This is a genomic window from Pseudomonas jinjuensis, assembly GCF_900103845.1.
In the GTDB taxonomy this organism is placed as follows: domain Bacteria; phylum Pseudomonadota; class Gammaproteobacteria; order Pseudomonadales; family Pseudomonadaceae; genus Pseudomonas; species Pseudomonas jinjuensis.
Genome location: NZ_FNIJ01000015.1, coordinates 110,448 through 165,356 on the forward strand (window position 1 = coordinate 110,448; position 54,909 = coordinate 165,356).

The 54,909-nt window shown below is 66.7% G+C and carries 55 protein-coding genes (2 of these 55 running past the window's edge); 32 read left to right on the forward strand and 23 right to left on the reverse strand.

Translation table 11 applies throughout. The annotated features are described in order from the left end of the window. The 8 genes from BLR75_RS20215 to BLR75_RS20250 all read left to right on the forward strand — a co-directional run. Nucleotides 1–2,603 carry the 3' portion of a monovalent cation/H+ antiporter subunit A gene (locus BLR75_RS20215; RefSeq protein WP_084313728.1) on the forward strand. The gene continues 196 nt to the left of window position 1, outside the view, so only the last 2,603 of its 2,799 coding nucleotides appear in the window; its start codon lies off the left edge, out of view; the stop codon is at nt 2,601–2,603. Further along, nucleotides 2,603–2,935, forward strand: coding sequence for a Na+/H+ antiporter subunit C (locus tag BLR75_RS20220; RefSeq protein WP_084313727.1), 333 nt, complete (start codon nt 2,603–2,605; stop codon nt 2,933–2,935). Before BLR75_RS20215 ends, BLR75_RS20220 begins: the two co-directional genes overlap by 1 nt. Continuing rightward, the gene (locus BLR75_RS20225; protein ID WP_084313726.1) at nt 2,932–4,428 is read left to right on the forward strand and encodes a monovalent cation/H+ antiporter subunit D; all 1,497 of its coding nucleotides are present in this window, start codon (nt 2,932–2,934) and stop codon (nt 4,426–4,428) included. The genes BLR75_RS20220 and BLR75_RS20225 overlap by 4 nt, the downstream gene beginning before the upstream one ends. Beyond that, nucleotides 4,425–4,925, forward strand: a complete 501-nt coding sequence (locus BLR75_RS20230) for a Na+/H+ antiporter subunit E (protein ID WP_084313725.1) — start codon at nt 4,425–4,427, stop codon at nt 4,923–4,925. Before BLR75_RS20225 ends, BLR75_RS20230 begins: the two co-directional genes overlap by 4 nt. Beyond that, a complete protein-coding gene (locus BLR75_RS20235) occupies nt 4,910–5,179 on the forward strand; it encodes a K+/H+ antiporter subunit F (protein WP_084313724.1) in 270 nt (89 codons plus the stop codon). Before BLR75_RS20230 ends, BLR75_RS20235 begins: the two co-directional genes overlap by 16 nt. After that, a complete protein-coding gene (locus BLR75_RS20240; protein WP_084313723.1) occupies nt 5,176–5,508 on the forward strand; it encodes a Na+/H+ antiporter subunit G in 333 nt (110 codons plus the stop codon). Before BLR75_RS20235 ends, BLR75_RS20240 begins: the two co-directional genes overlap by 4 nt. Nucleotides 5,509–5,780: 272 nt before the next feature. Beyond that, nucleotides 5,781–6,686: a DMT family transporter gene (locus BLR75_RS20245; protein ID WP_084313722.1), complete on the forward strand. Its 906-nt coding sequence runs from the start codon at nt 5,781–5,783 to the stop codon at nt 6,684–6,686. A 28-nt stretch (nt 6,687–6,714) separates the two neighbouring features. Further along, a complete protein-coding gene (locus BLR75_RS20250; protein ID WP_084313721.1) occupies nt 6,715–7,815 on the forward strand; it encodes a PLP-dependent cysteine synthase family protein in 1,101 nt (366 codons plus the stop codon). Nucleotide 7,816: 1 nt separating this feature from the next. Here the strand turns inward: BLR75_RS20250 and BLR75_RS20255 are convergent, their stop codons facing one another. Then, a complete protein-coding gene (locus BLR75_RS20255; RefSeq protein ID WP_084313720.1) occupies nt 7,817–8,485 on the reverse strand; it encodes a COG3650 family protein in 669 nt (222 codons plus the stop codon). A 78-nt stretch (nt 8,486–8,563) separates the two neighbouring features. On the opposite strand from BLR75_RS20255, the gene BLR75_RS20260 reads away from it, so the two are divergent. Beyond that, nucleotides 8,564–8,959 (forward strand): DUF488 domain-containing protein, encoded by a 396-nt coding sequence (locus tag BLR75_RS20260; RefSeq protein WP_084313719.1) that lies wholly within the window; start codon nt 8,564–8,566, stop codon nt 8,957–8,959. A 42-nt stretch (nt 8,960–9,001) separates the two neighbouring features. On the opposite strand, the gene BLR75_RS20265 is transcribed toward BLR75_RS20260, so the two are convergent. From BLR75_RS20265 to BLR75_RS20275, 3 genes are all read right to left on the reverse strand, one after another. Next, entirely contained in the window at nt 9,002–10,324 is a 1,323-nt protein-coding gene (locus BLR75_RS20265) for an aspartate aminotransferase family protein (protein WP_084313718.1), read from the reverse strand. Then, nucleotides 10,321–11,388, reverse strand: a complete 1,068-nt coding sequence (locus BLR75_RS20270) for a phosphotransferase (protein WP_084313717.1) — start codon at nt 11,386–11,388, stop codon at nt 10,321–10,323. The genes BLR75_RS20265 and BLR75_RS20270 overlap by 4 nt, the downstream gene beginning before the upstream one ends. Before the next feature lie 86 nt (nt 11,389–11,474). Next, complete coding sequence (locus BLR75_RS20275; protein WP_084313716.1) at nt 11,475–12,503, reverse strand: ABC transporter substrate-binding protein; 1,029 nt, start codon at nt 12,501–12,503, stop codon at nt 11,475–11,477. A gap of 283 nt (nt 12,504–12,786) precedes the next feature. Between BLR75_RS20275 and BLR75_RS20280 the strand changes: the two genes are divergently transcribed. Beyond that, nucleotides 12,787–13,521 carry an SDR family NAD(P)-dependent oxidoreductase gene (locus BLR75_RS20280; RefSeq protein WP_084313715.1) on the forward strand — a complete coding sequence of 245 codons (735 nt, stop codon included), beginning with the start codon at nt 12,787–12,789 and terminating at the stop codon, nt 13,519–13,521. A 72-nt stretch (nt 13,522–13,593) separates the two neighbouring features. Next, on the forward strand, nt 13,594–14,280 hold the full coding sequence (locus BLR75_RS20285; protein ID WP_084313714.1) for a GntR family transcriptional regulator: 687 nt from the start codon (nt 13,594–13,596) through the stop codon (nt 14,278–14,280). A gap of 259 nt (nt 14,281–14,539) precedes the next feature. Here BLR75_RS20285 and BLR75_RS20290 read toward each other — a convergent pair whose 3' ends face one another. The 5 genes from BLR75_RS20290 to BLR75_RS20310 form a co-directional block, all read right to left on the reverse strand. Further along, the gene (locus BLR75_RS20290) at nt 14,540–15,241 is read right to left on the reverse strand and encodes an ATP-binding cassette domain-containing protein (RefSeq protein WP_084313713.1); all 702 of its coding nucleotides are present in this window, start codon (nt 15,239–15,241) and stop codon (nt 14,540–14,542) included. Nucleotides 15,242–15,244: 3 nt separating this feature from the next. After that, nucleotides 15,245–16,012, reverse strand: coding sequence for a high-affinity branched-chain amino acid ABC transporter ATP-binding protein LivG (gene livG / locus BLR75_RS20295; RefSeq protein ID WP_084313712.1), 768 nt, complete (start codon nt 16,010–16,012; stop codon nt 15,245–15,247). Further along, nucleotides 16,009–17,265: a high-affinity branched-chain amino acid ABC transporter permease LivM gene (locus BLR75_RS20300; RefSeq protein WP_084313711.1), complete on the reverse strand. Its 1,257-nt coding sequence runs from the start codon at nt 17,263–17,265 to the stop codon at nt 16,009–16,011. The genes livG and BLR75_RS20300 overlap by 4 nt, the downstream gene beginning before the upstream one ends. After that, nucleotides 17,262–18,185: a high-affinity branched-chain amino acid ABC transporter permease LivH gene (gene livH, locus BLR75_RS20305; RefSeq protein ID WP_084313710.1), complete on the reverse strand. Its 924-nt coding sequence runs from the start codon at nt 18,183–18,185 to the stop codon at nt 17,262–17,264. The genes BLR75_RS20300 and livH overlap by 4 nt, the downstream gene beginning before the upstream one ends. Before the next feature lie 119 nt (nt 18,186–18,304). Further along, a complete protein-coding gene (locus tag BLR75_RS20310) occupies nt 18,305–19,426 on the reverse strand; it encodes a branched-chain amino acid ABC transporter substrate-binding protein (RefSeq protein ID WP_084313709.1) in 1,122 nt (373 codons plus the stop codon). Nucleotides 19,427–19,731: 305 nt separating this feature from the next. Between BLR75_RS20310 and BLR75_RS20315 the strand changes: the two genes are divergently transcribed. Then, nucleotides 19,732–20,049 carry a DUF2288 domain-containing protein gene (locus tag BLR75_RS20315; protein ID WP_084313708.1) on the forward strand — a complete coding sequence of 106 codons (318 nt, stop codon included), beginning with the start codon at nt 19,732–19,734 and terminating at the stop codon, nt 20,047–20,049. 68 nt (nt 20,050–20,117) lie between these two features. Beyond that, nucleotides 20,118–20,480, forward strand: a complete 363-nt coding sequence (locus BLR75_RS20320) for a DUF5064 family protein (protein ID WP_084313707.1) — start codon at nt 20,118–20,120, stop codon at nt 20,478–20,480. A 99-nt stretch (nt 20,481–20,579) separates the two neighbouring features. Here the strand turns inward: BLR75_RS20320 and phnE are convergent, their stop codons facing one another. Genes phnE through BLR75_RS20340 form a run of 4 tightly spaced genes read right to left on the reverse strand, consistent with a single transcriptional unit; the run spans nt 20,580 to nt 23,828 of the window. Continuing rightward, complete coding sequence (gene phnE / locus BLR75_RS20325; protein ID WP_084313706.1) at nt 20,580–21,350, reverse strand: phosphonate ABC transporter, permease protein PhnE; 771 nt, start codon at nt 21,348–21,350, stop codon at nt 20,580–20,582. Continuing rightward, entirely contained in the window at nt 21,347–22,174 is an 828-nt protein-coding gene (locus tag BLR75_RS20330; protein ID WP_084313705.1) for a PhnE/PtxC family ABC transporter permease, read from the reverse strand. Before BLR75_RS20330 ends, phnE begins: the two co-directional genes overlap by 4 nt. After that, a complete protein-coding gene (locus tag BLR75_RS20335) occupies nt 22,168–22,974 on the reverse strand; it encodes a phosphonate ABC transporter ATP-binding protein (RefSeq protein WP_084313704.1) in 807 nt (268 codons plus the stop codon). The genes BLR75_RS20330 and BLR75_RS20335 overlap by 7 nt, the downstream gene beginning before the upstream one ends. Next, complete coding sequence (locus BLR75_RS20340; RefSeq protein ID WP_084313703.1) at nt 22,971–23,828, reverse strand: putative selenate ABC transporter substrate-binding protein; 858 nt, start codon at nt 23,826–23,828, stop codon at nt 22,971–22,973. The genes BLR75_RS20335 and BLR75_RS20340 overlap by 4 nt, the downstream gene beginning before the upstream one ends. Before the next feature lie 162 nt (nt 23,829–23,990). Here BLR75_RS20340 and BLR75_RS20345 point away from each other — a divergent pair, with 162 nt between their 5' ends. From BLR75_RS20345 to BLR75_RS20355, 3 genes are all read left to right on the forward strand, one after another. After that, entirely contained in the window at nt 23,991–24,881 is an 891-nt protein-coding gene (locus BLR75_RS20345; protein ID WP_084313702.1) for an NAD(P)-dependent oxidoreductase, read from the forward strand. Continuing rightward, nucleotides 24,878–25,657: a hydroxypyruvate isomerase family protein gene (locus BLR75_RS20350; RefSeq protein ID WP_084313701.1), complete on the forward strand. Its 780-nt coding sequence runs from the start codon at nt 24,878–24,880 to the stop codon at nt 25,655–25,657. Before BLR75_RS20345 ends, BLR75_RS20350 begins: the two co-directional genes overlap by 4 nt. A gap of 112 nt (nt 25,658–25,769) precedes the next feature. Continuing rightward, entirely contained in the window at nt 25,770–27,431 is a 1,662-nt protein-coding gene (locus BLR75_RS20355) for a phosphoethanolamine transferase (protein ID WP_084313700.1), read from the forward strand. A 336-nt stretch (nt 27,432–27,767) separates the two neighbouring features. Here BLR75_RS20355 and BLR75_RS20360 read toward each other — a convergent pair whose 3' ends face one another. After that, nucleotides 27,768–28,223 carry a universal stress protein gene (locus BLR75_RS20360; RefSeq protein WP_084313699.1) on the reverse strand — a complete coding sequence of 152 codons (456 nt, stop codon included), beginning with the start codon at nt 28,221–28,223 and terminating at the stop codon, nt 27,768–27,770. A 173-nt stretch (nt 28,224–28,396) separates the two neighbouring features. Beyond that, complete coding sequence (rapA, locus tag BLR75_RS20365; protein WP_371858137.1) at nt 28,397–31,249, reverse strand: RNA polymerase-associated protein RapA; 2,853 nt, start codon at nt 31,247–31,249, stop codon at nt 28,397–28,399. A gap of 219 nt (nt 31,250–31,468) precedes the next feature. On the opposite strand from rapA, the gene BLR75_RS20370 reads away from it, so the two are divergent. The 7 genes from BLR75_RS20370 (at nt 31,469) to BLR75_RS20395 (ending at nt 36,063) form a co-directional block, all read left to right on the forward strand. Then, the gene (locus BLR75_RS20370) at nt 31,469–31,723 is read left to right on the forward strand and encodes a hypothetical protein (protein WP_084313696.1); all 255 of its coding nucleotides are present in this window, start codon (nt 31,469–31,471) and stop codon (nt 31,721–31,723) included. 42 nt (nt 31,724–31,765) lie between these two features. Next, entirely contained in the window at nt 31,766–32,365 is a 600-nt protein-coding gene (locus BLR75_RS20375; protein ID WP_084313694.1) for an alpha-ketoglutarate-dependent dioxygenase AlkB family protein, read from the forward strand. Next, nucleotides 32,362–32,523: a hypothetical protein gene (locus tag BLR75_RS26810; protein ID WP_090416135.1), complete on the forward strand. Its 162-nt coding sequence runs from the start codon at nt 32,362–32,364 to the stop codon at nt 32,521–32,523. The genes BLR75_RS20375 and BLR75_RS26810 overlap by 4 nt, the downstream gene beginning before the upstream one ends. 202 nt (nt 32,524–32,725) lie before the next feature. Then, entirely contained in the window at nt 32,726–32,833 is a 108-nt protein-coding gene (gene ccoM / locus BLR75_RS27220) for a cytochrome c oxidase subunit CcoM (RefSeq protein ID WP_281246559.1), read from the forward strand. Between the two features lie 175 nt (nt 32,834–33,008). Beyond that, complete coding sequence (locus BLR75_RS20385) at nt 33,009–34,997, forward strand: FUSC family protein (RefSeq protein WP_084313692.1); 1,989 nt, start codon at nt 33,009–33,011, stop codon at nt 34,995–34,997. Beyond that, nucleotides 34,984–35,193: a DUF1656 domain-containing protein gene (locus tag BLR75_RS20390; protein WP_084313690.1), complete on the forward strand. Its 210-nt coding sequence runs from the start codon at nt 34,984–34,986 to the stop codon at nt 35,191–35,193. The genes BLR75_RS20385 and BLR75_RS20390 overlap by 14 nt, the downstream gene beginning before the upstream one ends. Before the next feature lie 12 nt (nt 35,194–35,205). Then, a complete protein-coding gene (locus BLR75_RS20395; protein ID WP_084313688.1) occupies nt 35,206–36,063 on the forward strand; it encodes an efflux RND transporter periplasmic adaptor subunit in 858 nt (285 codons plus the stop codon). A 140-nt stretch (nt 36,064–36,203) separates the two neighbouring features. Here BLR75_RS20395 and BLR75_RS20400 read toward each other — a convergent pair whose 3' ends face one another. Continuing rightward, nucleotides 36,204–36,674, reverse strand: a complete 471-nt coding sequence (locus BLR75_RS20400; RefSeq protein WP_084313686.1) for a MaoC family dehydratase — start codon at nt 36,672–36,674, stop codon at nt 36,204–36,206. Next, nucleotides 36,671–37,615 carry an alpha/beta hydrolase gene (locus BLR75_RS20405; protein ID WP_084313684.1) on the reverse strand — a complete coding sequence of 315 codons (945 nt, stop codon included), beginning with the start codon at nt 37,613–37,615 and terminating at the stop codon, nt 36,671–36,673. Before BLR75_RS20405 ends, BLR75_RS20400 begins: the two co-directional genes overlap by 4 nt. A 202-nt stretch (nt 37,616–37,817) precedes the next feature. Here BLR75_RS20405 and fadD2 point away from each other — a divergent pair, with 202 nt between their 5' ends. The 4 genes from fadD2 (at nt 37,818) to hrpA (ending at nt 46,209) form a co-directional block, all read left to right on the forward strand. Then, a complete protein-coding gene (gene fadD2 / locus BLR75_RS20410) occupies nt 37,818–39,506 on the forward strand; it encodes a long-chain-fatty-acid--CoA ligase FadD2 (RefSeq protein ID WP_084313682.1) in 1,689 nt (562 codons plus the stop codon). Between the two features lie 217 nt (nt 39,507–39,723). Further along, a complete protein-coding gene (gene fadD1 / locus BLR75_RS20415) occupies nt 39,724–41,424 on the forward strand; it encodes a long-chain-fatty-acid--CoA ligase FadD1 (protein WP_084313680.1) in 1,701 nt (566 codons plus the stop codon). Between the two features lie 223 nt (nt 41,425–41,647). Then, on the forward strand, nt 41,648–42,115 hold the full coding sequence (locus tag BLR75_RS20420; protein ID WP_084313678.1) for a YiiD C-terminal domain-containing protein: 468 nt from the start codon (nt 41,648–41,650) through the stop codon (nt 42,113–42,115). A gap of 59 nt (nt 42,116–42,174) precedes the next feature. Further along, a complete protein-coding gene (hrpA, locus tag BLR75_RS20425) occupies nt 42,175–46,209 on the forward strand; it encodes an ATP-dependent RNA helicase HrpA (protein ID WP_084313676.1) in 4,035 nt (1,344 codons plus the stop codon). 100 nt (nt 46,210–46,309) lie between these two features. On the opposite strand, the gene BLR75_RS20430 is transcribed toward hrpA, so the two are convergent. Beyond that, nucleotides 46,310–46,762 (reverse strand): hypothetical protein, encoded by a 453-nt coding sequence (locus BLR75_RS20430; protein ID WP_084313674.1) that lies wholly within the window; start codon nt 46,760–46,762, stop codon nt 46,310–46,312. A 193-nt stretch (nt 46,763–46,955) separates the two neighbouring features. Between BLR75_RS20430 and BLR75_RS20435 the strand changes: the two genes are divergently transcribed. Continuing rightward, nucleotides 46,956–47,393 carry an HIT family protein gene (locus BLR75_RS20435; RefSeq protein ID WP_084313673.1) on the forward strand — a complete coding sequence of 146 codons (438 nt, stop codon included), beginning with the start codon at nt 46,956–46,958 and terminating at the stop codon, nt 47,391–47,393. 19 nt (nt 47,394–47,412) lie between these two features. On the opposite strand, the gene BLR75_RS20440 is transcribed toward BLR75_RS20435, so the two are convergent. Together BLR75_RS20440 and BLR75_RS20445 are read right to left on the reverse strand one after the other, a co-directional pair. Continuing rightward, complete coding sequence (locus BLR75_RS20440) at nt 47,413–47,859, reverse strand: hypothetical protein (RefSeq protein ID WP_084313671.1); 447 nt, start codon at nt 47,857–47,859, stop codon at nt 47,413–47,415. 86 nt (nt 47,860–47,945) lie between these two features. Continuing rightward, the gene (locus BLR75_RS20445) at nt 47,946–48,362 is read right to left on the reverse strand and encodes a 3-isopropylmalate dehydratase (RefSeq protein WP_084313669.1); all 417 of its coding nucleotides are present in this window, start codon (nt 48,360–48,362) and stop codon (nt 47,946–47,948) included. Nucleotides 48,363–48,758: 396 nt separating this feature from the next. On the opposite strand from BLR75_RS20445, the gene BLR75_RS20450 reads away from it, so the two are divergent. Further along, nucleotides 48,759–49,880 (forward strand): beta-ketoacyl-ACP synthase III, encoded by a 1,122-nt coding sequence (locus tag BLR75_RS20450; RefSeq protein WP_084313804.1) that lies wholly within the window; start codon nt 48,759–48,761, stop codon nt 49,878–49,880. Between the two features lie 16 nt (nt 49,881–49,896). Here BLR75_RS20450 and BLR75_RS20455 read toward each other — a convergent pair whose 3' ends face one another. Beyond that, on the reverse strand, nt 49,897–50,829 hold the full coding sequence (locus BLR75_RS20455; RefSeq protein WP_084313667.1) for a DedA family protein/thiosulfate sulfurtransferase GlpE: 933 nt from the start codon (nt 50,827–50,829) through the stop codon (nt 49,897–49,899). A gap of 320 nt (nt 50,830–51,149) precedes the next feature. Between BLR75_RS20455 and BLR75_RS20460 the strand changes: the two genes are divergently transcribed. After that, nucleotides 51,150–52,367, forward strand: a complete 1,218-nt coding sequence (locus BLR75_RS20460) for an OprD family porin (protein ID WP_371858138.1) — start codon at nt 51,150–51,152, stop codon at nt 52,365–52,367. A 67-nt stretch (nt 52,368–52,434) separates the two neighbouring features. On the opposite strand, the gene BLR75_RS20465 is transcribed toward BLR75_RS20460, so the two are convergent. Then, nucleotides 52,435–52,932, reverse strand: a complete 498-nt coding sequence (locus BLR75_RS20465) for a SprT family zinc-dependent metalloprotease (protein ID WP_084313663.1) — start codon at nt 52,930–52,932, stop codon at nt 52,435–52,437. A 113-nt stretch (nt 52,933–53,045) separates the two neighbouring features. Next, complete coding sequence (locus tag BLR75_RS20470; RefSeq protein WP_084313661.1) at nt 53,046–53,642, reverse strand: Yip1 family protein; 597 nt, start codon at nt 53,640–53,642, stop codon at nt 53,046–53,048. Nucleotides 53,643–53,947: 305 nt separating this feature from the next. Between BLR75_RS20470 and ttcA the strand changes: the two genes are divergently transcribed. Then, on the forward strand, nt 53,948–54,772 hold the full coding sequence (gene ttcA / locus BLR75_RS20475; RefSeq protein WP_084313659.1) for a tRNA 2-thiocytidine(32) synthetase TtcA: 825 nt from the start codon (nt 53,948–53,950) through the stop codon (nt 54,770–54,772). Nucleotides 54,773–54,834: 62 nt separating this feature from the next. Then, on the forward strand, nt 54,835–54,909 hold the start of the coding sequence (locus BLR75_RS20480; RefSeq protein ID WP_084313657.1) for a DNA-3-methyladenine glycosylase I. Its footprint extends 597 nt past the window's final position; only the first 75 of its 672 coding nucleotides appear in the window; its start codon is at nt 54,835–54,837; its stop codon lies off the right edge, out of view.

Genomic DNA, 54,909 nt, shown 5'->3' on the forward strand with positions numbered 1-54,909 from the left:
GCTTCAACCTCAGCCTGCGCCTCGACGGGCTGGGCTTCCTGTTCGCCCTGCTGATCCTCGGCATCGGCGTGCTGGTCATCCTCTATGCCCGCTACTACCTGTCCGAGCAGGAACCGACCGGGCGCTTCTACGCCTTCCTGCTGCTGTTCATGGGCTCGATGCTCGGCGTGGTGCTGGCGGAGAACCTGCTGCTGATGCTGGTGTTCTGGGAACTGACCAGTCTCTCGTCGTTCCTCCTGATCGGCTTCTGGAGCTACCGCTCGGATGCCCGCAAGGGCGCGCGCATGTCGCTGGCGGTCACCGGCGGGGGAGGGCTGGCGCTGCTCGCCGGCATCCTGCTGATCGGCCAGGTGGTGGGCAGCTTCGAGCTGAGCGACGTGCTCGCCGCCCGCGACGTCCTGCAGGGCAGCGCGGTGTTCCCGGTAGCGTTGTGCCTGGTGCTGCTCGGCGTGTTCACCAAGTCCGCGCAGTTCCCCTTCCATTTCTGGCTGCCCCACGCCATGGCGGCGCCGACCCCGGTTTCCGCCTACCTGCACTCGGCGACCATGGTCAAGGCCGGCGTGTTCCTGCTGGCCCGCCTGTATCCGGTGCTCTCGGGCAATGACCTGTGGTTCTACCTGGTCAGCCTGACCGGCCTCGCCACGCTGCTGATGGGCGCCTTCATCGCGCTGTTCCAGAACGACCTGAAGGGCCTGCTGGCCTACTCGACCATCAGCCACCTCGGCCTGATCACCCTGCTGTTCGGTCTCGACTCGCCGATGGCCAACGTCGCCGCGGTGTTCCACATCATCAACCACGCGACCTTCAAGGCCTCGCTGTTCATGGCCGCCGGGATCATCGACCACGAGACCGGCAGCCGCGACATGCGCCGCATCAACGGCATGTGGAAGTACCTGCCGCACACCGCGGTGCTGGCGATGGTGGCGTCCGCGTCCATGGCCGGCGTGCCGCTGCTCAACGGCTTCCTCAGCAAGGAGATGTTCTTCGGCGAGACCCTGGCGCAGAACATGATGGGAAGCTTCAACTGGCTGATCCCGGCGCTGGCGACGCTTGGCGCGCTGTTCTCGGTGAGCTACTCGGTGCGTTTCATCCACGACGTGTTCTTCAATGGCGAGCCGATCAACCTGCCCAAGGTGCCCCACGAGCCGCCGCGCTACATGAAGGTGCCGGTGGAAATCCTGGTGTTCCTCTGCCTGCTGGTCGGCATCGCGCCGGCCTGGACGGTGGCGCCGCTGCTCTCCGCCGCCGCCGGCGCGAGCCTGAACGGCCCGGTGCCGGCCTACAGCCTGGCGATCTGGCATGGCTTCAACATGCCGCTGGTGATGAGCCTGGTGGCGCTGGTCGGCGGCACGTCGCTGTACATCTTCCGCAGGCCGCTGTTCGACTGGTACGCCGGCCTGCCGGCGATGGACGCGAAGCTGGTGTTCGAGCAGCAGGTGAAGCGCGTGGCGATCTTCGCCGGTCGCTGCACCGATGGCCTGGAGAACGGCTCGCTGCAGCGCTACGTGATGCTCCTGCTGCTGGCCGCCGTGGTGGTGGTGTTCGCCGGCCTGGCGCCGCTGCCCAGCCTCGCCGGCACGCGGCCGCTGACCACGCTGGACGGGATCACCGCGCTCGGCCTGGTGCTGCTCGCCCTGAGCGGCCCGCTGGTTGCCTGGTTCCATCGCCAGCGGCTGGTGGCGCTGGTCATCCTCAGCATCGCCGGCCTGCTGGTGGCGCTGGCCTTCGCCCGCTTCGCCGCACCGGACCTGGCGCTGACCCAGCTGTCGGTGGAAGTGGTGACCATGGTCCTGCTGATGCTGGCGCTCTACTATCTGCCGACCCGCACGCCGAAGGAAACCGGCAGCCTGCGCAAGCTGCGCGACGTCGTCGTGGCGCTGCTCTGCGGCGTGATGGTGGCGCTGCTGGCCTACGCCGTGCTGACCCGCCCGTACCAGACCATCGCCGGCTACTACCTGGACAACAGCGTCGGCGGCGGTGGCGGGCACAACGTGGTGAACGTGATCCTGGTGGACTTCCGCGGCTTCGATACCCTCGGCGAGATCAGCGTGCTGGCGATCGCCGCGGTGGGCATCTTCGCCATGCTCGCCGGCCTGCGCCTGCCACGTGCGGAGCGGGATGCCGAGGGCCGCGCCTGGGCGGCCGAGCGCTTCCCGCCGATCCTCGCCATCCTCTCGCGGCTGATGCTGCCGCTGGCGCTGCTGGTGGCGGTGTTCATCTTCCTGCGCGGGCACAACCTGCCGGGCGGCGGCTTCATCGCCGGGCTGATCACCGCGGTGGCGCTGATCCTCCAGTACATCGCCTGCGGCACGCGCTGGGTGCGCACGCGACTGCCGCTGAACTATGCGCGGCTGGCCGGCCTCGGCGTGCTGGTGGCCGGTCTTACCGGCCTCGGCAGCTGGGCGTTCGGCCATCCGTTCCTGACCTCGTCGTTCGGCCATTTCCACATCCCGCTGGTCGGTGAGATCGAGCTGGCGACGGCGATGCTCTTCGACCTGGGCGTGTACCTGACCGTGGTCGGGGCGACCCTGCTGATCCTCTCCGGGCTCGGCGAAATGACCGCGCCGCCGGATGAAGCGGTGATTGCCAAGGAGGTGCACTGATGGAGGCGCTGTTCGCCATCGCCCTCGGCCTGCTCACCGCCAGCGGTGTGTACCTGCTGTTGCGGGCGCGCACCTTCCCGGTGGTGCTGGGCCTGACCCTGATTTCCTATGCGGTGAACCTGTTCCTCTTCGCCATGGGCCGGCTCGCCGGCGAACCGGCGGTGGTCGGCCAGGTCGCCAATGCCGGCGACCCGATTCCCCAGGCGCTGGTGCTGACCGCCATCGTCATCGGCTTCGCCATGACCGCCTTCGTCATCGTCCTCGCCCTGCGCGGGCTGGCTGAGACCGGCGACGACCACGTGGATGGCGCGGCCGGGGAGGGCGAGGAATGAATCACCTGCTGATCCTGCCGATCGTGCTGCCGCTGTTCGCCGGCTGCCTGCTGCTGGCCGCCATTGGCGAACGCGCGCAGCGCGGCCTCTCGCTGCTCGCCACCCTGGCGCTGCTGCCGCTGAGCGGGGTGCTGCTGCAACAGGCCGCCGGCGGGCAGATCCAGTTCTACGCGCTGGGCAACTGGCAGCCGCCGTTCGGCATCATCCTGGTGCTCGACCGTCTGAGCGCGCTGTTGTTGCTGGCCAATGCGCTGCTCGCGGTGTTCGCGCTGCTCTATGCGCTGCGTGGCGACGACCGCCGCGGCAAGCATTTCCACGCGCTGTTCCAGTTTCAGCTGGCCGGCCTGAACGGCGCCTTCCTCACCGGCGACCTGTTCAACCTGTTCGTCTTCTTCGAGATCCTGCTGATCGCCTCCTACGGCCTGCTGCTGCACGGTGGTGGCGCCGGGCGGGTGCGCGCCGGCGTGCACTACGTGGTGCTCAACCTGGTCGGCTCGGCGTTCTTCCTGATCGCGGTGGGCGTGCTGTATGGCGTCACCGGGACCCTGAACATGGCCGACATGGCCCGCCACGTCGCCGCGCTGGATGCCGCCCAGGCGCCGCTGGTGCGTGCCGCGGCCCTGCTGTTGCTGGTGGTGTTCGGCCTCAAGGCGGCGCTGCTGCCGCTGTACTTCTGGCTGCCGCGCGCCTATGCCGAGGCGAGTGCGCCGGTGGCGGCGCTGTTCGCCATCATGACCAAGGTCGGCATCTATTCGATCCTGCGCGTCTACACCCTGATCTTCGGCGCCGAGGCCGGCGAGCTGGCGAACCTGGCGCAGGACTGGCTGTGGCCGCTGGCGTTGCTCGGCATCGCCGTGGGCGCCATCGGCGCGCTGGCGGCGAACACCCTGCAGGGCATGCTGGCCTACCTGGTGGTGGTGTCGGCCGGCACCCTGCTGGCGGCGCTGGCGATGGGCAGTCAGGCAGCGTTGAGCGCGGGGCTGTATTACCTGCTGCACAGCACCTGGGTGGCCGGCGGGCTGTTCCTCCTCGCCGACCTGATCGCCCGCCAGCGTGGCGAGAAGGGCGGCCATCTGCGGCAGGGGCCGGCGCTGCTGCAGCCGCATCTGCTCGGCGCGCTGTTCTTCCTCGGTGCCATCGCGGTGGTCGGGCTGCCGCCGCTGTCCGGCTTCATCGGCAAGCTCATGTTGATGCGCGCCGCCAGCACGCCGGCGGAGACGCTGGCGCTGTGGGCGGTGCTGCTGGTCAGCGGGCTGGTCACCATCGTGGCGCTGAGCCGGGCCGGCAGCACGCTGTTCTGGCGCACCGGGCGCACCGTGCTGGGCAGCGCCGAGCGCGATCCGCTGCGCCTGCTGGCGACCCTCGGCCTGCTGCTCACGGCGCCGCTGCTGGTGCTGCTGGCCAAGCCGCTGCTGGTCTATGTGCAGGCGACCGCCGCGCAGTTGCTGGATGTCGAGCTGTATCGCCAGGCGATCCTCGGAGGTGGCGCATGATCCGCCGCCTGCTGCCGCATCCGCTGCTCAGCGCCTGCCTGCTGCTGACCTGGCTGCTGCTGGTCAACGATTTCTCCCTCGGCCACTGGCTGCTCGGCGGCGCACTCGGACTCGTGCTGCCGTGGCTGTGCCGGGACCTGCTGCTGCCCGTCCCGCGCATCCGCCGGCCGCTGCTTCTGCTGCGCTTCATCGGCCTGGTGCTGCACGACATAGTGGTCGCCAACCTGCAGGTGGCGCGGCTGGTGGTCGGGCCGACCCGCGCGCTGCGCCCGGCCTTCGTCGAGATTCCGCTGGACCTGAATGACGACCTGGCGATCACCGTCCTCGCCAGCGTCATCACCCTGACCCCGGGCACGGTATCCGCCGATCTCGGCGCCGATCGCCGGACCCTGCTGGTGCACGGCCTGGACGTGCCCGACCCGGAAGCGCTGGTCGCCGACATCAAGTCGCGCTACGAGGCGCCGCTGAAGGAGATATTCGAATGCTCGGCTACGTGATCCCCGTGTGCCTGGCGATGCTCGGCGTGGCGCTGCTGCTCACGGTGGCGCGGCTGGTCCGCGGCCCGGGCCTGCCGGACCGTATCCTGGCGCTGGACACCCTGTCGGTGGAAGCCATCGCGCTGATCGTGCTGTTCGGCATCTGGAGCGACTCCGGCCTGTACTTCGAGGCCGCGCTGCTGATCGCGGTGATGGGCTTCGTCAGCACCGTGGCATTGTCCAAGTACCTGCTGCGGGGGGACATCATCGAATGAATGCGCAGTTCTGGATCGAGGCCGTGGTGTCGCTGCTGCTGCTCGGCGGCAGCCTGTTCGCCCTGCTCGGCGCCATCGGCCTGTACCGCCTGCCGGACTTCTACACCCGCCTGCACGCACCGACCAAGGCGTCGACCCTCGGCGTCGGCGGAGTGATCCTCGCCTCGCTGGTGTACTTCACCGCCCGTGGCGAGCTGAGCCTGCACGAGATACTGATCACCGCATTCCTCTTCATCACCGCACCGGTCAGCGCGCACCTGCTGGCGAAGGCGGCGATGCAGCAGCGCGAGGAGCGGGTGAAGGACACCCAGGGCAAGCCGTGGGAGTGATTACCCTGTAGGAGCGCACCTGGGCGCGACCGGTCGCGGGCGTGGCCCGCTACACGGTTTCGCTGGAATGTCCGAGTAGGGCGCATAACGCGCCAGCGTTATCCGCCATCGCATCGGCACGGCCCTGGAGCAGGGCTTGTTGGTCGCGGGCATGGCCCGCTCCTACAGGTCGACTCCCTGCCGGGCGCAACAGTTTTCCCTGCTCTCTGTGCCTGTCGGCCCCGCCCGGCGGGCACCTATACTTCGCGGATTCCCGTCTTCTGGAGCGTTCCGTGCAGCATTCCCGGCCGTTCGCCCTCGCGTGCCTGGTGCTGGCCATGGCGCTGTGGGGCAGTTCGTTCATTGCCCTGAAACTGGCATTCCAGGAATTCCCGCCGATGTGGGTGATCTTCGCCCGCATGGCCATCGGCAGTCTGATCTTCCTCGCCGCCTGGCGCTGGCGCGGGCGCACCGAGTATCGCGCCGGCGACTGGAAGTACCTGCTCGGCCTGGCGGTCTGCGAGCCCTGCCTGTACTTCATCTGCGAATCCCTGGCGCTGCAGTACACCAGCGCCTCCCAGGCCGGGATGATCACCGCGCTGCTGCCATTGCTGGTGGCGGTGGGCGCGTTCTTCCTGCTCAGGGAGCGGATCGGCCGCAACACCTGGCTGGGCTTCCTGCTGGCGGTGATCGGCGCGCTCTGGCTGACCCTGGTCAGCGAGGCCGACCCGCATGCGCCGCAGCCGCTGCTCGGCAACTTCCTCGAACTCCTCGCCATGGTCTGCGCGACGGGCTACACGCTGCTGCTCAAGCACCTGTCCTCGCGCTATTCGGCCTTCATGCTCACCGCCATGCAGGCCTTCATCGGTTCGATCTTCTTCCTGCCGCTGGCCGCCATCACTTCCGGCACGCCGCCGCTGCCCAGCGGTCAGGGGCTGTTCGCCCTGGTCTATCTTGGCAGCGTGGTCACGGTCGGCGCCTACGGGCTGTACAACTTCGGCGTCAGCCGGCTGCCGGCCAGCCAGGCGTCCGGCTTCACCAACCTGATCCCGGTATTCACCCTGGTCTTCGCCGCCGCGTTCCTCGGTGAAGTCTTCACCGGCCAGCAGGCCCTGGCGGCCGGAGTGGTGTTCGCCGGCGTGGCGCTCAGCCAATGGCGCACCACGCCACCCACGCAGCCGGCCGGTGTGCTGGACTGACTGAATCCTTTCCCTGCGAGGTAGCGCCATGACGATCAACGAACGCGTCTGGACCCGCGAGGCGATCCGCATCATCGAGGCGGATTTCCAGCGCAGCGCCGATACGCACCTGATCCCGCTGGACATGCCCGGCCTGCCCGGCGTCGACCTGTACTTCAAGGACGAGTCCAGCCATCCCACCGGCAGCCTCAAGCACCGCCTGGCGCGTTCGCTGTTCCTCTACGCCCTGTGCAACGGCTGGCTGAGGCCGGAGGCACCGGTGATCGAGGCGTCCAGCGGCTCGACGGCGATCTCCGAGGCCTATTTCGCCCGCCTGCTCGGCCTGCCGTTCATCGCCGTGATGCCGGCCAGCACCTCGAAGGAGAAGATCGCGCAGATCGCCTTCTACGGCGGGCAGAGCCATCTGGTCGACGACCCGACGCAGATCTACGCCGAGTCCGAGCGCCTGGCGCGGGAGAGCGGCGGGCACTTCATGGACCAGTTCACCTTCGCCGAACGCGCCACCGACTGGCGGGCGAACAACAACATCGCCGAGTCGATCTTCCAGCAGATGCGTCACGAGCGCTTCCCCGAGCCGGCCTGGCTGGTGTCCAGCCCGGGCACCGGCGGCACCCTGGCGACGCTGGGGCGCTTCGCCCGCTATCGCCGCCACGAGACCCGCGTGCTCTGCGCCGACGCCGAGCGTTCGGTGTTCTTCGATGCCTACCGCACCGGCGATCGCAGCCTGACGCTGAGTTGCGGTTCGCGGATAGAAGGAATCGGCCGGCCGCGGGTGGAAGCGTCCTTCCTGCCGGCGGTGATCGATGCCATGGCCAAGGTGCCGGACGCCCTGTCGCTGGCGGCCATGCACTACCTGGCGGGGAGACTTGGCCGGCGTGTCGGCGGCTCCAGCGGCACCAACCTGATCGGTGCGCTGGTGGCCGGCCGGCAGATGGTCGCCAATGGCGAATCCGGCTCGGTGGTGGCGATTCTCTGCGACGGCGGCGAGCGCTATGCCGAGACCTACTACGACCGCTTCTGGCTGGTGCAGCAGGGCTTCGAGCTGGAGCCGCTGATCGAGGCGGTACGCCTGTGTGCGGAGGAGGGCGCCGAGTTGCCGTCCGGAGTTGAACTGGCGGGATTCGATTGAATCAGTCGCCGCTGGCGCCGCCCGGCCAGGCGCAGCCGCGCAGCGCTTCGTCGTTCAGGCGCAGTTCGGCGGACAGGTGGCTGAGCGCGCCGCTCATGCTGTTCACGCAGCGCGCCGGGGCGACCCAGAGTTCGAGCTTCTTGCCATCGGCCTCGCTGGAGTAGCTGCTGCTGCCGTCGGGCAGGCTTTCCACCACGTAGGGCAGCACCTGCTGCGGCTGGCCGGGACGCTCCAGCAGCAGGCCTTGCGCATTCACCATCACGCTCCAGCCCGGCTCGTTGCCGCCGGCGCGGACGATGGTGCGCTTGAAGTTCGGATCGTCGCAGCCGTGCCCTTCGTGCTGCAGGCGGTAGACCCGGGAAACGTCCAGCGTGCCGTCGGTGCCGCTGGCGGTGCTGCCGCTGAAGCTGCCGCCCAGGTCGGCGAACAGCGTCTTGCCGCCATCCTTGAACAGTTCGGCCGCATCGCGGACAAGGCCGGTATTGCCGCTATCCTCGATACTGAAGCGACGTTGCTCGTTGCACGGCGTGAACACCAGGCCGTTGCCCTGCCGGCTCAGTTCGCCCTGCTGGCGCGTGGCGCCGTGCAGGTCGACGGGCTTGGGCGACCAGACCTGGCAGGCGGCGAACAGCGGCAGAAGGCTGAAGAGGGCGAAACGGCTTGGACGCATGATCGGACTCCCTGGAAAGGGGCCCAACGTTACCGAGCAGGCCGGACTACCACAAGAGCCGGCATGAGGAGTGAGGCGATGATCAGATGCAAGCGGGCGTATGAACCGGTGGAAGCGAGCGATGGCCAGCGTGTACTGGTCGACCGCCTGTGGCCACGGGGCATCCGCAAGGAGGAGCTGCAGGCCGAGTGGTGGAAGGACGTGGCGCCGTCGAACGAGCTGCGCAAGGAGTTCCACCATGATCCCGGGCGGTTCGGGGAGTTTCGCCAGGCCTACCGCAAGCAACTGGTGGCGCATCCGGAGTACTGGTGGGGGCTGCTGGACCTGGCGCGCAAGGGCGACCTGACGCTGCTCTACGGTGCGCGCGACGAGCAGAACAACAATGCCCAGGTGCTGGCGGAGTTTCTCGAGGACGAGCTGGAGCGGCAGCAGCCGGGGAGTTCGCCGACCTGCTATGCGAAGGACTTCGAATGACCCTGGTTTCCCCTCGCCGCCACCGGGGCGAGGGGACGACAGTCAGGCCGCCGCTTCGCCCAGGGCCGCGTCCAGGCATTCGAGGAACAGCTCGGCATGCTCCTGCTCGAAGGCCAGCAGCGGGCGGATCTTCAGGATGTTCTCCATGGGGCCGGCGGCGCTGATCAGCACGCCGCGCTCGCGCATGGCGTTCACCACACGGCGGGTCTGCATTGCCGCCGGTTCCTTGCTCGCGCGGTTGGTGACCAGTTCCACGCCGAGGAACAGGCCCGCGCCGCGCACGTCGCCGATCAGTTCGTGGCGCTCGGCCAGCCGCCTGAATCCATCCAGCAGGAAATCGCCGATCGCCTTCGAACGCTGCTGCAGTCCCTCGTCACGGATCACGTCTAGCACTGCCTGGGCCGCCGCGCAGGACACCGGGTTGCCGCCGAAGGTGTTGAAGTAGCGCACGTTGCGCCCGAAGCTTTCCAGCACATCGGCGCGTGCCACCACGCCGGCGATGGGCTGGCCGTTGCCCATGGGCTTGCCGAGGGTGACCAGGTCCGGCTGCACGCCGTGGCGCTGGAAGCCCCACATCTTCTCGCCGGTGCGGGCGAAGCCGCACTGCACTTCGTCGGCGATGTACAGCAGGCCTTCGGCGCGGGCCACCGCCACCGCTTCGGCGAGGAAGCCGGCCGGATCGGGGAAGACCCCGTCGCTGGCGAAGATGCCGTCGAGCAGCAGCGCGGCGGGCTCGATGCCGTTGGCGCGCAGGTCGGCGATGGCGGCGCGGACGTCATCGGCCAGGGTTCTGGCGACGTTCTCCGCGCCCAGTCGGTAGGCGTCCGGTGCACGCACGGTGCGCGCATGGGCGGGCAGGGTGATGCCGGCGCCCAGCGAGGGCGAGAGTTCGGAAATGTCGCCGGTGACGCCGTGGTAGGCGAAGCGGGTGACGATCACTCCGGTGCCGCCGGTGTAGTGGCGGGCGATGCGCAGCGCCAGGTCGTTGGCCTCGCTGCCGGTGCAGGTGAACATCACCTGGTCGAGCCCGGCGGGGAAGGTCGCCAGCAGCTGTTCGGCGTAATCGAGGATGCCTTCCTGCAGGTAGCGGGTATGGGTGTTCAGCGTGGCCGCCTGGGTGGCGATGGCCTGCACCACGCGCGGGTGGCAGTGGCCGACGGAGACGACGTTGTTGTAGGCGTCGAGATAGCGCCGGCCCTGCTTGTCGTACAGCCACACACCCTCGCCGCGGACGGTGTGCAGCGGGCGTTCGTAGAACAGCCGGTAGGCCGGGCCGAGCAGGCGCTCGCGGCGCTCGATCAGGCGGCGCTCCTCCTCGCTCAGGCGTTCGGCGTCGGCGGCGCTGTATCCGTTGATCATGGTCATGGGCGGGGCTCCTGTTGGCAGGCGGCGGCGATCTGGTCCTGGGCCTGGCTGCGGGTCAGGCTGGCCAGGCCTTGCAGGCTGCGCCAGGCGTGGCGGGTATTGCGCAGGATGTAGTCGCGGTTTTCCGGGTGCAGGCTGGCGCGCCAGGCGGTGATGCACAGGGTCATGGTCAGGCGGGTGGCGATCAGGTCGGCGAGGATTTCCTGCTCGGCCTCCAGCAGCGGGTAGCGCCGGTGGTAGGCGGCGATCATCTCGGCGGCGGTGGCCAGCGGCGCGTCGGGCTCGCCCACCTGGTAGGCGGCGGCCACGCCGAGGTCGTTGATCAGCGGGGCGTGGACCATGTCGCCGAAGTCGAGGATGTTGCGCAGCTGTTCCGGATGCTCGACGTCGACGATGACGTTGTGCGGATTGAGGTCGTTGTGGATCACCTGCGCGCGCAGCGAGGCCTGGCGCGGCAGGGCGTGCAATTCGAAGTTGTCGAGGAAGCGTTCGACGAGGGCGCGACCGTCCCTGTCCTCGATGTAGGTCAGCAGCCGGCGCAGGCGCGAGGCGTGCTTGAGGTCCCAGAGCAGTTCGTGGCCGGATGCGGGATGTTCGAAGCCGTTCAGCGCCAGTCCCAGCCGCGCCAGGGCGTCGCCCAGGTTCTCCCGCAGTGCGCGGCTGCGCTCTGGCACGCGGTGCAGCGGCAGGCCGTCGACGAAGGAGAACAGGCGGGCGAGCATGGGTTGCCCGTCGATTTCCACCGGTACCTGATAGCGGCCATCGAGCGCGGGATATACGCGCTGCACCGGCAAATCCGCATCGGCGGCTTCGACGCGGAGCAGGGCGCGGTTCTGGAAATCCACCACCTGCGGGTCTTCCAGCGGGTGGGAGAGCTTCAGCAGGCGCGACGCACCCCGGGCATCGGTGATCTGGAAGTTCAGGTCGCGTTCGCCGGCCAGCTTGTTCAGCGTGCCGTGCAGGCCGAAGCATTCGGCGGCGATGGCGGCGGCCTGCTGGTCGCTGACCCGGGCCGGCGCGGCCTCGAGCAGGTGGTCGTGGGCGGATAGGGTGTTCAGTGACACGGTTGCTACTCCATCGGGTCAAGCATGCAGCGGCCCGGCGAACCCTGGAGACCCGCCCGGCACGGTGCCGGGCGGGTTCTGCCAGTTTACTTGCTCGCCCAGGCGTTGAAGCGTTGTTCCAGTTCCTCGCCGTGGTCGATCCAGAACTCGGTGTCCATCGCACGCGCGTTTTCGAGGTTCTGCGGCGCGGTGGGCAGCTTGGTGCGGATGGCCGGATCGATCAGGTCGATGGTGTGGGTGTTGGTGGGACCATAGGGAATCGCTTCGGCGAAGACCTTCTGGTACTCCGGGCTGTTGGCCAGGGCGATGAACTGCTCGGCCTGCGCCTTGTTCTTGCTGCCCTTGACGATGGCCCAGTGGTCCAGGTCGTAGAGGCTGCCGTTCCACTGGATGGCGAAGTCGCGGCCTTCCTTCTGCGCGGTGGTGACGCGGCCGTTGTAGGCGGAGGTCATCACCACGTCGCCCGCGGCCAGCCACTGCAGCGGCTGCGCGCCGGCTTCCCACCACTGGATGTTCGGCTTGATCTGGTCGAGCTTGCGGAAGGCGCGGTCGACCCCTTCCCTGGTGCCGAGCACCTTGTACAGGTCTTCCATCTTCACGCCGTCGGCGAGCAGGGCGAATTCCAGGGTGAACTTGGCGCCACGGCGCAGGCCGCGCTTGCCCGGATATTTCTGCACGTCCCAGAAGTCGGCCCAACTGCTGGGGGCGGTCTTCAGCTTGTTGCTGTCGTAGGTGAGCACGGTGGACCAGATGAAGATGCCGGCGCCGCAGTCGCTGACGGCGGCGGGGAGGAAGTCCTCCTGCTTGCCCAGCTTCGACCAGTCCAGCGGCTCGAACAGGCCTTCGCTGCAGCCGCGGATCAGTTCGGGGGATTCCACTTCCACCACGTCCCAGCTGGTCTGCCCGGTATCGGCCATGACCTTGATCTTGGCCATCTCGCCGTTGTACTCGGCGGCCTGCACGGTGGTCCCGTTCTTCGCCGAGAAGGGTTGGTAGAAGGCCTTTTCCTGGGCCACCTTGTTGTCCCCGCCGAAGGACACTACGGTCAGGGGAGCGGCGTGGAGCTGGGCGGCGCCGCCGGCCAGCAACATCAGTGCTGCGACTTTCTTGAACATGCGGATACTCCTGGTCGGGCCCATCCGGCCCGGAAAAAAGAGGGCAGCTTCAAGAGAAGGGCTGGGGCGGCCCGAGCTGGGAGGCCAGCCTTGCGCCCGGTACTTCAGGGAGAGGAGCGCGGTGCGCTGGTGCGGTCGGTCATGCGATGTCCTCGGTTTCTTGTTGTTGTTCGGATCAGGTGACGCCGGGAGGGATTAAAACATCTTCCAAAATATGATGCATCATGTTTTATTCTTTTCCATCGCGCGTCCACGGACGTCCACATTTCGCAGGGGAAGTTTCATGAGCCAGACCAGGACCTTGCTGCTGACCGGCGCCAGCCGCGGCATCGGCCACGCCACGGTGAAACATTTCAACGCGGCGGGCTGGAAGGTGTTCACCGCCTCGCGGCAGGACTGGAGCGCCGAGTGCCCCTGGGCCGAGGGGCTGATCAACCACATCCACCTCGACCTGGAGGACATCGAAAGCGTCGAGCGCAGCCTGCCGGCGATCCGCGAGAAGCTCGGCGGCCAGCTGCATGCGCTGGTTAACAACGCCGGCATCTCGCCCAAGGGCCCGGAAGGGCAGCGCCTGGGCGTGCTGGAAAGCGACTACGCCACCTGGCTGAAGGTGTTCAACGTCAACCTGTTCTCCACCGCGCTGCTGGCGCGCGGGCTGTTCGAGGAACTGAAGGCCGCGCGCGGCACGGTGATCAACGTCACTTCCATCGCCGGCTCGCGGGTGCACCCCTTCGCCGGTGTCGCCTACGCCTCGTCCAAGGCCGCGCTGGCGGCGCTGACCCGGGAGATGGCCCACGACTTCGGCCGCCACGGCGTGCGGGTCAACGCCATCGCGCCGGGGGAGATCGATACCTCGATCCTTTCCTCGGGCACCGAGCAGATCGTCGAGCGCGACATTCCCATGCACCGCCTGGGCAAGCCGGAGGAGGTGGCCTCGCTGATCCACTTCCTCTGCACCAGCGGGGCGTCCTACGTGAACGGCGCGGAAATCCACGTCAACGGTGGCCAGCATGTCTGAAGCCCGCTGGCATTCGGTGCGGGCAACGACCATCATTCGCGCCCGAATGCCGCACCACGCGATGAGAAAGCGATGAACTACCCGATCGAAGGCCTCAACCATTCCTACCTGGGCAGCGGCGTCTACGCGCTGCTCCGCGAGGCGCTGATCACCGGCCGCTTCAAGCCGAACGACCGCCTGCGCATCCGCGACCTGGCGCAGCAGCTGGGCACCAGCGTCACGCCGGTGCGCGATGCGATCCTGCAACTGGCCAAGGAGCAGGCGCTGGAGCTGCGGACGCCGCGGGACATCCGCGTGCCGCTGCTGACCAGCGAGCAGTACCTGGAGATCCGCAGCATCCGCCTGGCCCTCGAAGGCCTCGCCGCCGAAACCGCCGCGACCAGGGTCAGCGCCGAGCAGCTGGCGATGCTGGAGACCAACATCCGCGACAACCTCGAAGCGATCCACGCCGATGACCTGGTCTCGGCGCTCAAGCTCAACCAGGCCTTCCACTTCGCCCTCGCCGAGATCGCCGGCATGCCGCTGCTGCGCGGCTTCCTCGACAGCCTGTGGATGCGCACCGGCCCGCTGATCGCCCAGGCCTACGGCGACTTCAACGAACGCATGGCCGTCGAGCACCACTGGGAAGTGCTGCGTGCGCTGCAGCAGGGAGATGGCGTGGCGGCGCGCGAGGCCATCCACACCGACCTGCTGGATGGCAGCGAGAAGATGCTGGAGTTCATTGCGCAGAACGAAAGCGACGCCCAACTGGCCAGCTGACGCTGTAGGAGGGGGCCATGCCCCCGACCTGCATGTGCGCCCTGGTCGGTCGCGGGCATGGCTCGCTCCTACAGTGCCGCCGGTTTATTGGATCCCCGCGTTCGCGGGGAAGACGGAGTTGAGAGTCGCACGGAGTTATCCGGAAAATCCGTCATTCCCGCGAACGCGGGAAACCAGAAGACAGTTGCTCCTACAGAATCCGCGGGACTACAAATGAAAAACGGCCCCGAAGGGCCGTTTCTCGTTGCGTTGCCGAACCTCAGCCGCCGAGATACGCGTCGCGCACCTTCGGGTTGACCAGCAGGTTCTCGCCGGTGTCCTGCATGACGATATGGCCGTTCTCCAGCACGTAGCCGCGGTCGGCGAGCTTCAGCGCCTGGTTGGCGTTCTGCTCGACGAGGAAGACGGTCACGCCTTCCCTGCGCAGCTGTTCGATGATGTCGAAGATCTGCTGGATGATGATCGGCGCCAGGCCCAGCGAGGGTTCGTCGAGCAGCAGCAGCTTGGGCTTGCTCATCAGCGCACGGCCGATGGCGAGCATCTGCTGTTCGCCGCCGGACATGGTGCCGCCGCGCTGGTTGAAGCGTTCCTTCAGGCGCGGGAAGAGGTCCAGGACCTTGTCGATCTGCTCCTGGTAGTCGCCCTTGCTGGTGAAGAAGCCGCCCATGGCGAGGTTCTCCTCGACGGTCAGGCGGGCGAACACGCGGCGGCCTTCCGGCACGACGGCGATGCTCTTGCGCATGATGTCGGAGGATTCCTGGCCGACCAGTTCCTCGCCCAGGTACCTGATGCTGCCGGAAGCCGCGCGCGGCGAGCCGCACAGGGTCATCAGCAGGGTCGACTTGCCGGCGCCGTTGGCGCCGATCAGGGTGACGATCTCGCCCTGCTGGACTTCCAGACTGACCTCGTGCAGCGCCTGGATCTTGCCGTAGAAGGTGGAAACCTTGTCGAACTTCAGCATGACTCAGGCCTCCCCCAGATAGGCTTTGATCACGTCCGGATTGCCGCGGATCTCTTCCGGGGTGCCGTCGGCCAGGGGCGTGCCCTGGTTGATCACGTAGATATGGTCGGAAATGCTCATCACCAGCTTCATGTCGTGCTCGATCAGCAGCACGGTGACGCCGTGCTCGGCGCGGAGCATGGCGATCAGCGCCTTGAGATCCTCGGTCTCGCGCGGGTTGAGGCCGGCCGCCGGTTCGTCGAGCATCAGGATCTGCGGGCGGGTCATCATGCAGCGGGCGATTTCCAGCCGGCGCTGCTGGCCGTAGGCGAGGGTGCCCGCCGGGCGGTTGGCGACTTCCTTCAGGTTCACCACTTCCAGCCAGTGCGCGGCGTAGTCCAGCGCCTCGGCCTCGCTGCGGCGGAAGGACGGCAGCTTCAGCAGGCCGGCGAAGAAGTTGGTGTTGAGGTGGCGGTGCTGGGCGACCAGCAGGTTTTCCACCGCGGTCATTTCCTTGAACAGGCGGACGTTCTGGAAAGTCCGCACCACGCCCTTGTGGGCGATCTTGTGGCCGGGCAGGTGATGCACGGCCTCGCCCCGCAGGAGGATTTCGCCGCCGGTGGGCTGGTAGAAACCGGTCAGGCAGTTGAATACGGTGGTCTTGCCGGCGCCGTTCGGGCCGATCATCGAGACCACCTGCTTTTCCTTCACGTTCAGGGCCACACCGTTGACGGCCAGCAGGCCGCCGAAGCGCATGGTGAGGCCGCTCACTTCAAGAATCGGTCGGCTCATTTGCGCAACTCCAGGTGCGGGCGCTGCATGGGCAGCAGGCCCTGCGGACGCCAGATCATCATCAGCACCATGATGGCGCCGAACATCAGCATGCGGTACTCGCTGAACTCACGCATGAGTTCCGGCAGCAGGATCATCACCACGGCGGCGAGGATCACGCCGAGCTGCGAACCGAGGCCGCCCAGCACCACGATGGCGAGGATGGTTGCCGACTCGATGAAGGTGAACGACTCCGGAGTCACCAGGCCCTGGCGCGCGGCGAAGAAGCTGCCGGCGAAGCCCGCGAAGGTGGCGCCCAGGGTGAAGGCGGAGAGCTTGATCACCGTGGGGTTGAGGCCGAGGGCGCGGCAGGCGATCTCGTCCTCGCGCAGCGCTTCCCAGGCGCGGCCCAGCGGCATGCGCAGCAGGCGGTTGATCACGAACAGCACGACGAAGACCAGCAGCAGGGCCACCAGGTAGAGGAAGATCACCTTGTTGTTCGAGTTGTAGGCGATGCCGAGGAACTCGTGGAAGGTCTGCATCCCTTCCGGCGCGCGACGCTCGAAGCTCAGGCCGAACAGGGTCGGCTTGTCGATGTTGCTGATGCCGTTGGGACCGCCGGTCAGCCAGGTCAGGTTGCGCAGCAGGATGCGGATGATCTCGCCGAAGCCGAGGGTCACGATCGCCAGGTAGTCGCCGCGCAGGCGCAGCACCGGGAAGCCGAGGATGAAGCCGAAGAAGGCTGCCATCAGGCCGGCGATCGGCAGGCAGGTCCAGAAGCCCAGGCCGTAGTAGTGCGAGAGCAGGGCATAGCTGTACGCGCCGACGGCGTAGAAGCCGACGTAACCCAGGTCCAGCAGGCCGGCGAGGCCGACCACGATGTTCAGGCCGAGGCCGAGCAGGACGTAGATCAGGATCAGCGTGGCGATGTCCACCGAGCCGCGCGAGCCGAAGAACGGCCACACCAGAGCCAGCAGGATCAGCACGAAGATGATCTTGCGCTGCACCGAGGAGTGGGTCAGGCGTTCGGCGAGCTTGGTGTGGGGCATCGACAGGGCCTGTTTGACGCTGCCGCCGAAGGCGAAGCGGTCACGCACCAGTTGCCAGACGAACATGGCCACGGCGCACGCGGCGATGATCCACAGGGTCATCGGCTTGGCGCCGCTCACCTGCAGGCCGATGCCGACCACGCTGAGTTTCAGACCGAGAACGGGGTAGGCCACCGCCAGCACCAGCAGGGCGCTGAAGAAGGCGACTTTGAGTTTCTTGCTCATACCTTTTCCACCTCCGGACGGCCGAGGATACCGGTAGGCCGGAACAGCAGGACCAGAACGAGCAGGCTGAACGCCACCACGTCCTTGTACTGATCGCCGAACACGTCGGCGCCGAAGGCTTCGGCGACGCCGAGCACCAGGCCGCCGAGCATGGCGCCGGGGATGCTGCCGATGCCGCCCAGCACCGCGGCGGTGAACGCCTTGATGCCGGCGAGGAAGCCGATGTGCGGGTTGATCACGCCGTACTGCATGCCCAGCAGCACCGCGGCCACGGCGGCCAGGGTGGCGCCGATGACGAAGGTCAGGGCGATGATGTTATTGGTGTTGATGCCCAGCAGGTTGGCCATCTTCAGGTCCTCGGCGCAGGCGCGGCAGGCGCGGCCCAGGCGGGAGCGGGAGATGAACATGCTGAGGCCGTACATGGCCAGCAGGGTGACGATGAAGATCAGCACCTGCATGTACGAGATGGTCACGCCGGTCATTTCATCGGCGCCGATGACGAAGTTGCCGGGCAGCAGGTTGGGGATGGCCTTGTCCTTGGAATCCTGCGCGAGCAGGACCTCGTTCTGCAGGAAGATCGACATGCCGATCGCCGAGATGAGCGGGATCAGGCGGTTGCTTCCACGCAACGGACGGTAGGCGATCCGTTCGATGCTGTAGCCGTAGGCACTGGTGACGATGATGCTGGCAGCGAAGGCGCAGACGATCACGATGGGCAGACTGACGATACCCATCATGGCCAGGCCGGTGATCACGATGAAGGCTACGTACGAGCCGATCATGTAGACCTCGCCATGGGCGAAGTTGATCATGCCGATGATGCCGTAGACCATGGTGTAGCCGATGGCGATCAGGGCATAGGTGCTGCCAACGGTAAGGCCGTTAACCAGCTGTTGCAGATAGTGATAGAGCTCAGGCATTACCTAACTCCTCGGGCGTCGCGTGAAGCGGCGCTTGTGGCGCGACGGACCCCCGGAAAACTCGGATAAACAAAGCCCACTGCATGCTGGCAGTGGGCTTTGGGTGTCGACGTCAGGACTTATTTGGCTTCGGTCTTGGTGCCGTCCTTGTGCCACTGGTAGACCACGAAGTTGAAGTTCTTCAGGTCACCCTTCTCGTCGAAGGCCAGGTCGCCGGTGGGAGTGGCGAAGGTGTTGGCGCGCAGGGCTTCCGCGACCTTCTCGGTGTCCTCGCTGCCGGCCTTCCTGATGCCGTCGGCGATGACCTGCACGGCGGCGTAGGCCGGGAACACGAACGGACCGCTCGGGTCTTCGTTCTTCGCCTTGAAGGCGTCGACCAGCGGCTGGTTCTTCGGATCCTGGTCGAAGGACTTCGGCAGGGTCACGTACAGGCCTTCGGAAGCCGGGCCGGCGATGGCGGAGATTTCCTTGTTGCCGACGCCTTCCGGCCCCATGAAGCCGACCTTCAGGCCCTTCTCGGAAGCCTGGCGCAGCAGCAGGCCCAGTTCCGGGTGGTAGCCGCCGTAGTAGACGAAGTCGACGCCGGACTGCTTCAGCTTGGCGATCATCGCCGAGAAGTCCTTGTCGCCGGCGTTGATGCCTTCGAACAGCGGGACCTTGATGCCGGCGTCTTCGAGGGTCTTCTTCACTGCAGTGGCGATGCCTTCGCCGTACTGCTGCTTGTCGTGGAGGACGGCGACGGATTTCGGCTTGAGGTGCTCGGCGATGAACTTGCCGGCGGTCGGGCCCTGCAGGCTGTCGAGGCCGATGGTGCGGAAGATCAGCTTGTAGCCGCGGGAGGTGATGTCCGGGCTGGTGGAAGCCGGGGTGATCATCAGGATGCCTTCGTCCTCGTAGATGTCGGACGCCGGCTGGGTGGAGCTGGAGCAGAGGTGGCCAACCACGAACTTGACGCCATCGTTGACGATCTTGTTGGCAACGGCCACGGCCTGTTTCGGATCGCACGCGTCGTCGTAGACCACGCCTTCGAGCTGCTTGCCATCAACGCCACCGGCCTTGTTGATCTGCTCGATGGCCATCTTGGCCCCAACGAACTGCATCTCCCCGTACTGGGCGACCGCACCGGTCACCGGACCGGCCAGGGCGATCTTGATGGTGTCGGCGGCCATCGAGTAGCTGGCGACGCCTGCAAGGGCCATGGCGGTGAGCAGCTGGGAAAGACGCTGAGTACCCTTTTTCATAATGCTCCACTCTTCTTGTGATTCGTTTTTGTAGTCCTTGTGCCGGGAGGCTGAAGGACCGGGTAAGACCCGGAAAACCCACCGGCAACTGTACCGGTACAGTGTAGAGTGCCATTTTGCCGCTTGAAAAGCGGGGTAGGGCGGGCTGGCCGAGTGCATGTCGCATGTTCGCAATAAACGTATAGAAAAACGGCGCCTATCCTGCCAGCCTCCTTATTCCATCCAAGGATGATCGGACGTCGTGCGGAACTTGCCTGGCAGGGGGCCGGCGCTATCATGGCGCGCCCGATTGCCTGGTGAGATCCATGACTGAACAAGCTAGCACCCTATATGCCAAGTTGCTTGGCGAAACCGCGATGATTTCCTGGCAGGAGCTGCAGCCGTTCTTCGCCCGCGGCGCCCTGCTGCGCGTGGCGACCGGGCTGGATCTGGTGGAAATCGCGGAGGCCGTGGCCGAGGACAACCGCGAGAAGGTCGCGCGCTGGCTCGCCGAGGGCGGACTGGCCAAGGTCGACGAGCCCCAGGCCGAAGACTACCTGGCCCGCGATCCGCAGCTCTGGGCCGTGGTCGTGGCGCCCTGGGTGCTGGTCCAGGAGCGTGCGGAAAAGCCGGCGTTGCACTGATCCGGGCAAGCCTGCGCTTTGCCAAACGCGGTCTAGAATGTAGTGGATTCATCACAGGGAGATAGATCATGTTTGAACCTGGGCACCTGCATCTGCAATCCCTCCCCGGCATGGGACAGGGGGATGTGGATATCCACCTGCGCTACGAGGTTCGCCATGAGGCCGAGAAGGGCACCTTCATGCACTTCACCATGACTGGCGAGATCGGCGGCAACCCGTTCACGGAAGAGTGGGACATGTCGCGCGACACCGCCTTCAACTTCGCCAGCGATGCCACCCGCATCGCCCAGAAGCATGGCCTGCACCCGCGCTTCGGGGCGGTCACGCCCAACCACAAGGATTACGATGCGATGTTCGAGGACATCCGTCAGAAGCTGAATGCCAAATCCGGCGAGCCGGTCGACCTGGACAAGGTGCTTCGCGGGGAGTGATGGCGGTTGCATGAAAAAGCCCGGGCCATGTGGTCCGGGCTTTTTTGTGTCTGGCAGGTGGTGGTTCGTAGCCCGCTTTTCGTAGGAGCGAGGGCTAACTCAACCGGTCACCCACCTCTGCCTGGCCCACGCGCTCAGGCTGTCCACCGCCAGCACCAGCACCAGCATCGCCAGGATCACCGTCGAGGCCTGCGCCTGCTGGAACAGGCTGAGGCTGAAATACAGCATCTGCCCCAGCCCGCCCGCGCCGACGAAGCCGAGCACGCTGGCCATGCGGATGTTGTTCTCCCAGCGGTACAGCGTGTAGGCCACCAGTTGCGGCCAGACGCCCGGCAGCGTGCCGTAGGCGAACGCCGCGACCCGTCCACTCCCGGCCAGGCGCAGCGCTTCGGCAGGCGCGGTCGGGGTGTTTTCCAGCGCCTCGGCGAACAGCCGGCCGAGCACGCCGCCGGTGTGCAGGGCCAGGGCCAGGGTGCCGGCGTTCGGGCCGAGGCCGGCGGCCAGCACCATCAATGCGCCCCACACCAGTTCCGGCACCGCGCGCAGGGCGTTGAGCAGGAAGCGCGAGGCGCTCTGCGCCAGGCGGCCGAAGCGGCCGGCGGCGGGGAGGGCGAAGAGCATCCCGAGCAGCGCCGCCAGCAGCGTGCCGAGGGCCGACATCGCCAGGGTTTCCAGGGCGCCGCGGCCGATGTCCCGCAGGTGCGGGGCGGACAGGTCCGGCGGGAAGAATTCGCCGGCATAGGCGCCCATCTGGCCGAGTCCGCTGGCGCTGAACAGCCCGCCGGTATCGATTTCCAGATAGGCGAAGGACACCCCCACGGCGAGCAGGATCAGCGCCAGCCAGCCGATGGCGCGCAGGAGCCCGTTCATTCCAGCCTCCCGCGCAGGAAGCGGCTGAGCAGGTCGGCGCCGAGCACCAGCACGAGGAAGGTCAGCAGGATGCTGGACACCTCGCCGCCGGCGAACATGCGCAGCGACAGGTCGATCTGCTGGCCCAGCCCGCCGGCGCCGACGAAGCCCATCACCACCGAGGCGCGGATCGCGCATTCCCAGCGGTACACCGTGTAGGAGATCAGCTCCGCCGCCGCCGACGGCAGCACGCCATAGGCGAAGGCGCTCAGCCGCGAGCTGCCGCCGAGCAGCAGGGCGCGGGTCGGGCGCGGGTCGACCGATTCGAAGATTTCCGCATACACCTTGCCGAGCATGCCGCTGTAGGTGATGGCGATGGCCATCACCCCGGCGGTTGGGCCGAGCCCCACCGCGCGCACGAACAGCAGCGCCCAGACGATCTCCGGCACGCTGCGCAGGACGATCAGCAGGCCGCGCACCGGCCAGCGCAGGGCGCGCGCCCACCAGGCCGGCAGGCCGCCGCGCGGCAGCGCCGAGATGGACAGCGCGCGGGTCGCCAGCAGCGATGCGGGAAAGGCGATCAGCCAGGCCAGGGCCATGCCGGCGGTGGCGATGGCCAGTGTTTCCAGGGTGGCCTTGCCGAGCAGGGCGAGGAATTCCTCGTCGTGGGCGGGCGGCCAGAAGCCGGCGAGGAAGTTCGCCATGGTGCTGGCGTTGTCGCCGCTGAACAGGCCGGGGATGTCCAGTTCGCTCAGGCGCAGGCCCGGCCACAGCAGGACCAGCGCGAGCAGGGTCAGCGCCAGGCGCGGCAGCGCCGCCGGGTCGCGGGTGCGTTCGCTCAGCATCGCGGAATCTGCACCACCTGCGGCCGGGTCACCGGGCTGGCGTGCTCCTCCGCGTCGAGCTGCTCGTTGGCGTAGAGCATCTGCAGGTCGGTCGGCTTCACCTCGGCGGCGGGGCGGTCGAAGACGATCCGCCCGTCGCGCACGCCGACGATCCGCGGGAAGTGTTCCAGCGCCAGGTCCACCGCATGCAGGCTGGCGATCAGCGTGACCTTGCGGCTTTCCGCTTCCCGCGTCAGCAGGTCGAGGGTGTGCCCGGCGAGCACCGGGTCCATGGCCGAGACCGGTTCGTCGGCCAGCAGCAGTTCCGGCTGCTGGTACAGCGCGCGGGCGATGCCGACGCGCTGCAGCTGGCCGCCGGAAAGCTGGTCGCAGCGCTCGAACAGCTTGTCGGCGAGGTCGAGGCGCTTGAGCGCGGCCCGTGCACCGGGAATGTCGACGGGGTAGACCAGGCTGGCGAGGCTTTTCCACAGTGGCCACTGGCCGAGACGCCCGGCCAGTACGGCGGTGACCACGCGCTGCCGTGGTGGCAGCGGCGGCGCCTGGTGGATCAGGCCGATGCGCGCGCGCAGGCGCTGGCGTGCCGCGCCACCCAGCGCCCAGGGCTGGCTGCCGAGCACTTCGTAGCTGCCGGCGGACGGCCTGAGGTTGGTGGCGAGCACGCGCAGCAGGGTGGTCTTGCCGGCGCCGGACGGGCCGATGATGGCGACCCGCTCGCCGGTGCCGACGCGCAGGTCGATCCCGGCGAGGGCGCGCTGGCCGTTGGCGTGGATGTGCTCCACGCCGTTCAGCAGCAGGGTCACTTCAGCAGGCCGGCGGTACGCGCGGACTCCTCGATGCCCTTGTAGTTCTCCGGCTTGGTCTCGATGAAGCGGCTGGCGGCCTGCAGGTCGAGGATTTCCTTGTCGCGCGGATTGGCCGGGTCGAGGGCGAGGAAGGCCTGCTTGATCTTCTCCGCCAGCGCCGGGTCGAGGTTGCCGCGCACGGTCCAGTTGTAGTCGTAGTAGGTCGGGGTGGTGGCGAAGACCTTGACCTTGCTGGTGTCGACCTTGCCGCCATCCACCAGCTTCTGCCACACCGAGGCGTTCAGCACGCCGGCGTCGACCTTGCCGGCCTGTACCCAGGCCACCGTGGCGTCGTGGGCGCCGGAGTAGGCCACGCGGGAGAAGTACTGCTCGGGGACGATGCCGTCCTTCTGCATGAAGTAGCGCGGCATCAGGCTGCCGGAGGTGGAGGAAACCGAACCGAAGGCGAAGGTCTTGCCCTTGAGGTCCTGCAGCGACTTCACGTTCGGGTCGGCGGTGATGAATTTGCTGGTGAACTGCTGGTCCTGCTCGCGCTGCACCAGCGGGATGGCGTTGCCGGTCTTCAGGCGCGCCTGGACGAAGGTGAAGCCGCCCAGCCAGGCCATGTCCAGGCGGTCGGCGGCCAGCGCTTCGACCACGCCGGCATAGTCGGCCACTGGAACGAATTTCACCGGCATGCCCAGTTTTTCCTGCAGGTAGGCGCCCAGCGGCTTGAACTTGCGCAGCAGTTCGGTGGGGGCTTCGTCGGGGATGGCCGAGACCTTGAGTTCCTTCAGGTCCTCGGCGTGGGTCAGAACGGCGGACAAGGACAGGGCAAAACCGGCGGCGAGCGCCAGGGTACGTTTCAGCATGAGAGAGTTCTCCGGGTCAAAAGCGGAAAAAACCAATCCGAGTATAGGCAGCTTGCCAGCAGTGACAGGCAAACGACTTCTGAGACGGCGCGGGTCGGCGTCCGCCGCTGGGACGGCTAAGATGGCGTTTTTCGAGCCCGCCATTTTCCCGGAGTCTGCTTCATGTCGTCTACCTTGCCTTCAATCGCATTCGCCGGCCTCGGCCTGATGGGCGTGCCCATGACGCGCCGCCTGCTCGCTGCCGGCTACCCGCTGCGTGTCTGGAACCGCTCCGCTGGCAAGCGCGAGCTGCTCGCCGCCGAAGGCGCGCAGGCTGTCATCAGTCCCGCCGAACTGTGCGCTGGCGCGGAGGTGGTGATGCTCTGCCTGGCCGACACCGCTGCGGTGCGCGAAGTGGTGTTCGGTCCGGGCGGCATCGTCGAGGGCGCCCGCGCCGGCCAGTTGCTGGTGGACTTCTCCAGCCTGGAACCGGCCGCCACGCGGGAAATGGCCGCCGAACTGGAAGCCCGTACCGGCATGCGCTGGATCGACGCGCCGGTATCCGGCGGCACCCCGGGCGCCGAGGCGGGCAGCCTGGCGATCATGGCCGGTGGCCGCGCCGAGGACATCGAGCGGGTGCGGCCGATCCTCGCCCACCTCGGCCAGCGCCTGACGCGCATGGGCGACGTCGGCGCCGGGCAGGTGACCAAGGTGTGCAACCAGATGATCGTCGCCTGCAACGCGCTGGTGATCGCCGAGGTGGTCGCCCTGGCGGAGAAGGCCGGGGTCGACGCCAGCCTGATCGCGCCGGCGCTGGCCGGTGGTTTCGCCGATTCGAAGCCGCTGCAGATTCTCGCCCCGCAGATGGCCGAGAGCCGTTTCGAGCCGGTGAAGTGGCACGTGCGCACGCTGCTCAAGGACCTCGACACGGCGGTCAGGCTGTCCCGCGAGCAGAGCTCGTCGACGCCCATGAGCGGCCTCGCCGCGCAGCTGATGCGCCTGCACGGCAGCCAGGGCAACCTGGAGCGCGACCCCGCCACCCTGGTCGAGCAGTATCGCGAGGTGAAGCCGTGAAAATCTGCGCCAACCTGTCCCTGCTGTTCACCGAGCTGCCCCTGCTGGAGCGCGTGGGCGCGGCGGCCGCTGCCGGTTTCGACGGCGTCGAGATCCAGTTTCCCTACGAGGTGCCGGCCGGGGAAATGCGCGATGCGCTGCACGCTGCGGGCCTGCCGCTGGTATTGATCAACCTGCCGGCGGGCGACTTCATGCAGGGTGGCGCCGGGCTGGCGGCGGTACCGGAGCGCGAGGCGGAGTTCACCGCGGCGCTGGAGCAGGCACTGGAATATGCACGGGTGGTCAAGCCGCTGTTCCTCAATGTGCTGGCCGGCCGCCTGGTACCGGGGCTGGAGCGCGAACAGGCGTTGGCGACCCTGACCGAACGGTTGCGGCGCGTCGCCGAGGTATTCGCCGGCGAGGGCGTGATCGTGCTGACCGAGGCGATCAACGATCTCGACATGCCGGGCTTCCTGCTCAACACCCCGGAGCATCTGCTGGACATGCTGGCGCGTGTCGCCCGGCCGAATCTCGCGGCGCAGCTCGATCTCTACCACATGGCGCGCATGGGCCTCGATCCGGCCGGCTGCATGCGGCAACTGGCCGGGCACATCGGCCACGTGCAGTTCGCCGATGCCCCGGGACGCGGCGAGCCGGGCTCCGGCACGCTGGATTTCCCCGCCGCGCTGCGTGCGCTGGAGGAGATCGGCTACAGCGGCTGGCTGGGCGCCGAGTACCGTCCGACGGGCAGCACGGCCGAAAGCCTGGGCTGGCTGTCGAAGTGGCAGGCCGGCTGAGCGGCCGTCGCGCGAATTTCACGCTTTCTTGACTGCCAGCCGACTAGAGTCCCGCCGCCTGCCGTGGCGGCGGGCGTCGTTTTCTTCGCATGGTCCCCGAGGAGTGCCGTAGATGGCCGAGGGCAACAAACGCCGCATCCCGCAAATCGGTTCGACAGCCCTGGTGCTGCTGTTTTCCCTGGCGCTGGTGCTGCTCTACAACTTCGCAACCTGGAAGGCGCTGGATGCACTGGTGCCCTTGCAGGGCCTGCATCGCGCGGCGTTCTTCGCCTCCTTCGGGGTGTTCCTCTGGGCCGCCTTCAGCCTGCTGCTGACGCTGTTTTCCTTCCGTCCGACATTGAAACCGGTGCTGACGCTGGTTGCGCTGTGCTCGGCGGCAGCGGCCTATTTCATGAACAACTACGGCATCGCCATCGACACGGTGATGGTGCAGAACGTCTTCGAGACCAACCCCGGCGAGGCCGGCGCGCTGCTCAGCGCGAAGCTGGGCGGCTACCTGCTGCTGCTCGGCGTATTGCCGGCGGCGCTGGTCTGGTGGCTGCCGGTGGTCTACCGGCCGTTCCTGCGCGGCTTGTTGAACAAGGCGCTGGTGATCACCGGCTGCGTGCTGGTGGTGGCGGTCGTGGTGGGCGGCTTCTATTCGACCTACGCGCCGATCTTCCGCGAAGAGGACAGGCTGACCCATTTCATCAACCCGACCAACTACATCTACGCGGTCGGCAAGTTCGCCCGGCAGCACCTGCGCACCCCGGAGAACCTGGTGGTGCAGCCCATCGGCGAGGACGCGGTGATGAGCGCCAAGGCGCAGCAGCGGGCGCGCAAGTCGCTGACGATCCTGGTGGTCGGCGAGACCGCGCGGGCCGACCACTTCTCCCTCAACGGCTATGCCCGCGAGACCAATCCGCAGCTGAAGCAGCTCGACATCCTCAACTTCACCCGCGTGCATTCCTGCGGCACGTCCACGGCGGTATCGGTGCCGTGCATGTTCTCCATGTTCCCGCGCGAGGACTACAGCGACCGCAAGGGCAAGACCTACGAGGGCCTGCTCGACGTGCTGCAGCGCGCCGGGGTGCAGGTGCTCTGGCTGGACAACAACAGCGACTGCAAGGGCACCTGCCTGCGCGTGCCGCACCGGGATATCCCGAAAAGCCAGCCCGGCCCCTTCTGCGACGGCAGCAACTGCCTGGACGAGGCCATGCTGCAGGACCTGCAGGCCTACATCGACAGCCTGCAGGGCAACGCCCTGATCGTCCTGCACGCCGACGGCAGCCACGGTCCCGAGTACTTCCAGCGCTATCCGAAGGCCATGGAGCGCTTCACCCCGGTGTGCCGGACCAACCAGCTGGGCAGTTGCAGCCGGGAGGAACTGGTCAACGTGTACGACAACACCATCCTCTATACCGACCACTTCCTGGCCAGGGTCATCGAACTGCTGCAGCGCAACCAGGAGCGCTTCGACACCTCGATGCTCTACGTTTCCGACCACGGCGAATCGCTCGGCGAGAACGGCATGTACCTGCATGCCGCGCCCTACGCCATCGCCCCGGAAGCGCAGACCCACGTGCCCATGGTGATGTGGTTCGCCCCGCGCACCCTGGCCGACCAGGGCATCGCGCGCGGCTGCCTGCAGGCCAAGGCGGACGAGGCCGATCTCAGCCACGACAACCTGTTCCATTCGCTGCTCGGGCTGTTCCAGGTGCATACCGGCGTGTACCAGCCGAAGCTGGATGTGTTCCATTCGTGCCGGCTGAGCATGACGGCGGAGCAGGGGTGAGGGGCGTCCCAGGGAACGCCCAGTAGCCATGGTTCCCACGCTCCTGCGTCTGGCCGCGGAGAAGCGTAGGGTGGATCAGTTCCATCGTTCCACCAACCGGCCACGCCAATGGTGTCCTCTTCGTAGGAGCCAGCTTGCTGGCGATCCGCTGTCCACTCTTGAACGACGAAGCCGCCGGGAAGAATGGCTATCGCCAGCAAGAACTAGGCGTCCCCCTGCTCCTACGAAAGCGTGCATTTCCGTAGGGTGGATGGAAAAGCGTGATCCACCCCAGGTACGGCCCGACGAAAAAAAGCCCGGGCGACATGCCCGGGCTTTTTGTTGCTTGCCAGATAGCTACTTGTCGCCCCGCACCAGCAGCACCGGCCGGTTGCTCACCCGGATCAGCCCTTCCGCCACGCTGCCCAGCATCAGCCGGCGCACGCCGCGGCGGCCGTGGGTGCCCATGACGATCAGGCTGGCATTGCAGGTCTCGGCTTCCACCTCGATGCGCTCGGCGATTTCCTCGCTGGCGCGTTCCTGGCAGACGCGGTCGAAGGTCGCCTTCACGCTGTGTCCGGCAACCTTTTCCCGGGCCTTGGCCAAGGTGTCGTCGGCGGCTTTCAGGGCCGCTTCGCGAAGGGGTTCGGGGTTGTAGTAGACGGCATAGTCGGGCAGGTGGCGAAGAGGGCTGTCGACGATGGTGATGACGCGCAATTCGCCGCCGCTCAGTTCCGCGAGCTTGACCGCTTCTGCCAGGGCGCGGTCGGAAACCGCACTGCCGTCCACCGCTACCAGAATGCGTTCGTACATGATGTTTCCCCTCGGTATGTAATTGGTGTAGGAAAACTCTAGCTCGCCCTGAGGGGAACGCACTTGAGCAAAATCAACCGTGCCGGGGTGGATGAGCCTTTCCCTGGCGCCAGCAGGACAGAAGCCGCGGCGGTTGCCCGGCGCGGCTTCTGCTGGAGCGGGAAGGCCGGAACCTAGCCGGCGACCAGTATGCGGATCGCCTCCAGGCGCAGCGAGGCCTTGTCCAGCAGCTCCAGGCTCTGGTCGCGCTGCTTGCGCAGGGCTTCCAGCTCGCTGTCGCGGACGCTCGGATTGACCTCCTTGAGGGCGGTCAGGCGCGCGAGTTCCTCGTCGAGGCTGGCGACCAGATGCTGGCGCGCCTTCTCCACGCGCTCGGCGTGGCGCGGCAGGACCTTGCTCTCGCCGATGGCGAACTGCTTGGCCAGCGCGTCGCGCTGGGCCTGGACGAACTTGTTGGCGCTGCTGCGCGGCACGCTTTCCAGCTGGTCGTTGAGGGTCTCGAAGGCCACCCGGGCGCTCAGGTCGTTGCCGTTGGCGTCGAGCAGGCAGCGCAGCGTCGCCGGCGGCAGGAAGCGGCCCAGCTGCAGCGAGCGCGGCGCCACCGCCTCGCTGACGAAGAGCAGTTCCAGCAATACGGTGCCGGGCTTGAGCGCCTTGTTCTTGATCAGCGCCACCGAGGTGTTGCCCAGCGAGCCGGACAGCACCAGGTCCATGCCGCCCTGCACCATGGGGTGTTCCCAGGTGAGGAACTGCATGTCCTCGTGGGCCAGCGCCTGGTTGCGGTCGTAGGTGACGGTCACGCCTTCGTCGCTGCCCAGCGGGAAGCTGGCGTCGAGCATCTTCTCGCTCGGCCTGAGGATCAGGGCGTTCTCCGAGTGGTCCTCGCTGTCGATGCCATAGGTATCGAACAGCTTCTCCATGTAGATCGGCAGGGCGAACTGGTCGTCCTGTTCCTCGATCTCCGCCACCAGCGCCTCGCCTTCGCCGGCGCCGCCGGAGTTCAGCTCCAGCAGGCGGTCGCGACCGCTGTGCAGCTCGGCTTCCAGGGCTTCGCGGGCGGCGCGGCCCTCTTCGAGCAGCGCTTCCCATTCCTTGTCGTCAGCGCTTTCCATCAGCTGCAGCAGGCGTGAGCCGAAGCGGTGCTGCAGGGCGTTGCCGGTGGGGCAGGTGTTGAGGAAGGCGTTCAGCGCGTGGTGATACCACTGGAACAGGCGTTCCTGCGGACTGGTCTCCAGGTGCGGGACGTGGATCTGGATGGTGTGGCGCTGGCCGATGCGGTCGAGACGGCCGATGCGCTGCTCCAGCTGGTCCGGATGCGCCGGCAGGTCGAACAGCACCAGATGGTGGGAGAACTGGAAGTTGCGGCCTTCGCTGCCGATTTCCGAGCAGATCAACACCTGCGCGCCGAATTCCTCGTCGGCGAAGTAGGCCGCGGCGCGGTCGCGCTCGAGGATGCTCATGCCTTCGTGGAACACCGTGGCCGGGATGCCGGAGCGCAGGCGCAGGGCGTCTTCCAGGTCGAGGGCGGTTTCCGCGTGGGCGCAGATCACCAGCACCTTGTACTGCTTGAGCATCTTCAGGGTGTCGATCAGCCACTCGACGCGCGGGTCGAAGCGCCACCAGCGGGTGTTCTCGTCGCCTTCCTCGACCTGCTCCTGGAAGCTCACTTCCGGATACAGGTCGGGGTGCTCGCCGATCGGCAGCTCCATGTATTCCACCGGGTTCGGCAGCGGATAGCTGTGCAGCTGGCGCTCGGGGAAGCCCTGCACGGCGGCGCGGGTATTGCGGAACAGCACGCGGCCGGTGCCGTGGCGGTCGAGCAGCTCGCGGACCAGGCGCGCGCGGGCGTCTTCATCGCCGCTTTCCACGGCGGCCAGCAGTTCGTCGCCGGCGGCGCCGAGGAAGCCATGGATGGCCGCGCGGGCGTCCGGGGAGAGGCGGCCGTGGTCGATCAGTTCCTGCACGGCTTCGGCCACCGGGCGGTACTGGCTGCTTTCGTTGCGGAAGGCTTCCAGGTCGTGGAAACGGTCCGGATCGAGCAGGCGCAGGCGCGCGAAGTGGCTGTCCAGGCCAAGCTGTTCCGGCGTCGCGGTGAGCAGCAGGACGCCCGGGATCACCTGGGCCAGCTGTTCGACCAGCTGATATTCGCGGCTGGCCTTTTCCGGATGCCAGACCAGGTGATGGGCCTCGTCCACCACCAGCAGGTCCCAGCCGGCGGCGAACAGGGCGTCCTGGGCGCGCTCGTCTTCCCGCAGCCATTCCAGCGCCACCAGGGCGAGCTGGCTGTCCTCGAAGGGGTTGCTGGCGTCGCTTTCGACGAAGCGCTCGCGGTCGAACAGCGCGACTTCCAGGTTGAAGCGCCGGCGCATCTCCACCAGCCACTGGTGCTGCAGGTTTTCCGGCACCAGGATCAGCACGCGGCTGGCGCGGCCGGAGAGCAGCTGGCGATGGATCACCAGGCCGGCCTCGATGGTCTTGCCCAGGCCCACTTCGTCGGCGAGCAGGACGCGCGGGGCGATGCGGTCGGCCACTTCGCGGGCGATGTGCAACTGGTGGGCGATCGGCTGGGCGCGGGCGCCGCCAAGGCCCCAGAGGGACGACTGCAGCAGGCGGGTGCGGTGTTCCAGGGTGTAGTAGCGCAGGCGGAACCAGGGCAGCGGGTCGATCTGCCCGGCGAACAGGCGGTCGCTGGCGAGGCGGAACTGAATGAAGTTGGACAGCTGGGTTTCCGGCAGTACGCGGACTTCGTTGTGCGCGTTGATGCCGCTGTAGACCAGCAGGCCGTCGGCTTCCTCGACCTCGCGGACGGTCATCTTCCAGCCTTCGAAGTGGGTCACCTCGTCGCCGGGAGCGAAGCGCACGCGGGTCAGCGGGGCGTTGCGTTCGGAGTACTGGCGGGTATCGCCGGTCGCGGGATAGAGCACGGTGAGCATCCGGCCATCCAGCGCCAGGATGGTTCCCAGCCCGAGCTCGGCCTCACTGTCGCTGATCCAGCGTTGACCCGGTTGATACTGCGCCATGGACACCTCCCGAAAAAAGCCGGCTATGGTAACGGAACACGCGGCTTTCAGCGACGGTTGTGCGCTGGCCGAAACGTCCGAGAACCGCTGCGGGCTTGTCGTTGATTGCCTGTGTGGGCCGACAGGCCTGCAGGCCGGGAATCCCGTCGAAAGCGTAGAAAAGTGTAGCGAGCCGGGGCCGGAACGAAGCCCGGCACCCGATCCGCCTGACCAGAGGAAGGAAGCATGCTGCAACCCATTCCCGGCGTGATGCCGGCGACCGCCCAGCAGGACGTGCCGAAGCCGCGTCCGGATGTACCGCCGGTCGCCCCGCCGCAGGCCGGCGTCGGCAGCAGTGGCGTGGGTTCGGATGAGCACGCGCCGGTGGCCGACCGGCGGCGCCGGCAGCGGCCGGCGGGGGCGATGGATGAGGCGGAAGACGACGTGGAAGAGTTGGGAGAGGCGCCGCGCAAGGGGCAGTGGATCGATATCGAGTGCTGATGCGGGGCATACTCGCAGTCGTTGCCCCCGGTGGTTCTTGCGATGCTGTTTTCCGACGCCCCGATCATCCTTCCCGACGCGGACATCCGCCTGATTCCGCACTGGTGTTCCGTCGCCACGGCGGGGGACTGGTTCGAGCGGCTGGTGGCGGAAACGCCCTGGGAGCGACCGAGCGTTCGCCTTCACGGGCGCGACTATCCGGTGCCGAGGCTGGTCGCCTGGTATGGCGATCCCGAGGCGACCTATCGCTATTCCGGTCTGGTGCATCGGCCGCTGCCCTGGACGCCGCTGCTGGGGGAGATCCGCGCGCGGGTGGTGGAAAGCGTCGGCCAGCCGCTCAACGGCGTGCTGCTCAACTACTACCGCGATGGCCGGGACTCGATGGGCTGGCACAGCGACGACGAGCCGGAGCTGGGGCGCAATCCGCTGGTGGTTTCGCTCAATCTCGGCGGCACGCGGCGTTTCGACCTGCGCCGCAAGGGCGACACGGCGATCGAATGTTCCCTGGAACTGGGAGCGGGTTCGCTGCTGGTCATGTCCGGCGCAACGCAGCATTATTGGCAGCATCAGGTAGCCAAGACCCGCCGCGCGGTGGCGCCTAGACTGAATCTGACCTTTCGCCTGGTGCATTCCCTGTCATGAGCAACGACGACAAGCTGATCGACCTGAACGCCGAACGTAACAAGCGCATCCACGACGTGCACGAACAACGTCTGCAGGAGGTGCGCCAGGCCTTCGAGAAGGCGCTGCCGATGGGCAAGCCGGGCAAGAAAGGCAAAGGCAAGCCGAAGAAGCGCTGATCCTCCTCCCTCTGCCGCGGAACGCCGGTTTCCGCGGCCTCCCGCCGCATCCCCTCATTTGCCGCACTTGATCTGGATCAGTGCAGAGACCGCTGCCGATCCAGGCCCATGGCCCAGTTGATACAGATCAATATTCACATCCCCGCCGCCGGTAATCTGAACCCATCTTCAAAGAGCAGATGAGCAACAGAGGGCCGGTACCATGTTCATTGACGAAGTGGTTCTCGCAGGTGTCATCACCGTAGGTCTGATGATCGTCTTCTGCGGCGGGGTTGGATATTTCATCTGGAAGGATTCGCATCGGCACTGACCGGTAATCCTCCCGGATACACAGAGCACGCAAGGCACTTCGGGCGACTTAAGGTCGCCCGTTTTTTTTGTGCGCGAAAAAGCTGGAACAGGTATCGTTAGCTGGCTAATAATGTTTGCCACATGCTGCCACGCTTGACCATTCTGAATATTCCTAGCCACCTTCGGGAAATCGCGTGCGACCCTCGCTGCAGGCCTTCCTTGCGCCGGATCCACTGGCGCTCAAGTTCGCGGTAAAGACCCTCCTGGCGGGCGGCCTGGCGCTCTGGTGCGCCTTCCGGTTCGATCTGGACCAGCCGCAATGGGCGCTGATGACGGTATTCATCGTCTCCCAGCCGCTCTCCGGCATGGTGATCGCCAAGGGTATCTTCCGCCTGCTCGGCACCCTGGTCGGGACGGCGATGGCGGTGGTGATGATCGCCCTGTTCGCCCAGACGCCCTGGCTGTTCCTGCTCGCCATTTCCCTCTGGATCGGCCTCTGCACCGCCGCGTCCACCACCCTGCGCAACCACGTTTCCTACGCCTTCGTGCTGTCCGGCTATACGGTGGCGATCATCGGCCTGCCGGCGACCCTGCAGCCGCTGGGCGTGTTCGACCAGGCCGTGGCGCGCTGCACGGAGATCTGCCTGGGCATCCTCTGCGCTTCGTTCGTCAGCGCGACGCTCTGGCCGCGGCGGGTGGAAGCCAACCTCGACAGGCAGGCCCGCGCCACCTGGCTGGCCGGGATGCAGGCGGCGCGCAGCGAGATCGGCGAGCAGACGCGCGAGGCCAGGAGCCTGCTGGCGGCGCTGGGCAAGATCGTCGAGGTCGACGTGCAGCGCGATCACGCCTGGTTCGAGGGCTATCGCGGACGGCAGCGGTCCCGGGCGCTGCGGGTATTGTCGCGGGACCTGCTGAGCCTGCTGCGCACGGCCAGGGGCGTCGCCCGCCAGCGCACCCTGCTGGAAGAAGCGGACGCCCGCTGGCTGCAACCGTGGATCGACGAACTCCAGGCCTGTCTGGAAAACCCGCGGACCGCCGAGATGCAGGCATTGCGCGAGCGCCTCGCGGCGGCAGCCAGGGACGAGAACCTGCCGAACGACCTGCGCTACTGCCTGGCGCGCTGCAGCGTGCTGCTGCGCAAGGCGGTCGATGCCGAGCGCAGCGTGCAGGCGGTGGCGAGCGGCGAACTCGATGCCAGCGCCCCGGGCAACCTGTCCTGGCACCGCGACTGGCTGATGGCGCTGTTCTCTGGCGGGCGCAGCGCGCTGGCGCTGCTCTGCATGTCGGTGTTCTGGATGGCCACCGCCTGGCCGGGAGCGATCGGCGGGATGCTGCTCACCGCGGTGATCTGCAGCCTGTTCGCCGGACGCGACAATCCTGCCGCCCTCGGCATGGCCTTCCTGCGCGGCATCCTCTATGCGATCCCCGCGGCGGCGCTGGTCACCCAGTGGCTGCTGCCGCAGTGGAACGGCTTTCCGCTGCTGTGCATGGCCCTCGGCGTGCCGCTGTTCTTCGGCGCGCTGGGCATGGCGACGCCAGCGCTGGCCGGGGTGGCGACTTCCTTCGCCATCCACTTCATCACCCTGGTGGCGCCGCGCAACCAGATGCACTACGACCTCGCCGCCCTGCTCAATTCCGCCCAGGGCGTGCTGATCGGCGTGGGCAGCGCGGTATTGCTGTTCCGATTGCTCAGCCTGCCGCCGCACTGGCTGAGCCGGCGCCTGATCGAGGCCACCTGCATCGACCTCGGCCGGCTGACCCGGCGGCCCCTGGCGCAGGCGGAGAACTGGTTCGGCGGACGCATGGCCGACCGCCTGATCCGCCTCGCCCGGCACTACACGCTGTTGCCGGAAAGCGGCCAGCAGCGCTGGCAGGATGGCCTGCTGGCGCTGGACCTGGGCAACGAGCTGATCCACCTGCGCGCCTGCCTGGCCGGTGCGCGGGGCGTCCTGCGCAAGGCGCGCGAGCGATTCCTCGGCAATCTGGGCGATATTCTCGAAGCGGGACCGGGCGAAGGGCGCGAGCGGCAGCTGGAGGCAATCTGCCTGGACCTGGAAAAGGCCCTGGACGCCGACCGCGCCGGCCAGAACGAGCCCAATCGCCTGGCCCGCGCGGCGCTCGTGCAAATGCGCCGGACCTGGCGCCAGTGGTGCCTGCCGGAGGAACGCCATGGGGCTGCATGAAATGGGCTGGGGTGGGGTCTACCTGAGCCCGCTGTTCATCTATGCGCTGGTCGCCCTGGGGCTGACCGTGCTGGTCCGCATGCTGATGCAGCTGACCCCGCTCGGTCGCTGGATCTGGCACGAAGCCCTGTTCGACTGTGCGCTGTTCCTGCTGATCCTCTGTGCCATTACCTGGAGCCTCACCGGAGGCGGATAAGGAGAATTGCCGATGCGCGGATTCCTTCGCGTGGCCCTGACCCTGGCGGTGGTCGTCGCTGCGGTGCTGGCCGGTATCTGGCTGTGGCGCTTCTACATGCTGTCGCCCTGGACCCGCGACGCGCGGGTGCGTGCCGATGTGGTGGTGATCGCCCCGGACGTTTCCGGCTGGGTCACCGACCTCCGCGTGCGGGACAACCAGCAGGTGAAGGCCGGCGACCTGCTGATGAGCATCGACCGCGAGCGCTACCAGGCCAACCTCGACCAGGCGAAAGCCCTGGCCGACACCCGCTACCAGCAGCTGCGCCTGCGCCAGAGCGAGGCCGCGCGGCGCAGCCGCCTGGACACCCGCACCATCAGCGCGGAGGACAAGGAAAGCGCGCAGATGCGCGCCGCCATCGCCAATGGCGAATACCAGGAGGCGCTGGCCCAGGTGAAGCTCGCCACGCTCAACCTGCGCCGCAGCGAACTGCGCGCGCCACGCAGCGGCCAGGTGACCAACCTGCGCCTGGCCCAGGGCAACTACGTGCAGACCGGCCAGCCGGTGATGGCGCTGGTCGACCAGCAGTCCTTCTACGTCACCGCCTATTTCGAGGAAACCAAGCTGCCGGGCATCCGCGTCGGCCAGCCGGCGCGGGTGGTGCTGATGAGCGGGGATGCGGTGATCGACGGGCGGGTGGAAAGCATCAGCAGCGGCATCACCGACCGCAATGCGGTGCCGGACAGCCAGTTGCTGGCGAATGTCGAACCGACCTTCAACTGGGTGCGCCTGGCGCAGCGGATTCCGGTGCGGATCAAGCTGGAGAAGGTGCCCGAAGGCATCCACCTGAGCGCCGGCATGACCGCCAGCGTCACGGTGGGGGAAAACTGAAGGGGCAGACTTCTTAGTAGGGTGGATCACGCTCCACCGATCCACCACGGCCGCGCAGTCGGCCCCGGAATGGTGGATGGAAAAGCGCCATCCACCCTACGTTTCGCTGACCGCCGTGTTTCCAGGCAGGGCGGAGGCCCTCAGCCGATGGTGATCGGCGGCAGGGCCGGCAGTTCGATGTCCAGCTTCTGCTTCGGCGCCAGCACTTCGGCAGCGCCGTCCACCACCATCTCGCCATTCTGGTTGAACACGCGGGTGGCGACCTTGACGCGATTCTTCGGCAGCTTTTCCAGCACTTCCAGTTCCACGGTCAGGCTGTCGCCGAGTTTCACCGGGCGGGTGAAGCTCAGGGTCTGGCCGATATAGATGGAGCCCGGGCCGGGCAGGGTAGTGGCGATGGCCGCGCTGATCAGCGCGCCGCTGAGCATGCCGTGGGCGATGCGTTCCTTGAAGAGGGTGCCGGCGGCGTAGTCGGCGTCCAGGTGCACCGGGTTGCGGTCGCCGGAGACTTCGGCGAACAGCTGGATTTCTCGCTCGCCGATGGCGCGCTGGAAGCTGGCCTTCTGGCCGACTTCGAGTTCTTCGTAGGTGACGTTCTGAACCTGGGTCATGGGTTTTCCTCGTTGGTCGAACGACGGCAGGAACGCTCCAGCCAGTCGATCAGGTTGCGGATGACCTCGTCGCGATTGGTCTCGTTGAACAGTTCGTGACGGGCGTCGGGGTAGATCTGTTTCTCCACCTTGCGCAGGCCGGCGCTGGTCAATGCCTGGGCCAGCAGCTGCAGGCGCTTGCCCTGGCTGACCGGGTCGCGTTCGCCGCCGATCACCAGCAGCGGCAGCGCCGGGCGGATGCGCGCCAGGCGCTCGACCGGCGTCAGCTCCGCCAGGCCGCCGAGCAGGTCCAGCCACAACTGGTTGCTGCAGCGAAAGCCGCAGAGCGGATCGGTGGTGTACCTGTCGACTTCCTGCGGATCGCGGCTCAGCCAGTCGAAGGGCGTGCGGTTGGGCCGGAACGCCCGGTTGAACGAACCGAAGGAGAGGAATTCGATCAACCCGCTGCGCCCCAGCGGCCCCTGGCGCCAGCGCTCGAAGCGGGCGATGGGCAGCACGCTGCGGTACAGCGCGACGGGCTGGTAGTTCGAGCCGGAGAGCACGGCGCCCTGCACGCTGGCGCTGTGTTCGATCAGGTAGGCGGTGGATATGTAGCTGCCCATGCTGTGGCCGAGCAGGACGATGGGCAGCCCGGGATGATTCTGGCGGACGTGCTGGTTGAGCGTGGCGAGGTCGCCGATCACCTTGCCCCAGCCATCGCTGTCGGCGTAGTGGCCGAGGTCGCCGGATTCCGCGGTGCGCCCGTGGCCGCGCTGGTCGATGGCATAGAGGTGGTAGCCGGCCGCGTTCAGCGCGCTGCCGAGCCGCTCGTAGCGGCCAGCATGCTCGGCCATGCCGTGGGACAGCATCACCGCGCCACGGGCGGAGCCATCCGCCGTCCAGTGGCGGGTGTACAGCGGCGTTTCGTCACTGGCCGGGAGCCAGTAGGCAGCGTGGGGCATGCGGGGGAATCCTTGCGCCGGCCGGGCCAGGGTCCGGCATTCTAGCAGCGCCATTCCGGCGGCAGAAAGCCCGGGCAGGCGCCGGGCCGCCATCCGGAAATTCATGGAAATGATGTCGGGGCATGCCCGTGTTTGCGCCCCGCCGCCCAACTGCTAAGTTCCCCGGAGCTGATCGATCTACTCAGGTAAGAGGACAACAACAATGCAGCCTGATTTCTGGAACGACAAACGCCCGGCTGGCGTGCCCAGCGAGATCGACCTGACCACCTACAAGTCGGTGGTCGAGGTGTTCGAGCGCTCCTGCAAGAAATTCGCCGACCGCCCGGCCTACAGCAACATGGGCGTCACCCTGAGCTACGCCGAGCTCGACCGCCTGTCCGCGGCCTTCGCCGCCTACCTGCAGAAGGGCACCGACCTGCGTCCGGGCGACCGTATCGCGATCCAGATGCCGAATATCCTGCAATTCCCGGTGGCGGTGTTCGGCGCGCTGCGCGCCGGGCTGGTGGTGGTCAACACCAATCCGCTCTATACCGCCCGCGAGATGCGCCACCAGTTCAAGGATTCCGGGGCGCGGGCGCTGGTCTACGTCAACCTGTTCGGCAAGCTGGTCGAGGAAGTGCTGCCGGATACCGGCATCGAGCACCTGATCGAGGCGCGCATGGGCGACCTGCTGCCGCAGCCGAAGGGCTGGCTGGTCAACCTGGCGGTGAAACACCTGAAGAAGATGGTGCCGGACTACAGCCTGCCGGCGGCGGTGCCGTTCAAGGAGGCCCTGCAGCAGGGGTGCGGCCATGCCCTGCAGCCGGTCCGGGTCGGCCTCGACGACGTCGCCGTGCTGCAATACACCGGCGGCACCACCGGCGTGGCCAAGGGCGCGATGCTCACCCACGCCAACCTGGTCGCCAACATGCAGCAGGTGCACGCCTGCCTGTCGCAGCTCGGCCCCGATGGCCATCCGCTCATGAAGGAAGGCCAGGAAGTGATGATCGCGCCGCTGCCGCTGTACCACATCTATGCCTTCACGGCGAACTGCATGTGCATGATGGTCAGCGGCAACCACAACGTGCTGATCACCAATCCGCGCGACATCGGCGGCTTCGTCAGGGAACTGAAGAAGTGGCGCTTCTCCGCGCTGCTCGGCCTCAACACCCTGTTCGTCGCGCTGATGGAGCACCCGGAATTCAAGGATCTCGATTTCTCCAACCTCAAGGTCACCAACTCCGGCGGCACGGCGCTGGTGGCCGCTACCGCCGAGCGCTGGAAGGCAATCACCGGCTGCGCCGTGGTCGAGGGCTACGGGCTGACCGAAACCTCGCCGGTGGTCACCGCCAACCCCTACGGCGACAAGGCGCGCCTGGGCACCGTGGGCATACCGATGCCGGGCACGGCGCTGAAGGTGATCGACGAGCAGGGCCAGGACCTCGGCCTCGGCGAGCGCGGCGAGCTGTGCGTGAAGGGGCCGCAGGTGATGAAGGGGTACTGGCAGCGTCCGGAGGCCACTGCCGAGGTGCTCGACGCCGAGGGCTGGCTGAAGACCGGCGACATCGCGGTGATCGACCAGGACGGCTACGTGCGCATCGTCGACCGCAAGAAGGACCTGATCATCGTTTCCGGCTTCAACGTCTATCCCAACGAGATCGAGGACATCGTCATGGCCCACCCGAAGGTGGCCAACTGCGCGGCGGTGGGCGTGCCGGACGAGAAGTCCGGCGAGGTGGTGAAGCTGTTCGTCGTGCCGCGCGAGGGCGGGCTGACGGTGGAGGAGCTGAAGGCCTACTGCCGGGAGAACCTGACCGGCTACAAGATGCCCCGGCACATCGTCATCAAGGATGCGCTGCCGATGACGCCGGTGGGCAAGATCCTGCGCCGGGAGCTGCGCGAAACCGCCTGAAGAAGCCGGTTTCATCGAAGGAAAAAAGAATGACCAAAGGTGCTGCCTTTGGTCATTTTTGTGACCGGCGGGGTCACCTTTGGTGCTGGTCGGTGTCGGGCAAAGCTGATAATCTCGGCCCGCTTTTCGCCCCCTGTCCGCGCGAAAAGCGGTATAAACACAACAAATAGCCGCCCAGAGCGGTATAGATCAGCTGTTGCTCAGGAGTGGGCTTTCCATGACCGAAAATTTCTGGAAGGACAAATATCCGGCCGGCATTGCCGCCGAGATCGATGCCGACAAGTACCCGAACATCCTCGCGGTGCTCAAGGAGTCCTGCCAACGCTTTGCCAGCAAGCCCGCGTTCAGCAACCTCGGCAAGACCCTCAGCTACGGCGACATCTACCGGCTTTCCGGTGATTTCGCCGCCTGGCTCCAGCAGAACACCGACCTCAAGCCCGGCGACCGCATCGCCGTGCAGTTGCCCAACGTCCTGCAATACCCGGTAGTGGTGTTCGGCGCCATGCGCGCCGGCCTGGTGGTGGTCAACACCAACCCGTTGTACACCGCGCGGGAAATGGAACATCAGTTCAAGGATTCCGGCGCCAAGGCGCTGGTGTGCCTGGCCAACATGGCCCACCTGGCCGAGGAAGTGCTGCCGAAGACCGGCATCCGCCACGTCGTGGTCACCGAAGTGGGCGACATGCTGCCGCCGCTGAAGCGCTTCGTGGTCAACGCGGTGGTCAAGTACGTCAAGAAGATGGTCCCGCCGTTCCGCCTGCCGCAGGCGGTGAAGCTGAACGACGCGCTGGCCAGGGGCCGCGGCAAGACCGTTCGCGAAGCCGCTCCGAGCAGCGACGACGTCGCCGTGCTGCAGTACACCGGCGGCACCACCGGCGTGGCCAAGGGCGCGATGCTCACCCATCGCAACCTGATCGCCAACATGCTGCAGTGCAAGGCGCTGATGGGCGCCAACCTCGGCGAGGGCCGCGAAATCCTCATCGCGCCGCTGCCGCTCTATCACATCTACGCCTTCACCTTCCATTGCATGGCGATGATGCTGACCGGCAACCACAACATCCTGGTCACCAACCCGCGCGACCTGTCGGCGATGGTCAAGGAACTGGCCGAGTGGAAATTCACCGGCTTCGTCGGCCTGAACACCCTGTTCGTCGGCCTGTGCAACAACGACGCCTTCCGCAAGCTGGACTTCTCCACGCTGAAGCTGACCCTGTCCGGCGGCATGGCGCTGCAGCAGGCCACCGCCGAGCGCTGGAAGGACGTCACCGGCTGCCCGATCAGCGAAGGCTACGGCATGACCGAAACCAGCCCGGTGGTGTCGGTGAACCCGTTCCAGAAGATCCAGATCGGCACCATCGGCATCCCGGTGCCGTCCACCCAGTGCAAGGTCATCGACGACAACGGCAACGACCTGCCGTTCGGCGAGCGCGGCGAACTGTGCGTGAAGGGCCCGCAGGTGATGAAGGGCTACTGGCAGCGTCCGGAGGCTACCGCCGAAATCCTCGACCAGGATGGCTGGCTGCGTACCGGCGACATCGCCATCATCCAGGACGACGGCTACATGCGCATCGTCGACCGCAAGAAGGACATGATCCTGGTGTCTGGCTTCAACGTGTACCCGAACGAACTGGAAGACGTGCTGGCGACCCTGCCGGGCGTGCTGCAGTGCGCGGCCATCGGCATTCCGGACGAGAAGTCCGGCGAGTCGATCAAGCTGTTCGTGGTCGCCAAGCCGGGCGTGACCCTGACCAAGGAGCAGGTCCTCAAGCACATGCACGACAACCTGACCGGCTACAAGCGCCCGAAGGCCGTGGAATTCCGCGACAGCCTGCCGACCACCAACGTCGGCAAGATCCTCCGCCGCGAGCTGCGCGACGAGGAACTGAAGAAACTTGCGCAGAAGGACAAGGTCGCCTAGTAACGGGCGGTCGTGTAACGGAAGAGCCCCGCATCGCGGGGCTTTTTCGTTGACGATGGTGGGGCGGCGTAGGGTGGATCGGCTCCATCGATCCACCAAGGCTGAGCAGGCGGCCCCGTAATGGTGGATGAAAAGAGCTACGGAGCTGCCGCCCACTCGGGATCGACCATCACGCCGCTCGCCGCCTACCATATACCCCTCCCACTCCAGATCGCCGACCGCCATGACCGAGCCCACCGCCGATGACCTCCAGCGTGCCGAGGCGCTGACCCGCTACCTGCACGAGAACATCCCGCTCAGCCAGTTCATGCAGATCCGCGTGCTGCCCAGCGCGCCCGGCAGCCTGTGGCTGAGCGCGCCGCACGCGCCGAACCGCAATCCGCACAACACCGTGTTCGGCGGCAGCCTGGCGACGCTGTCCATCGCCGCCGGCTGGACCCTGCTGTTCGACGCCATGCGCCGCGAGGGGCTGGATGCGGCGCTGGTGATCCAGCGCCACGAGTGCGACTATCGCGCCCCTTCCAGCGCCGAGTTCGTCGCCGAGGCGGTGCTGCCGGACGAATGGCCGGCCTTCGTCGCGCAGCTGCGCGAACGCGGGCGGGCGCGGCTGAAGCTGCCGGTGCGGATCACCTGCGAGGGCCGCGAGGTGTTCACTGCCAATGCGATGTACGCCGCGCGCATGGAAGCCTGAACCGACGCGCCCGATCTGCGACAATCGCCGACTTTTTCACGTAGCTGACCTATCGCTCGATGACCGACATCGCCTCCCTGCACAAGAACCTCGACCACGCCCTGATCCGCGACCGTCACCGCCTGCGCCGCCAGCTCCACGAACTGCGCAAGCAGGCGGAGCCGGACGAGGCCAGACTGGCGCAATGGCTGGAACGCTTCCAGGCGTCCTGCGCCAAGGTCGAGGCGCGCCGCACCAGCGTGCCGCGCATGCGCTACGACGACAGCCTGCCGATCGCCGCCAAGCGCGACGAGATCAAGGCCGCGCTGGAGAAGCACCAGGTGGTGGTGATCGCCGGCGAAACCGGCTCGGGCAAGACCACCCAGCTGCCGAAGATCTGCCTGGAGCTGGGCCGCGGCATACACGGCCTGATCGGCCACACCCAGCCGCGCCGGCTGGCCGCGCGCAGCGTGGCGACGCGGGTCGCCGAGGAGGTCGGCACGCCGCTGGGTTCGCTGGTGGGATACCAGGTGCGCTTCGAGGACCAGAGCGACGACAGCACCCTGGTCAAGCTGATGACCGACGGCATCCTGCTCGCCGAGACCCAGCACGACCGCTATCTGGAACGCTACGACACGATCATCGTCGACGAGGCCCACGAGCGCAGCCTGAACATCGACTTCCTGCTCGGCTTCCTCAAGACCCTGCTGCCGCGCCGGCCCGACCTCAAGCTGATCATCACCTCGGCGACCATCGATCTGGAGCGCTTCTCGAAGCATTTCGGCGACGCGCCCATCGTCGAGGTTTCCGGCCGCACCTATCCGGTGGATACCTGGTACCGCCCGCTGGCGGCGGAAGTGGACGAGGACGGCGAGGCGCTGTTCGACGATCTGTCGGTGGACGAGGGCATCCTCCGCGCGCTGGACGAGATCGCCGCCCACGAGCGCGAGGTCGGCAAGCGCCCCGGCGACGTGCTGGTGTTCCTTCCCGGCGAACGCGAGATCCGCGATGCCGCCGACATGCTGCGCAAGGCCAACCTGCGGCATACCGAGGTGCTGCCTTTATATGCACGGCTGACCCCGGCCGAGCAGCAGAAGATCTTCCAGCCCATGCCGGGGCGCAAGATCGTGCTCGCCACCAACGTCGCCGAAACCTCGCTGACCGTGCCGGGCATCCGCTACGTGATCGACAGCGGCACCGCGCGCATCAGCCGCTACAGCTACCGCGCCAAGGTCCAGCGCCTGCCCATCGAGGCGGTGTCCCAGGCCAGCGCCAACCAGCGCAAGGGCCGCTGCGGGCGGGTCGAGCCGGGCATCTGCGTGCGTCTGTACAGCGAGGAGGATTTCAACTCGCGGCCGGCTTTCACCGATCCGGAAATCCTCCGCACCAACCTGGCCGCGGTGATCCTGCAGATGCTCCATCTGCGCCTCGGCGACATCGAGGCCTTCCCCTTCATCGAGCCGCCGGACGGCAAGGCGATCAAGGACGGCTTCACCCTGCTGCAGGAACTCTCGGCGGTAAACCGCGAGGGCCAGCTCACCCCGCTGGGCCGCCAGCTCGCGCGCCTGCCCATCGATCCGCGCCTCGGCCGCATGCTGCTGGAGGCGGCCAACCAGGGCAGCCTGAACGAAGTGCTGACGGTAGCCAGCGCGCTCTCCGTGCAGGACCCGCGCGAACGCCCGATCGAACGCCAGCAGGCCGCCGACCAGGCCCATGCCCAGTGGAAGGACCCGGACTCCGACTTCGCCGCGCTGATCAACCTCTGGCGCGGCTTCGAGGAACAGCGCCAGGCGCTGGGCTCCAACGCGCTGCGCAGCTGGTGCCGGAAGAACTTCCTCAACTATCTGCGTCTGCGCGAGTGGCGGGATGCGCACCGGCAGCTGACGCTGATCTGCCGCGAGCTCAAGCTGCCGTTCGGCAAGGCAGAAGGGGCTTCTCGTAGGAGCGAGCTTGCTCGCGAACAACCCAACGCAGCGAAACCCCAGGACAACAAGGGCGCCAAGAGCGTTCGCGAGCAAGCTCGCTCCTACAAGGATGGAGAGCAGCCCAAGCGCGACATCGACTACGCCGCCGTGCACAAGGCGATCCTCTCCGGCCTGCTCAGCCAGATCGGCCAGAAGGCGGAGGAGGGCGATTACCTTGGGGCGCGCCAGCGGCGCTTCTGGATTCATCCGTCCAGTGTGATCGGCCGCAAGAAGCCGCAGTGGATCATGGCCGCCGAGCTGGTGGAGACCACCAAGCTGTTCGCCCGCATGGTCGCGAAGATCGAGCCGGACTGGCTGGAGCCGCTGGCCGGGCATCTGCTGAAGAGGAACCACCTGGAGCCGCACTGGGAGAAGAAGCGCGGCCAGGTCGTCGCCTACGAGCAGGTCACTCTCTACGGACTGATCATCGTTGGCCGCCGCGCCGTGCACTACGGGCCGATCGATCCGCCAGTGTCGCGCGAGCTGTTCATCCGCGAAGCACTGGTGCGCGGTGAGATCAACAGCCGGGCGAAGTGCCTGAGCGCCAACCGCCAGTTGCTGGAAAAGCTCGACGAACTGGAAGCCAAGGCGCGCCGGCGCGACATCCTCGCCGACGAGGAAACCCTGTTCGCCTACTACGACGCGCGGCTACCGGCAGACATCTACCAGACCGCCAGCTTCGAGAAATGGTACGAGCGCGAGCAGAAGCAGCAGCCCGACCTGCTGATCATGCGCGAGGAAGACGTGCTCGCCCGCGACGCCAGCGAGGTCACCGCCGGGCTCTACCCGGATCGCCTGCGTATCGGCGAACTGGAGCTGCCGCTGACCTACCACTTCGAACCCGGCCATCCGCGCGACGGCGTGACCATTCGCGTGCCCGCTCCATTGCTGCCGCAGCTGAAGGGCGAGCGTCTGGAATGGCTGGTCCCCGGCCTGCTGGAGGCCAAGTGCGTGGCTCTGGTGCGCAACCTGCCCAAGGCGATCCGCAAGAACTTCGTGCCGGTGCCGGACTTCGTCCGCGCTGCGCTGGGCAAGATGGTCTTCGCCGAAGGTGCGTTGCCGGAAGCGCTCGGCCGCGAGTTGCAGCGCATGACCGGCTCGCGCGTGCCGGATGAAGCGTGGGCGGAAGCCGAGGCCGGGGTGGAAAGCCATCTGCGCATGAACCTGGAAGTGGTCGATGCCCGCGGCAAGTTCCTCGGCGAAGGCCGCGATCTCGCCGAATTGACCGCACGCTTCGCCGAGGCCAGCCAGGCCGCGCTGGCCATCCCGCAGGCGGACAAGGCGCAGAAACCGGTGGAAGCCAAGGGCTTCGCCGAAGTGGCGGAAAAGGCCCAGCAGAAGATCGCCGGCCTGTCGATGACGGTCTACCCGGCGCTGGTGGAGGAAAGCGGCGCGGTGAAGGAGGGCCGTTTCCCGACCCAGGCCGAGGCCGAATTCCAGCATCGCCGCGCCCTGCAGCGCCTGCTCCTGCAACAGCTGGCCGAGCCGGCCAAGTTCCTCCGCGGCAAGCTGCCGGGGCAGACCGAGATGGGCCTGCTGTATCGCGATCTTGGCCGCGTCGAGGCGCTGGTGGAGGACATCCTGCTCGCCAGCCTGGACAGCTGCATCCTCGAAGGCGAGGCGCATCTGCCCCGCGACGGCGCCGCCCTGGCGTCGCTGGCGGAGAAGAAGCGCGGCGCCTGGACCGAGCACGCCGAGCGCCTGGCGCGCCTGGTGCTGGAAAGCCTGAAGCTCTGGCACGGCCTGCAGAAGCGCTTCAAGGGCAAGGTCGACCTGGCGATGACGGTGCCGCTCAACGATGTGAAGGGGCAAATGGCCAACCTGATCTACCCGGGCTTCGTCCGCGACACGCCGCTGGAGTGGCTGAAGGAATACCCGCGCTATCTCAAGGCGGTGGAACAGCGCCTGGACAAGGTCGCCGGCCAGGTCCAGCGCGACCGCGTGTGGAGCGGCGAGATGGCCGGCTACTGGGAGCAGTACAAGGCGCGCCTGGCCAAGCACTCCCAGGAAGGCAAGCGCGACCCGAACCTGGCGCTGTACCGCTGGATGCTGGAGGAATACCGCGTCTCGCTGTTCGCCCAGCAACTGGGGACGAAGCTGCCGGTGTCGGACAAGCGCCTGAGCAAGCAGTGGAGCCAGGTCGAAGCCTGAGCCGCAGGCAATGCGGCTGCTCCCCCTGATACCGGGGAGCAGCCGTGAACGCGCTCAGTGCCGCCCGGTCTTCACGCCAGGCCGCGCACCCGCTTCGTGGTCATCTGATCTCGCCGCAGAACAGGTCCTGGTTGCCGTCGGCCGGACTGCTGCGCAGGACGATCGAATAATCCCCCGAGCGCAGCTCGTCCATGCTGACCGGCGCCGTTCTCGACAGTCCCGTGGTGTCGCCGAAGAAATCATGCTGGGTGGTGACGATACGGTTCAGTTCGTACGCCGGCTGGGCGCCGGGACTCTCGCAGGAACCCGGGTAGATGTAGGCGTAGAGGTGGAGGGGCAGGGCCGCATTGTCCGGTGCGCCGGAGTAGTACAGGTTCACGCTGGTTTCGCTGCCGCGGTCCTTCAGAATTGCCTGGCCGATGTGCCCCGCGAAGGCCGGGGCGGCTTCCAGCGGCACGGCGATTACCTGTCCGGTCGCCGTTCCGTATGCCAGCAGCCCGGCTGACGCGATCAACAACGCCAGCCCGATTTTCTTCGTCTTCTTCGTGTTCATAGCTGACCACCTGCTGTAGTGGGAATTACTGCGATGGCCCCCGCGTTCATATTAGGCGCATGCCGCGCCGTTCCCGAGGTCTCGTGACATGCGGTAGCTCCCGGCATGCATCCGGGCGCACGGAGTTCATTGGCGAGGCGGTTTCAAGCCGGGTATCGTTCGCCATTCGATCACACCGGTAATGGAGAACCCCATGAGCCTGCAAGGCACCTACGATCCGCAGAACATCTTCGCCATGATCATTCGTGGCGAGGCGCCGTGCTACAAGCTGTACGAGGACGACGACGTGCTCGCCTTCCTCGACCTGTTCCCGCAGTCCTTCGGCCATACCCTGGTGATCCCGAAGAAGGCGCAGGCGCGCAACCTGCTGGAGATCGACGCGGACAGCCTGTGCAAGATGACCCTCGCGGTGCAGAAGCTGACCCGAGTGCTGGTCGACGAACTGCAGCCGGACGGCGTGCAGGTCGCCCAGTTCAACGGCGCGCCGGCCGGGCAGACGGTGTTCCACATCCACATGCACATCATCCCGCGCTTTGCCGGCCAGGGGCTGGGCATCCACGCCGCGCAGAAGGCCGATCCGGCCGAGCTGGAGAAGCTGCAGGCGCGCCTGGTGCAGCGGATTCGCGGCTGATGCGGCAAGCGCCGGCGCTTCAGTGGATTGCGCCGCAGAAGATGTCGTAGTTGCCGTCCGCCGGGCTGGTGCGCAGGACGATGGAGTAGTCGCCGGCGCGCAGGGTGGCGAGCGGAACGGGCGCCACCTTGTACAGCGACCAGCCGGCGCCGACCTGCCGGTTGCGATGGGTCACGGCAGTGTCGTTGAGCTCGTAGGCGGGTCTGGCGTCCGGGCTGGCGCAGGCGCCCTGGTAGATGTAGGTGTACAGCCGCAGCGGGCGGGTGGTGCCCTGGGGCGCGCCACTGATGAAGACGGTCATGTAGGTCTTGCCGTCGGCGGGGGAGAGCGTCGCCTGGCCGATGCGGCCCGCGTTTCGCTGGGTGGCATCGAGCATGACATTCACCGGCTCGCCTTCCTTCCCCGCCGAAGCGCACGCGCACAGCGCCGCCATCAGTGGCAGCGCGAGCATGGATTTCATCTTCATCGCCATTCTCCTGCTGCCTGCAGGCCGTTCTTCACTATAAGGACCGGCAGGCTGGTCGGGCGGCGAAGCGACGATTGGCGCGGGTCCTAGTCGAGCTGGCGGATGTCGTAGCCGATGCGGTTGTCGCTGAGGATGCGGAAGCGCCCGGTCTCGCCGGCGGCCAGGGTGACCGCCAGTTCGCGGCGCAGGTAGCCCTTGCTGCAGAGTCCGTCGCCTTCTTCGTCGATGCCGATACCGACCACATGGGTGCCGGGCGGAACATGGAAGCTGGCCGACTCGCTGGCGCCGATGCGGGCGACGAGCTGGCGGTCGATGGAAAAGGCCACGAAGCAGCCGGCGCCGAGGAAGCCGGTGTCGCGTTCCACCGTCAGTTGCGTGCTGTGCGCCGTCGCCTGCTGGTAGGCGAGCAGGCGCTTTTCGGGCACCGGTTGCACCTCGTCGCTGGGCACGGATGAACAGCCGGCCAGGGCCAGCAACGACAGTACGGCAAGGATCGAGCGCATGGGTTCCCTCCATGATGGACTCAGCGAAGGCTAGCCCAGGATCGCTCCGGGTGCCGCAGCATCTGTGGTCATTGGCGGATGAAGCGTTCCGCTGCATGCGCCCTGCGGACAGACCGCCCGGTCGGAAAGTGGACGAAATCAGATTTCGGGTAATTTCCCCGGCGATTGCTTTGCCGGGGCGTTTTTTCGCGGCAATTTGCAGCATAATCCTCCGCCATGTCCGTGCCGCAGAAGCGGCGCGGCGAAAGGCCGTCAGGCGGCTGCGCAGGCGATTCGCGCCTCGGGCTGCCAGAATGATCTGCGGTCGGCGTCCCGCTCGCGGCGGGACCGAGAATTTCCGGCGTCGCCCAGCGTGCGGCGCGTCGAAGCCCAACCCGATTGAGAAGAGGATTGACCGTGCATAAAGTCGTGATCAGCGGTACCGGTCTGTATACCCCGCCGTTCAGCATCTCCAACGATGAACTGGTGGAGTCCTTCAATACCTACGTCCACCAGTACAACGCGCAGCATGCCGAGGCCATCGGCAAGGGCGAGCTGGAGCCGCTGAGCGAGTCGAGCTCGGCCTTCATCGAGAAGGCCTCCGGCATCAAGAGCCGCTTCGTGGTGGACAAGGCCGGCATCCTCGATCCGCAGCGCATGGTTCCGCGCATTCCCGAACGCAGCAACGAGGACTGGGGCATCCTCTGCGAGATGGCCGTCGCCGCCGCCCGGGAAGCGCTGCAGCGCGCCGGCCGCACTGCGGCGGATATCGATGGGGTGATAGTCGCCTGCTCCAACCTGCAGCGCGCCTATCCGGCGGTCGCCATCGAAGTGCAGGCGGCGCTGGGCATCCAGGGCTTCGGTTTCGACATGAACGTGGCCTGTTCCTCCGCCACCTTCGGCCTGCAGGCGGCGGTCAATGCCGTGCAGCTCGGCCAGGCGCGGGCGATGCTGCTGGTCAATCCGGAAATCTGCTCCGGCCACCTGAACTTCCGCGACCGCGACAGCCACTTCATCTTCGGCGACGCGGCCACCGCGGTGATCGTCGAGCGCGCCGACCAGGCCACCTCGCCACAGCAGTTCGAGGTGCTGGACATCAAGTTGCTGACCCAGTTCTCCAACAACATCCGCAACAACTTCGGCTTCCTCAACCGCGCGGCGGAAGAGGGCATCGGCACCCGCGACAAGCTGTTCGTGCAGGAAGGCCGCAAGGTGTTCAAGGAAGTCTGCCCGATGGTCGCCGAGCTGATCGGCGAGCAGCTGGCGCGCAACGACATCCCGGTCAGCGACGTGAAGCGCTTCTGGCTGCACCAGGCCAACCTCAACATGAACCATCTGATCGCCCGCAAGCTGCTCGGCCGCGACGCCGAACCGCAGGAGGCGCCGGTGATCCTCGACACCTACGCCAACACCAGTTCGGCCGGTTCGGTGATCGCCTTCCACAAGCACCAGGACGACCTGCCGTCCGGCTCCATCGGCGTGCTCAGCTCGTTCGGCGCGGGCTACTCGATCGGCAGCGTGATCCTGCGCAAGCGCTGATCATCCGGGGGAGCCATCACGGCTCCCTCTTGCTTTCCGGCTCCTGCCGCTCCCGCCACGCATCCAGCCCGCCGGACAGCGCCCAGGTCCGCTGATGCCCCGACGCCCGCAGCCGCTCGGCCAGCATCGCCGCCGACAGCTCGTGAGGGCAGGCGCAGTAGATCACCACGTCGGTATCGGCGAGGTCGTCCTTCAGCGCGTCCAGCGGGCTGTCGAGGCCGAAGGCGATGGCCCCGGGAATCCCGTCGCCGCCGGCCTCCGCGCGGACGTCGAGGATCAGGGGCACGCGTTCCTGGTTCAGCCGCTCGCGCAGCTCGTCGACGCTGATGCGCGGAATCCGTGCGGTGCGCCGCAGCAGGTTGTAGCGCCGCCACAGGCGCCAGGCGATGAACAGGACGAAGGCGCCGGCCAGCAGCATCACACCCAGCGTGGCGTATTCCTGCAGCAGGCCGAGCAACTGGTCGACGGTTTCGCTGAAGATGCCGCCAAGCAGCAGCGCGGAGCCCGCCCACAGTGCCGCGCCGGCGACGTCGTAGCCGACGAAGCGGCGCCAGGCGGTGCGGGTCATGCCGGCCATGGTGGTGGACAGCGCGCTGGCGCCCGGCAGGAACTTCGACATCAGCAGGGCGCGCGGGCCGATGCGCAGGTACAGGCCCTGGCTCTGGCGGATGCAGCTGTCCTGGGAGAGGGAGATCCGGCAGATGCTCTTCAGCAGGAATCCGCCGTAATGCCGGCCGGCCAGGTACCAGGCGCAGTCGGCGATCAGGCAGGCGAGCACGGCGACCGCCAGCGCCTCGCCCAGCGGCACGCCGCTGCCCTGCAACGCCAGCGCTCCGGCGACTATCAGTGCCGGGTAGGCGGGGATCGGCAGGCCCAGCTGTTCCAGCAGGACGTTGAAGAACAGCAGGAGCAGGCCGTGGCGTTCGATCAGCGGTTGGAGTTCATGCATGTGGATTCCTGTCCTGCCGTGGTGGATTCGACTGCTTCGCAGCATAACCCCAGTGGAGAGAGGTGGATTCTTATCGCTAGACGCGATCAAAAGTTCCGCTGTAATAAAAGTTTTATCTTCATGCAACCTTTCTGAAATACCCCCTCGCCAACATTCCCGCAGCACGAACAGGCCGCCAGACGGCTGCGCAAGACCTTTGGGGGGCGGCGCGACAGCCAGGCCGTCGATGCTTCAAAAACCATTGAGGGGAAAATCCGATGATCCGCAAGCATTTCGGCGGCTTTACCGCCACGACTCTGGCACAGGCCGTAGTGGGGGCCATGGTTCTGCCGAGCCTGGCGCACGCCGAATTCATCAAGGACAGTAAAGCCAGCGTCGAACTGCGCAACTACTACTTCAACCGCGATTTCCGCCAGGCCAGCGATCCCGTGCCGAGCCAGAGCAAGCAGGAAGAGTGGGGCCAGAGCTTCATCCTCAAGTACGAGTCCGGCTTCACCGAGGGCCTGGTCGGCTTCGGTCTGGATGCCCTGGGCGGTCTCGCCCTGAAACTCGACTCCAGCCCGGACCGCAGCGGCACCGGCCTGCTGCAGCAGGATCGTGAAACCAGGCGCGCCCAGGACAGCTACAGCGACCTCGGCGTGACCGCCAAGGTGCGCGTGTCCAAGACCACCCTGAAGGGCGGCACCCTGGCGCCGAAGCTGCCGATCCTCGTATCCAACGATTCCCGCCTGCTGCCGCAGACCTTCTCCGGCGGCTCGCTGAACTCGCTGGACATCAGCAACCTGACCTTCGATGCCGGCCACCTGACCCAGGTGAACCAGCGCAACTCGCAGGACTACGAGGACATGACCGTCACCACCGGCGGCAAGCGCAACATCACCGGTGCGGTCGCTTCCGACAAGTTCGACTACGCCGGCGCCGGCTACAAGTGGACCGACAACCTCACCACCAGCTACTACTACGCCAAGCTGGAAGACAACTACTCGCAGCACTACCTGAACCTGGTGCACACGCTGCCGATCGCCGACAAGCAGTCGCTGAAGTCCGACGTGCGCTGGGCGCGCTCCAACGACGAAGGCAACACCAACGTCGACAACAAGGCGTTCAACGCCATGTTCACCTACAGCCTGGGCTACCACGCCTTCGGCGTCGGCTATCAGGACATGAGCGGCGACACCGGCTTCGCCTTCGTCAATGGCGCCGACCCGTTCCTGGTGAACTACATCCAGATCGGTGACTTCGCCAGCAAGGACGAGCAATCCTGGCAGGCGCGCTACGACTACAACTTCGCCGGCCTCGGCATTCCCGGCCTGACCTTCATGACCCGCTACGTCAGCGGCGACAACGTTGACCAACTGAGAGTGGGAGCGGACGACGGCAAGGAGTGGGAACGCAACACCGACATCGGCTACGTCTTCCAGGAAGGCCCGCTGAAGAACCTGGGCGTGAAATGGCGTAACGCGACCATGCGCTCCAACTTCAGCAACGACATCGACGAGAACCGCCTGATCGTCAGCTACAGCATGCCGCTCTGGTAACAGTCGCGACGCAGATCCGGTTCGAGCCTTTATGCCGCCCGCCTGACCCAGGCGCGCGGCATTTTTTTCATTCGCGCACGACCTGGCCGGTGAACACCAGGGTCGCGCGGCAGCGGCGGCAGAAATAGCGCCGGCCCTGGGCGACCAGGTTGTGGCGCTGGCTGGAGAAGGGGAAGTCGCTGCTTTCCACGCAATGGCAGCGGTAGATGTAGCGGGTCATGTGGCGCCGCTGGATTTCGTAGGTATGGCAGCGGTCCGGCGGCAGGCCGTAGATCCCGCGCATGATCAGCTGCCATTCATCGCCGTGCGGGCGGATGTGCGGGCCGAACATCTGGTGCGCGACCAGGTGCGCGACCTCGTGGGCGACGGTCTGGCTGAGGAAGTGTTCGCGGTTTTCCCGGTACAGCTGCGGATTGAAGCGCAGCAGGTTCTCGTGCAGATGGGCGACGCCGGCCTTCTGCCCGCGCAGGCGGAAATTCACTTCCGGGCGGGGAAAGCGGCGCTGGAAAAATTCTTCCGCCTGCCGGTAGCAGGCTTCGACGCGGGCGTGCAGTTGTTCGGGCATGGGACGGATTATGCCGGAGCGGGGCGGCTGAGCCCCAGCGCCAGACGCTTCCGCTCGTCCGGGCGGGCAAAGAAAAACCGGGCGCGAGGCCCGGTTTCGTCAGCAGGTGAGCCTTACATGTATTCCGGGCCGATGCCGCTGCCCCACAGCACCACCGAGATGGCGATCATCGCCACCAGTACCACGAGTCCCACCGCCAGCACCGAGCTGGAGAAGAGGAACCCTTCGTCCTTGGGTATGTTCATGAAGGTCGGGATGCCCACGTAGAGCAGATATGTCGTGTAGCAGGCCGCCAGCGTTACGATGACCATGCCCAGCCACAGGTTCGGATACAGCGCCGCCAGGCCGCCGATGAACAGCGGAGTCGCGGTGTAGGCAGCGAACACTATGCACTGGGTGAGCGTCGGCGAAGCGTCGTAGGTGCGCGCCATCCAGTGGATGAAGGCGCCCATCACGGCGACGCCGGCGAGCATCGCCACGTAGGTCAGTATGGTCAGTTGCAGCGCGCTGGAAGCGGTCAACTTGACCGGCCCGGCGTTGCCCACGACCCAGCCGACCTGGGTGGTGCCTATGTATGCGGAAATTACAGGAATGGCAGCGAGAATCAGGACATGGGTCAGGTACATATGGCTGATGCTTTCCTCTTCGCCACGGATTTCCTGCCATTCCTGATCGGGATGGGTGAAGAGCCCCCACACATGATGGATCATGTCAGCAACCTCCTCGTTCTTATACAGGCCGCCCCCCAGCGAGGCGCCGGGGACGCGTAGCCAGCGTCTCCCGGTGCCAGGCCGACCTATGCGACCTTATGACGCAGTATAGGGTAGGCTCCGAAGCGGCGTCGTCCGTGGGGTTAGAGCGAATCGAAGCTTGAGGGTGGGCGTTAATAGCGATGCAGCATTTGCTGGCGAAGGGCCGCGCCTCGCCGAATTCCTTCGTCGACGGGGCTGGGGTGAGCGAGCCTTTGCGCGTAAAATAGCCAGCTTTTCGTCTTCCCTGCGGATTCCACAGCACCATGGGCACCCTTTCGGTCAACCAGAACAAACTGCAGAAACGCCTGCGCCGCCTCGCCGGCGAAGCCATCGCCGACTTCAACATGATCGAGGATGGCGACAAGGTCATGGTCTGCCTGTCCGGCGGCAAGGACAGCTACACCATGCTCGACATCCTGCTGTACCTGCAGAAGGTGGCGCCGATCCGCTTCGAAATCGTCGCGGTAAATATGGACCAGAAACAGCCCGGCTTCCCGGAGCACGTGCTGCCGCAGTACCTCGAATCCATCGGCGTGCCCTACCACATCATCGAGAAGGACACCTATTCGGTGGTGAAGGAGAAGATCCCCGAGGGCAAGACCACCTGCTCGCTGTGCTCGCGCCTGCGCCGCGGCACGCTGTACACCTACGCCGACGAGATCGGCGCGACCAAGATGGCCCTCGGTCACCACCGCGACGACATCCTGGAAACCTTCTTCCTCAACATGTTCTACGGCGGCACGCTGAAGGCCATGCCGCCGAAGCTGCTCTCCGACGACGGCCGCAACGTGGTGATCCGTCCGCTGGCCTACTGCAGCGAGAAGGACATCGAGGCCTATTCGGTGCTCAGGGAATTCCCGATCATCCCGTGCAACCTCTGCGGCTCGCAGGACAACCTGCAGCGCCAGGTGGTCAAGGAAATGCTCCAGGAGTGGGAACGCAAGTCGCCGGGGCGCACCGAGATCATGTTCCGCTCCCTGCAGAACGTGGTGCCGTCGCAACTCGCCGACCGCAACCTGTTCGACTTCACCAGCCTGCGCGTCGACGACAATGCCACCCCGCGTTTCCTCGACGTGATGAGCCTCTGAGGGACTTTCGCAGGATGGGTTGAGCTTGCGATACCCATCGTTGCCCGGATCAAGGATCGACCATGCGCGACTATCAATGGCTGTACGAATACTGCGTCAACCGTTTCGGTTCGGTGGAGGCGCTGGAAGCGCGCCTG

What these genes read in the sequence shown, in the direction of transcription:
- BLR75_RS20470 (WP_084313661.1), bottom strand. Translation starts at nt 53,642, where the DNA reads ATGATCCATCATGTGTGGGGGCTCTTCACCCATCCCGATCAGGAATGG.
- BLR75_RS20280 (WP_084313715.1), top strand. Translation starts at nt 12,787, where the DNA reads ATGAGCCAGACCAGGACCTTGCTGCTGACCGGCGCCAGCCGCGGCATC.
- BLR75_RS20430 (WP_084313674.1), bottom strand. Translation starts at nt 46,762, where the DNA reads ATGAACACGAAGAAGACGAAGAAAATCGGGCTGGCGTTGTTGATCGCG.
- BLR75_RS20405 (WP_084313684.1), bottom strand. Translation starts at nt 37,615, where the DNA reads ATGCCCCACGCTGCCTACTGGCTCCCGGCCAGTGACGAAACGCCGCTG.
- BLR75_RS20320 (WP_084313707.1), top strand. Translation starts at nt 20,118, where the DNA reads ATGTTTGAACCTGGGCACCTGCATCTGCAATCCCTCCCCGGCATGGGA.
- BLR75_RS20390 (WP_084313690.1), top strand. Translation starts at nt 34,984, where the DNA reads ATGGGGCTGCATGAAATGGGCTGGGGTGGGGTCTACCTGAGCCCGCTG.
- BLR75_RS20240 (WP_084313723.1), top strand. Translation starts at nt 5,176, where the DNA reads ATGAATGCGCAGTTCTGGATCGAGGCCGTGGTGTCGCTGCTGCTGCTC.
- BLR75_RS20445 (WP_084313669.1), bottom strand. Translation starts at nt 48,362, where the DNA reads ATGCGCTCGATCCTTGCCGTACTGTCGTTGCTGGCCCTGGCCGGCTGT.
- BLR75_RS20250 (WP_084313721.1), top strand. Translation starts at nt 6,715, where the DNA reads ATGACGATCAACGAACGCGTCTGGACCCGCGAGGCGATCCGCATCATC.
- BLR75_RS20400 (WP_084313686.1), bottom strand. Translation starts at nt 36,674, where the DNA reads ATGACCCAGGTTCAGAACGTCACCTACGAAGAACTCGAAGTCGGCCAG.
- BLR75_RS20255 (WP_084313720.1), bottom strand. Translation starts at nt 8,485, where the DNA reads ATGCGTCCAAGCCGTTTCGCCCTCTTCAGCCTTCTGCCGCTGTTCGCC.
- fadD1 (WP_084313680.1), top strand. Translation starts at nt 39,724, where the DNA reads ATGACCGAAAATTTCTGGAAGGACAAATATCCGGCCGGCATTGCCGCC.
- BLR75_RS20265 (WP_084313718.1), bottom strand. Translation starts at nt 10,324, where the DNA reads ATGACCATGATCAACGGATACAGCGCCGCCGACGCCGAACGCCTGAGC.
- BLR75_RS20360 (WP_084313699.1), bottom strand. Translation starts at nt 28,223, where the DNA reads ATGTACGAACGCATTCTGGTAGCGGTGGACGGCAGTGCGGTTTCCGAC.
- BLR75_RS20235 (WP_084313724.1), top strand. Translation starts at nt 4,910, where the DNA reads ATGCTCGGCTACGTGATCCCCGTGTGCCTGGCGATGCTCGGCGTGGCG.
- BLR75_RS20355 (WP_084313700.1), top strand. Translation starts at nt 25,770, where the DNA reads ATGGCCGAGGGCAACAAACGCCGCATCCCGCAAATCGGTTCGACAGCC.
- BLR75_RS20395 (WP_084313688.1), top strand. Translation starts at nt 35,206, where the DNA reads ATGCGCGGATTCCTTCGCGTGGCCCTGACCCTGGCGGTGGTCGTCGCT.
- livH (WP_084313710.1), bottom strand. Translation starts at nt 18,185, where the DNA reads ATGCCTGAGCTCTATCACTATCTGCAACAGCTGGTTAACGGCCTTACC.
- hrpA (WP_084313676.1), top strand. Translation starts at nt 42,175, where the DNA reads ATGACCGACATCGCCTCCCTGCACAAGAACCTCGACCACGCCCTGATC.
- BLR75_RS20465 (WP_084313663.1), bottom strand. Translation starts at nt 52,932, where the DNA reads ATGCCCGAACAACTGCACGCCCGCGTCGAAGCCTGCTACCGGCAGGCG.
- BLR75_RS20310 (WP_084313709.1), bottom strand. Translation starts at nt 19,426, where the DNA reads ATGAAAAAGGGTACTCAGCGTCTTTCCCAGCTGCTCACCGCCATGGCC.
- BLR75_RS20435 (WP_084313673.1), top strand. Translation starts at nt 46,956, where the DNA reads ATGAGCCTGCAAGGCACCTACGATCCGCAGAACATCTTCGCCATGATC.
- BLR75_RS20225 (WP_084313726.1), top strand. Translation starts at nt 2,932, where the DNA reads ATGAATCACCTGCTGATCCTGCCGATCGTGCTGCCGCTGTTCGCCGGC.
- BLR75_RS20220 (WP_084313727.1), top strand. Translation starts at nt 2,603, where the DNA reads ATGGAGGCGCTGTTCGCCATCGCCCTCGGCCTGCTCACCGCCAGCGGT.
- BLR75_RS20260 (WP_084313719.1), top strand. Translation starts at nt 8,564, where the DNA reads ATGATCAGATGCAAGCGGGCGTATGAACCGGTGGAAGCGAGCGATGGC.
- ccoM (WP_281246559.1), top strand. Translation starts at nt 32,726, where the DNA reads ATGTTCATTGACGAAGTGGTTCTCGCAGGTGTCATCACCGTAGGTCTG.
- BLR75_RS20370 (WP_084313696.1), top strand. Translation starts at nt 31,469, where the DNA reads ATGCTGCAACCCATTCCCGGCGTGATGCCGGCGACCGCCCAGCAGGAC.
- livG (WP_084313712.1), bottom strand. Translation starts at nt 16,012, where the DNA reads ATGAGCCGACCGATTCTTGAAGTGAGCGGCCTCACCATGCGCTTCGGC.
- ttcA (WP_084313659.1), top strand. Translation starts at nt 53,948, where the DNA reads ATGGGCACCCTTTCGGTCAACCAGAACAAACTGCAGAAACGCCTGCGC.
- BLR75_RS20455 (WP_084313667.1), bottom strand. Translation starts at nt 50,829, where the DNA reads ATGCATGAACTCCAACCGCTGATCGAACGCCACGGCCTGCTCCTGCTG.
- fadD2 (WP_084313682.1), top strand. Translation starts at nt 37,818, where the DNA reads ATGCAGCCTGATTTCTGGAACGACAAACGCCCGGCTGGCGTGCCCAGC.
- BLR75_RS20330 (WP_084313705.1), bottom strand. Translation starts at nt 22,174, where the DNA reads ATGCTGAGCGAACGCACCCGCGACCCGGCGGCGCTGCCGCGCCTGGCG.
- BLR75_RS20345 (WP_084313702.1), top strand. Translation starts at nt 23,991, where the DNA reads ATGTCGTCTACCTTGCCTTCAATCGCATTCGCCGGCCTCGGCCTGATG.
- BLR75_RS20230 (WP_084313725.1), top strand. Translation starts at nt 4,425, where the DNA reads ATGATCCGCCGCCTGCTGCCGCATCCGCTGCTCAGCGCCTGCCTGCTG.
- BLR75_RS20300 (WP_084313711.1), bottom strand. Translation starts at nt 17,265, where the DNA reads ATGAGCAAGAAACTCAAAGTCGCCTTCTTCAGCGCCCTGCTGGTGCTG.
- BLR75_RS20440 (WP_084313671.1), bottom strand. Translation starts at nt 47,859, where the DNA reads ATGAAGATGAAATCCATGCTCGCGCTGCCACTGATGGCGGCGCTGTGC.
- BLR75_RS20285 (WP_084313714.1), top strand. Translation starts at nt 13,594, where the DNA reads ATGAACTACCCGATCGAAGGCCTCAACCATTCCTACCTGGGCAGCGGC.
- BLR75_RS20460 (WP_371858138.1), top strand. Translation starts at nt 51,150, where the DNA reads ATGGTTCTGCCGAGCCTGGCGCACGCCGAATTCATCAAGGACAGTAAA.
- BLR75_RS20420 (WP_084313678.1), top strand. Translation starts at nt 41,648, where the DNA reads ATGACCGAGCCCACCGCCGATGACCTCCAGCGTGCCGAGGCGCTGACC.
- BLR75_RS26810 (WP_090416135.1), top strand. Translation starts at nt 32,362, where the DNA reads ATGAGCAACGACGACAAGCTGATCGACCTGAACGCCGAACGTAACAAG.
- BLR75_RS20315 (WP_084313708.1), top strand. Translation starts at nt 19,732, where the DNA reads ATGACTGAACAAGCTAGCACCCTATATGCCAAGTTGCTTGGCGAAACC.
- phnE (WP_084313706.1), bottom strand. Translation starts at nt 21,350, where the DNA reads ATGAACGGGCTCCTGCGCGCCATCGGCTGGCTGGCGCTGATCCTGCTC.
- BLR75_RS20340 (WP_084313703.1), bottom strand. Translation starts at nt 23,828, where the DNA reads ATGCTGAAACGTACCCTGGCGCTCGCCGCCGGTTTTGCCCTGTCCTTG.
- BLR75_RS20290 (WP_084313713.1), bottom strand. Translation starts at nt 15,241, where the DNA reads ATGCTGAAGTTCGACAAGGTTTCCACCTTCTACGGCAAGATCCAGGCG.
- BLR75_RS20375 (WP_084313694.1), top strand. Translation starts at nt 31,766, where the DNA reads ATGCTGTTTTCCGACGCCCCGATCATCCTTCCCGACGCGGACATCCGC.
- BLR75_RS20275 (WP_084313716.1), bottom strand. Translation starts at nt 12,503, where the DNA reads ATGTTCAAGAAAGTCGCAGCACTGATGTTGCTGGCCGGCGGCGCCGCC.